Raw genomic sequence first — 56,853 nt, forward strand, 5'->3', positions numbered from 1 at the left:
CCCCCACACCCCCTCCCCCACCGGCCCCGGTCGAGTACCGGTGGAACGAGCTGGCGTACGACGTCACCGGCGACGGCACCGGACCCGAGATGCGGCTGGCCGAGAGCAGTTGGGTGTGGCAGCGCCGGGGTCTGCCGATCGCGGGCCGGCGCTACGAGCACGGCGTCACCGTGCACGGCCGGTCCTCCGTCACCATCGACCTCAACCGGCGGTGCACCGCCTACGAGGCGCGCGTCGGCGTCGACGACTCGACGCTGGGGCTCGGCAGGTTCACCTTCTCGGTGCGTGCCGACGGGATCCGGCTGTGGAGTTCCGGCACGGTGAAGGCGGGTGAGTCCGCGGTGCCCGTACATGTGGACCTCACCGGGCGCCGGACCGTGCAGCTCGTCGTGGAGCCGCACAGCACCTTCGACACGCTCCTGCCCGCGGACTGGGCGGACTCGAAGTTCCGCTGCTCCTGACGCCGTTCGGGAGCACCCCGGCCGATGTAACCCGGATCACACGTACACAGTGCATCGTTTCACGCCACCCAGTGTCTTTCCCTGAATGTAGGGGGCCGGTGGCGACAGGGGACGGTGGGCGTGGAGCAGAGTCGGGCCGAAGGGTTCGACGGGTTCGTGGCAGCTCGCTGGTCGGCGTTGTTCCACCTGTCCCGTCTCCTCGTGGGTGGCGATCGGCACCGGGCCGAGGACCTGCTCCAGGACGCGCTGGTCAAGCTGTGGTTCGTCTGGCCCCGGATCGCCGAGGAGGCGCCGGAGGCGTACGTACGGAAGGTGCTGGTGCGCGCGGCGGCCCGGTCCGCCCGGCGGCGCTGGTGGGGAGAGCGGCCGGTCGAGCAGATGCCCGACCTGCCCGAGGCCGGGGACGTGTCCGCCGCCGTGGTGGAGCGCTCCCGGCTGGAGGCCGCGCTGGCCCAGCTGCCGGCGCGGCAGCGGGCCGCGGTGGTGCTGCGGTACTACCAGGACCTGTCGGAACGGCAGGTGGCCGAGGTGCTGGGGTGCCCGGTGGGCACCGCGCGGTCCCATGCCTCACGGGGCGTGGCACGGCTGCGCCGCCTCCTGTCCGACGTGATCGAGCCGGTGGGGTGAAGAAGCCGATGGACCACTTCGAGCGGGAGCTGGCGCGGATGATGCGCGACTCCCGGGAGTACATCCCCTTCGAGCCCGGGCACCGGACACGGCTGCACGCCGGCGTGCGGACCCACCGGCGCGTCCGGGCGGTGAAGCGGGCCGCCGGTTCGGTGCTGGCGGTCGTCGGCATCGGCCTCGGCTTCGCCTACTTCGCGCTGCCCCACGACCGGGGTGACGGGCACCCGCAGGGCCCGTTCCCGCGTCCGGCGACGGCCCCCGCCTCCCCGGGCCCCACACCGTCGCCGGAGCTCTCCTCCCCCACCGAGTCGCCGCCGGAGTCGCCGACCGGGCCCTCGAGCCCCTCCTCCACCCCGACCAGCACCTCCACGGGCGGCCGGGAGTCCGCGACCACCGACGCGACCAGCACCAGGTCCGCGAACCAGGACGAGAACGGGACGGAGACCGAGTCCGGCTCGGACCCGGACAAGGACACGACCACCGAGCCGCCGCCGGACCGGGACACCAGCCCGCCCTCGAACACCCCGGACGGCCTCCCCTCGCACACGGAGGTCTCCGCGCCGGCCTCGGAGGAGTCCTTCTAGCCGCCCCCGCCCGCCGGGCCGGCCGCCCGGCCCCGACCACCTCACCCGCGGCAGGTCAGCACCGTGACGCCACGCGCGCCCTCGGCATGCCCTGCGCCAGAGAACGAACCTGGATGGAACGTGACAAACCTGATGGATCATCTGCCGCTCCGTACGCCGCTGGCGGCGGACCAGCGCGAGCCGGTCCTGGACGTGGTCGTCCCGGTCCACAACGAGCAGGCGGACCTGGAGCGCAGTGTGCGGAGGCTGCACGCCCACCTTCGCGAGACCTTCCCGTACCCGTTCCGGATCACCGTCGCGGACAACGCCAGCACGGACGCGACCCCGGCGATCGCCGCCCGGCTGGCCGCGGAGCTCCCGGAGACGGAGTGGCTGCGGCTCGCCGATAAGGGGCGCGGCCGGGCGCTGCACACGGCGTGGTCGCGGTCCCGGGCGCCGGTCCTGGCGTATCTGGACGTGGACCTGTCCACGGATCTCGCCGCGCTGCTGCCGCTCGTCGCCCCGCTGATATCCGGGCACTCCGACATCGCGATCGGCACCCGTCTCGCGCGCGGCTCGCGCGTGGTGCGCGGCCCCCGCCGAGAGGTCATCTCCCGCTGCTACAACGTCCTGCTGCGCTCCACCCTGGCGGTGGGCTTCAGCGACGCGCAGTGCGGGTTCAAGGCGGTGCGGCGGGACGTGGCCGAACGGCTGCTGCCGCTGGTGCGGGACTCGGGGTGGTTCTTCGACACCGAGATGCTGGTGATCGCCGAGCGGGCGGGGCTGCGCATCCACGAGGTGCCGGTGGACTGGGTCGACGACCCCGACAGCCGCGTCGACATCTGGGCCACGGCACTGGCCGACCTGCGCGGCATCGCCCGGATCGGCGCGGCGCTGGCCCGGGGCACCCTGCCCACGGCCCGGCTGCACCGGAACGAGGAGGGGCAACCCGACGGCCTGGCGGGGCAGTTGCTGCGCTTCGCCGCCGTGGGAGCCCTCAGCACCCTGGGCTACGTCCTGCTGTACGCACTGCTGCGCCCGGCCGCGGGACCGCAGGCGGCCAACGCGGTCGCCCTGCTGGTGTGCGCGCTCGCCAACACGGCCGCGAACCGGCGGCTCACGTTCGGTGTGCGCGGCCGGGGCGGGGCGCTGCGCCACCAGGCCAAGGGGCTGCTGGTGTTCCTGGTCGGCCTGGCCCTGACCAGCGGTTCGCTGGCCGTCCTGGACCGTCTCGCGCCGGACGCCGCCCATCTCACGGAGCTGGTGGTGCTCGTCGCCGCCAATCTGGCCGCGACCCTGCTGCGCTTCCTGCTGCTGCGCGCCTGGGTGTTCCGCGCGGGCCGGCGCGGCACGGGGGCGCGGGCGTGAACGGCATCCTGAGCCCCGTCGACGACCCCGGCACCGTCCAGCCCGTCCGCACCGGCCGGGACCGGCTCGACGCGGCGTGGCGCGGGGCGGCGGAACTCGCCCGCGCGCACCTGCCGGTCGTCGTCCTGTACGGCGTCCTGAAGCTGATCGGCTTCCTGGTCTTCATGCACCTGCTGGACTCGTCGGGCGACTTCCGGCGCAAGCACCCCCGCTTCGGCGGCGGCGCCCACGCGTGGGACGTCCTGGCCAGCTGGGACGGCTGGTGGTACCAGCAGATCGCCGCGCACGGGTACGACCCGGCGCTGGTGCGCATCTCCGACGCCACCGGCCTGATCACCGTAGAGGGCAACTCGGCGGCGTTCTTCCCGCTCTACCCGGCCACGATGCGGCTGGTCTCCGACGTCACCGGCCTCGGCCTGTACGGCGCCGGCCTGCTGGTCTCGATCGTCTCCTCGTTCGTCGCGGCCCTCGGCATATACGCCGTCGCCGCCCGCTTCGGCGGCCGTCGCGCCGGGCTCGCCGCCGCCGGCCTGTGGGCCGTGTGGCCGGGCTCGGGCACGGAGTGGTCGGGCTACTCGGAGTCCCTGTACGTCGCCCTCGCCGTGTGGGTGTGCCACGCGGTGATGAACGACCGCTGGCTCACCGCGGGGGTCCTCACCTTCACCGCCGGGCTGAGCCGCCCCACCTCGGTGGCCCTGATCGCCGCGCTCACCGTGGCCGCGCTGCGGGCGCTGCACCGCCGCCACGACGGGGACGTGGCCCGCCCGCTCACCGCGATCCTCCTCGCCCCCCTCGGCCTGGGCGCCTATCTGCTGTACGTCGGCGACCGGATGGGCCGGCTCGACGGCTACTTCGCGTTGCAGAAACACGCCTGGGCGCACACCTTCGACTTCGGCGAGCAGACCCTCGACGTCTTCACCTCCGTGGCGGTGGGCCGGCGCGACTACCTCTTCCCGTTCCCCGTGGAGGACCTGATCGGGGTGCTGGTGGTCCTGCTGGGCCTGGCGCTGATCCCGCTGCTGATCCGGATGCGCCCGCCGTCCGTGCTGGTCGTCTACACGGTGCTGACCTTCGTCCTGGTCCTCGGCAGCCAGCAGATCTTCGGGAACGTCTCCCGGTATCTGCTCCCGGCGTTCCCGCTGTTCCTGCCGCTCGCGATGAAACTGCGCACGCTGAGCATGCCGTTGCTGTGCGGGCTGCTCGGGCTGGCCGCGGTGGCCTCGGGCTCGTACGCGGGGTATGTGCTCTTCGAGCTGGGTGTGCCCTGACCGGGCCCGCCGCCTGGACCGTGTCCGCCGTCTACCGGCCCGCCGCGCCCGCTCCGAGGGCTCCGCGCTGGGGCCGGATGCCCGCCGGTACGGCACGGGCGCGGGCCGGGGTGCCCGTCCAGCAGGTGCCGCGGCGGGACAGCAGGCGGCCCAGCCACAGTTCGAGGGAGACCAGGTCGGCCAGGCCGTCCAGGGGCAGCGGCTCGCCGTCGGCGGCGGACCGCAGGGCCTTGCGGACCACCCGCGCCTCCACCAGCCCCGCCTGGGCCAGCAGAGGGCTGCCGAAGAGGTCCATCAGGGGTTCGGCCGCCACCCGGAGGCCGGTCCGGGCCGCCACCGCCGCCGGTGCGTGCGAGGGGGCGCCCCAGCCGGGCGGGAGGTCGGCCACGCCGGCGCCCTCCAGGACCGAACGGAGGATCGAGGCGCGGGCGCCGGGCTGGACGCGCAGGGCCTCGGGCAGGGCCCGGCAGGCGCGGACGACCTGGTTGTCGAGGAACGGGGTGTGCAGCCGCTGGGAACGGATCTCGGCGGCCTGCTCCAGGACGCGGAGGTCGGCGGCCTGCCGGGCGAGGGCCGCCCGTGCGCGGTAGTCGCCGGGCCGCTGGCCGGGGCCGACGCCGTTGCGGCCCGTCGCCGTCTGCAGGCGAACCGATACTTCAGCCAGTGCCTCCCCGGTGAGCCAGCGGGCCGCCGGCCCGGGTCTCGCCCAGGTGAGCGCGGCGAGCGAGGCCCCCACCGCGCCGCCCGGCTCCTCGAAGCGGTGGTCCATCAGACGGGCGGCCAGGCTCTCCAGACCCGCCCCGTACGGGGTGCGGGCGAGCTTGCGCGCCGCGCCGTACACGCGAGCGGGGACCAGCACCGAACCGTCGGCCTTTGTCAGCGCGGCGACCGGACGGACCAGGTGGCGGCGCTTGCGGTCCATCAGCAGGTCGGCCAGGCGGGCCGGATGGGCGTCCAGGACCTGCCGGGCCCCGTAGCCGGTGAAGTGGTCGGCACTGCCGGACACCAGGCGGGCGCGGTGCCGGGCCGCCGTCACCAGGCTGGGGCCCGGCTCGTCCGTGAGCGGTCCGTCCAGATCGGCGTAGGGCAGGGTCTCGTCGCCGCCCGCCACCACCACGTGGTGCAGACGGGGGTTGGCCGCCAGGGCGCCGGCCCGCTCCAGCTCGGCCTCCCGGCCGCCGACGGCCAGGTCGTTGAAGGTGACCGCCAGCAGGCGCTCGCCCGCGCCGGTGCCGTGCCCCAGGACGGTGCCCGGCATACCGGGCAGGCCGGCGGCGAGCAGGGCCAGGGTGCCCGAGGCGGGTCCGCCGGACAGGTCGGCGCCGATGCCGGGGACGGGCATCCCGCGCGCGGCGCGCCGTTCGGCCGGGCCCATTCCCGGCACCGGCCCCGGGTCGATGTCCGGCACATGGCGGGGCGCGGACAGACGCGCGCGTACGGCGTCCACCAGCGCGTCGCGTACGGCGTCCACCGCGCTGTCGGGGTCGGCGGTCGGTGCCGCCACGGCCAGCGAGGCGACGGGTTCGTACCCGGCGATCTCACGCGCCCCGGCGCGCAGGATGAGCGCATGCCCGGGCGGGATGCGCCGTACGCCGTCGTACGGGGTGGAGTCGTGCACCGCTGCCGGTACGTCGGGGGCGGCGAGCAGCGCCGCGAGGTGCCCGAAGTCGAGGTTGGCCTCGATGAGGTCGGCGAGCGGGAGGGCGGCGGTCGCGTAGGCGGTGCCGCCGGCCCAGGGGGTGTAGAAGACGGGCCGGGCGCCCGCGAGGTCGCCGCACACCGTGACCCGGCGGCCGACCTGCACGACCGCGGTGTAGCTGCCGGGCCAGGCCGTCAGATGGCGCAGTGCGCCCCCGCGCGCGGCGAACAGCCCGAGGCGCAGCTGCTCGTCGCTGGCTCCGCAGGTGCCGAGGACGGCGATGCGGTTCTGGGCGTCGGCCTTGACCACGCGCACCTCGTCGGGGCGCCAGTCGCCGACCGCCCACAGCGGGTCCGGGTCGCCCCACAGCAGCTGGGAGCCCACCGGATGCACGGTCTCGCCGTCCGGCCCGGTGGCGCCGGCGGAGCCGATTCCGGCGGCCACCGCGGCGGTGCTGCTCCATCCCACCAACCACCGCATCGACGCCTCCACAGGCTGTGGACAACCAGGTGCACGGTATGAACCGGGTCACCATGCTGCCATGAAGGAGGCGCGCCGGAGCGGCGACGGAGCCGCTCGGCGTCGTCGAATGCGCCCGCGTCCGCGCCCCCCGCCTGGGTCGCGTGCGACCCCAACTGCCGTATGGGGCTGGGTGGTCGGCCGGGTGACCGGGGCGGATCGGCCATCATCCGCGACCTGAATGCGCCCCCGGTACGCTCCCCGAAAACCGCCGTTCGCGCCCTCAACTGCCATGGTGAGGGCGGAAATCCTTCGCGTCACGCGGGGGCGATTTTCGGCCGAATCGGCGTTGTAGGGGCAGGCTTACGCACACTCCGTGCAGGCCCCGCGGACTACGCGCCGTGCTCGCCGTGCGCGCAGTCCGGGGAACGGAGTGCGCCCCCCGGACCGTTCCGCCGCCCGCGGGGATGGAGGCGGCGGAATCCCCCAGCCCACTGGATCCAGTACAGCGGGCCGACCCACGCGAGATCCATGGAACCGCTCCCCCGGTGGCCGGAGAAGAGCGCACATCCGGGCGCACGGCCACACAGCGGGAGCACGGCACAACTGTGCGTAGGGGGTGCGCACTTGAGTACGGACCACAATCCCGCCATCCGGAAGAATGCCCCTTAACGCTTGGGATGCGGCGAACTACGCTGGGTTTACGAATGCCGCACGGTTATGCCAGGGCGGCAGCCGTCTGTGTCGAGGGGTGGCGCATGTCCAGGGAGCAACGCGGGCCGAACGAAAAACTCGGCGCCGTTCTCGCCCTCGCGGGAATCAGCAACGCCGGCCTCGCGCGGCGCGTCAACGACCTTGGCGCCCAGCGGGGACTGACACTTCGCTACGACAAGACGTCGGTGGCGCGCTGGGTGTCGAAGGGCATGGTGCCGCAGGGCGCCGCGCCGCACCTGATCGCCGCCGCGATCGGCCAGAAACTCGGCCGCCCGGTGCCGCTCCACGAGATCGGCCTTGCGGACGCGGACCCCGCGCCGGAGGTGGGCCTCGCCTTCCCCCGGGACGTAGGACAGGCGGTGAAGTCGGCGACGGAGCTCTACCGTCTCGACCTCGCCGGACGCCGCGCCGGCTCCGGCGGCATCTGGCAGTCCCTGGCCGGCTCGTTCGCGGTGAGCGCGTACGCGACCCCCGCGTCCCGGTGGCTGATAACACCGGCCGACTCGTCGGTCGCCCGCGAGGTGGGCCCGTCCGAGGGCTCCGGCGCGCCGCTCAAAGTCGGCCACAGCGATGTGCAGAAACTCCGCGAGGCCGCCGAGGACGCCAGACGCTGGGACTCCAAGTACGGGGGTGGCGACTGGCGTTCGTCCATGGTGCCCGAGTGCTTACGGGTGGAGGCGGCCCCGCTGCTGCTCGGCTCGTACTCCGACGAAGTGGGCCGCGCCCTCTTCGGCGCCTCCGCCGAACTCACCCGTCTCGCGGGCTGGATGGCCTTCGACACCGGTCAGCAGGAGGCCGCGCAGCGGTACTACATCCAGGCGCTGCGGCTCGCCCGCGCGGCGGCCGACGTGCCCCTCGGCGGGTATGTGCTGGCGTCGATGTCCCTGCAGGCCACCTACCGGGGCTTCGGTGACGAGGGCGTCGACCTCGCGCAGGCCGCCCTGGAGCGCAACCGCGGCCTCGCCACCGCTCGCACCATGAGCTTCTTCCGTCTGGTCGAGGCCCGCGCCCACGCCCGCGCGGGTGACGCGCAGGCGGCCGGCGCCGCCCTGAAGGCCGCCGAGGGCTGGCTGGAGCGCTCCCGGGAGGGCGACCACGACCCCTCGTGGCTCGGCTTCTACTCCTACGACCGCTTCTGCGCGGACGCCGCCGAGTGCTACCGGGACCTGAAGGCGCCCCGCCAGGTGCGTCGGTTCACCGAGCAGGCCCTGTCGAAGCCGACGGAGGAGTTCGTGCGCTCGCACGGGCTGCGGCTCGTCGTGTCGGCGGTCGCCGAGCTGGAGTCGGGGAACCTCGACGCGGCGTGCGAGCAGGGCGTGCGGGCGGTGGAGGTGGCCGGGCGGATATCGTCCGCGCGCACCACCGAGTACGTGAAGGACCTGCTGCACCGCCTTGAGCCGTACGGCGACGAGCCGAGGGTGGTCGAGCTGCGGGAGCGGGCCCGCCCGCTGCTGATGACGCCCGCGTAGGGGCCGGTCCCGGGTTTGACCGCGCTGTCGGTGGCGCAGGGCATTATCGGAACCGGGAGGTGGTGCGGGTGCGGGCGCTCGCTCTGGACTGTGACGTGCTCGTGGTCGGCGGCGGCATCGTCGGGCTGGCCACGGCGTACGCGGTCACGCGTGCCGCACCGGGCACCCGGGTGACCGTCCTGGAGAAGGAGCTCGGCCCGGCCCGCCACCAGACGGGACGCAACAGCGGGGTGATCCACAGCGGCGTCTACTACCGCCCCGGCTCCCTCAAGGCCCGGTACGCGGTCGGGGGCGCCGCCGAGATGGTCAAGTTCTGCGCGGAGTACGGCGTCGCGCACGCCGTGACCGGCAAGCTGATCGTCGCCACCGGACGCGAGGAGCTGCCCCGGCTGCACGCGCTGGCCCAGCGCGGCCGGGAGAACGGCATCGCGGTGCGCGAGCTGGGCGCCGCGCAGATCGCCGAGTACGAGCCCGAGGTGGAGGGCCTGGCCGCCCTCCATGTGCCGACGACCGGCGTCTGCGACTTCGCGGGAGTGGCCCGCCGGCTGGCGGAGGCGTCCGGCGCGGAGATCCGCTACGGCGCCCGGGTCGAGCGCGTCGACCGCAGGCCCTCGCTGGGCGTGGCCGTGCGCACCACACGCGGGGACGTCGTGCGCGGCCGCGTCCTGGTGAACTGCGCCGGGCTGCACTGCGACGAGGTGGCCCGGCTCACCGGGGACGACCCCGAGGCGCGGATCGTGCCGTTCCGGGGCGAGTACTACACGCTGAAGCGGCCCGAGCTGGTGCGCGGCCTGGTGTACCCGGTGCCGGACCCGGCGTTCCCCTTCCTCGGCGTGCATCTGACGCGCGGTATCGACGACGGCGTGCACATCGGCCCGAACGCGGTCCCCGCGCTGGCCCGCGAGGGCTACCGCTGGGGCGTCGTACGGCCCCGGGAGGTCGGCACGACCCTCGCCTGGCCCGGGGCGTGGCGCATGGCCCGGCGGCACTGGCGGTACGGGGCGGGCGAGCTGCACCGGTCGCTGTCCAAGGCGGCGTTCACGGACGCGGTGCGCCGGCTGCTGCCCGCCGTGGAGGCCGGCGACCTGGTGCCGGCGGCGGCCGGGGTCCGGGCCCAGGCGGTCCTGCGGGACGGCTCGCTGGTGGACGACTTCCTGATCCGCGAGGGCCCGCGCGCGGTCCATGTGCTGAACGCGCCGAGCCCTGCGGCGACGGCCTCCCTGCCCATCGGACGCGAGGTGGCCCGCCGGGCGCTGGCGGCGCTGCAGACCACCTGAACCGGGCCCGAGCCGAACCTGATCCGGGCCCGAGCCGGGCATGAGCCGACCTTGACCCGGGACGTGACCGAGCGGTCCGCTCCCCCGGGGGTCGGGCCCGCGCGCCGGGGGACCCGCGCCGGGGAGCACGTAAAATCGATGCCACTGTGTCTGATTCCCGCAACGCCCCCGAAGCCGCACCGCCCGGTGCCCCCGCCTCCGCCGGCGCCCTCGGCGAGCAGGGCGCCCACACCCCCGGCGTCCCCGTCCGGCACACCCGGGACAAGGGGGAGCCGCGGTTCCCCGACGGGCCCAAGGCCGACCCGGCCGGATCGCACTTCGAGCGGCGGATCCGCAGCTTCCAGCCCCGGCGCAGCCGGGTCACCGCCGGGCAGGCGGACGCCTTGCAGCGGCTGTGGCCCCAGTGGGGCCTGGACATCGACGGGCAGCGCGTGATCGACCTGGCCGAGCTGTTCGGGAACGACCACCCGGTCGTGCTGGAGATCGGGTTCGGCATGGGCGAGGCCACCGCGCAGATGGCCGCCGCCGACCCGGGCACCGACATCCTCGCCGTCGACGTGCACACCCCCGGCCAGGGGAACCTGCTCAACCTCGCCGAGCACCACGGCCTGCGCAACATCCGCGTCGGCAACGGCGACGCCATCATCCTGCTCCGCGAGATGCTCGCGCCGGACTCGCTCGACGGGCTGCGCGTCTACTTCCCGGACCCCTGGCCGAAGAAGCGGCACCACAAGCGGCGCCTCATCCAGCCCGCGTTCCTGGACCTGGCCGCGACCCGGCTGAAGCCCGGCGCGCTGGTGCACTGCGCCACCGACTGGGAGCCGTACGCCGAGCAGATGCTCGAGGTGCTGACGGCCCATCCGGACTTCGAGAACACGCGGCCCGACGGCGGTTTCGCACCGCGTCCCGCGCACCGGCCGCTGACCCGTTTCGAGGGCCAGGGACTGGACAAGGGTCATGTGGTGAACGACCTGCTCTTCCGCCGCGTACAGCGGTAGGAGCGGCGGGCGGACAGCACCTGCGAGAACACCCGCAGCACCACCGAAAGCAGCCCCTCACCGGCGCCCGGCACTCCCGCGCCGCTGCGGGCGGCGCCCCCGTCTCGTTAGGGTCGATGCCGTGGCCACCTGCCCCCCGTACCCGACGCATCCCCCCGCTCCCGCCGGCGCGCTGCGGCACGCGCACTGGTGGCAGCGGCGCTGGGTTCCCTACGCCGCGCTCAGCACCCTGCTGGCCCTGTCCGGGCTGGTCATCCTGGCCCTGGTGCGCGAGCAGACCGGTACGGAGGGCTTCCTGGTCGGGCTCGGGCTGGCGGTCCTGCCGGTCCCGCTGCTCGTCGCGTCGTTCCGCTGGCTGGACCGGGTCGAGCCGGGCCCCTGGCGGAACCTGGTGTTCTCCTTCGCCTGGGGCGCCTGCGCGGCGGCGCTCATAGCGATCGTGGCGAACAGTTTCGCCACACGGTGGATAGCGACGGCGACCGCCGACCCGTCCCACGCGGACACCCTGGGCGCGACGGTCATAGCGCCCGTCGTGGAGGAGACGGCGAAGGCGGCGGCCGTCCTGCTGCTCTTCCTCTTCCGCCGCCGGGACTTCAGCGGGCTGCTGGACGGTGTGGTGATCGCGGGGGTCACCGCCACCGGGTTCGCCTTCACCGAGAACATCCTCTACCTCGGCACCGCCTTCGGCACCGACCAGCTGTCCGGCGACAGCGGCATCGCGTCCGTGACCGCGGCGACCTTCTTCGTCCGCGTCGTCATGTCGCCCTTCGCGCACCCCCTGTTCACCGTGCTCACCGGCCTCGGCTTCGGCGCCGCCGCGCTGTCCGGCGAGCGCCAGCGGGTGCGCCGCGTGCTCCTGCCGCTGTCGGGGCTGCTGCTGGCGATGGGCATGCACGCCCTGTGGAACGGCTCGTCGACGTTCGGCGAGTTCGGCTTCTTCGCCGTGTACGCGGCCTTCATGGTGCCCGCGTTCGGGCTGCTGGTCTGGCTGATGCTGTGGACGCGGTACCGCGAGCTGCGGACCGTGCGCGAGGAGCTGCCCGCCTACGCCGTCGCCGGATGGCTGTCCCCGGCCGAGCCGTTCGCGCTGGGCTCGATGCGGGACCGCCGGGTGGCCCGGCAGTACGCCCGCCACCACGGGGGACGCCCCGCGGCCCGGGCGGTCGCCCAGTACGAGGCGTACGCCACCTCGCTGGCGTTCCTGAGGCGCCGGGGCCGCCGGGGCCGGGCCGGCGCGGACTTCGTGGTCCGCGAGGTCGAGCTGCTGAACGAGCTGTGGCGCCGCCGTGCGTGGGCCCGCCCGGCCCTGGAGCACGCGCTCGCCGCGAAGAGCCGGCCGGTCCCCGCGTACGCGCCGCCGGGCGCCTGGTGGGCCCAGCCGTACGCACCGCACGGGCAGGGCCCCGGAGGACCGGCGCCGGCCTGGAACCCCTACCAGGTCTGACGGCTCAGGCGGACGCCTCCGTCAGCCGGCGCAGTTCGTCGTCCGTCAGGGTCAGCTCACCCACACCGAGCAGGGCCGGCAGCTGTTCCGGGGTGCGGGCCGAGGCGATGGGGGCGGCGACCGTCGGCCGGGAGGCGAGCCAGGCCAGGGCCACGGTGGCGACCGGCGCTCCGTGCGCGGCGGCCACCTCGTCCAGCGCGGCCAGCACCCGCCGCCCCCGCCCGGTCTCCGCGTGCCGTCCGGCGCCCTGCGCACGCGGGCTGTCCACGGCGGCGCCCGGACGGTACTTGCCGGTGAGGAAACCCGCCGCGAGCGCGTAGTACGGCACCGCGGCGAGGTTCTCCCGTTCGGCGAGGTCCTGGAGGCCGCCCTCGTAGGTGTCCCGGGAGACCAGGTTGTAGTGGGGCTGGAGCGCCACGTACCGGGCCAGGCCCTCGCGGTCGGAGAAGGCGAGGGAGGCGGCCAGCCGTTCGGCGGAGATGTTGGACGCGGCGATGTAGCGGACCTTGCCCGCCTTCACCAGCTCGTCCAGGGCGCCCACGATCTCCTCGACCGGCACCTCGGGCTTGTCGAAGTGCGTGTAGTACAGGTCGATGCGGTCGGTGCCGAGGCGGCGCAGCGAGGCGTCGGCGGCCGCCTTGATGGTGGCCGCGTTCAGCCCCTGGAAGTCGGGGTGCTGGCTGACCTTGGTGGCGATCACGACGTCGTCCCGGTTGCCGCGCGCCTTGAGCCAGTTGCCGATGACGGTCTCCGACTCACCGCCCACGTTCCCCTCGACCCACGCCGAGTACGAGTCGGCCGTGTCGAGGAAGTTGCCGCCGGCCGCGGTGTAGGCGTCGAGGACGGCGAAGGAGTGGGCCTCGTCGGCGGTCCACCCGAAGACGTTGCCGCCGAGGCAGAGCGGGGAGACCTCGAGGTCGGAGGAGCCGAGCTTGCGCAGAGAAGTCATGCAAGGCGTCAACGACCGCGGCGGTGCCGTCCATTCCGCATCGACGGCCGCAACCGGGTGAGAAGGCGGGCGCACCGAAGACCGGCAGCCCTGACGTCGGGGGGTCGTCGTCAGGACCGCCGGGGATCAGGTGGGGAGGGTGCTCAGGGGGTGAGGCCCTTGCCGCGCAGCCAGGCCAGCGGGTCGATGCCGCTCGCGCTGCCGTCGGGGTGCACCTCGAGGTGCAGGTGGGCGCCGGTCACGTTGCCCGTGGCGCCGACGCGGCCGATGACGTCACCGGTGTTGACCTTCTGGCCGACGCTGACGCTGATCGAGGACTGGTGGGCGAACCAGATCTCGGTGCCGTCGTCCAGGGTCAGCTCGGTCTTGTAGCCGTAGGAGCCGTCCCAGCCGGCGAAGGTGATCGTGCCGGAGTGGACCGCCTTGATCAGGGTGCCGGTCGGCGCGGCGAAGTCGAGGCCCGTGTGGTGCCCGGACGACCAGTAGGCGCCGGCCTCGCCGAAGGTCGAGGTCAGGGTGTAGGAGGAGGTCGGCAGCGTGTACTGCTTGGCCAGCTCGGCGAGACGCTCGGCCTCGGCCTTCTTGCGGGCCTCCTCCTCGGCGGCGGCCTTCGCTTCGGCGGCCTTCTCCTTGGCCTCCTTCTCCGCCTTGGCGGCCGCCTCGGCGACCTCCTTCTCGGCGGCGGCGACGGCGGCCGCGGCGGCCTTGCTGTCGACCTGGTCCTGCTGGAACTCGGCCTGGGCGATGATCCGGCTGCGCAGCGCCTCACCGGCGTCGGAGCCGCTCTGCGCGGTCTCCTGGCCCGTCTCGCCCATGGTGCTGAGGGCGGTGGCGGTGTCGTCCGCGGCGGAGTCGTCGTCGGAGATCAGGGGCAGGTCGGGCAGGGCGATGGCGACCGGCGGCTTGCCGCTCTGCGCGGTGGCCATGCCGCCCGCGCCGACGGCCGCTATGACGCCGACGCCGAGAACCGTGGAGCTGCGGGCGAGTCCCCCGCCGCGCTGCTTGGAGACGCGGTGCCTGCCGCGGACGGGACGGAGGGACTCCGCGGTGGGGTTCCACTCCTCGAAGGGGCCCTCGTCGGTGCGGTCGTAGCCGAAGGTGTCGGCGGTGCGCTGACCGGGTACGAACGAGGCATGCGGGGCAGGACGGTTCGACGCCACGTGGGCGTACTCCTTTCCTTCCTTCTCGCCTACCGGGTTAGCTGACGGGTTCGGAGCAGGAAGGTCTCCTACGCGCGTCTACATACCGTGATGTCACGGCGGTATCGGCGCGATTCACCCCAAGGTGGTGGTTCCCCGGTTCCTTCGCAGGATTCGGCGCGTGCGCACGGAGCCGCCTCTTGTGACGGCTGGGACGACCGCGCTGCGTTATCGAACGTTAATAGACGCGGGGTACGGATTCCAAGCCGTTCCGCTTGATCATTAACGAATTCCGCCGGGACGTACGGGCCATGAGCGGCCCAAATCGGGCGAGTTGACTCCCCTCCGACCACGCTCACCGCACTGACGGTGCGTCAGTTGTTATGCGGAGGGGGTTCGTCTGTTCACTTTCTGTGAAGAACGTCGGGGCGGCGCACGGCCAGGAGGGCCAGGTCGTCCACCATGCCGCCCCCGGAGTGCCGGCGCGCCTGCCCCGCCAGCGTCCTGAGCAGTTCGGCCGGTTCACGCAGCGCGTTGGCGCGCCCCGCCAGGCCCTGCTCGGGGTCGTAGAACCGGCCCGTCCGGTCGCGTGCCTCCGACAGTCCGTCGGTGTAGAGCAGCAGCGTCGCCCCGCTCGGGAACTCCGCCTCGTCGGCCCGGTCGGGCCAGGTGCCGAGCCCGCCCATGCCGAGCGGCAGCGCGGGATCGCTCGCGGGCAGCGGCCGCACGGCTCCGTCGGCGTACAGCAGCAGGGGCGGCGGATGCCCCCGGTTGACGAGCCGCACCGCCGGTGCGCCGGGCGGCAGTTCGGCGAGGACAGCCGTGGTGAAGCCCTCACGGGGGCCTCGTTCGTCCCGCCGGGTGCTCGCGCGCGCCAGGGCCCGCTCCAGCCGCTGGGCGACCCCCTCCAGGGTGCTCTCCTGCTCGGCGGCCTCCTGGAACGCCCCGATCACGACGGCGACGGTACCGACCGCGCCGAGGCCCTTGCCGCGCACGTCGCCCACGATCATCCGGACGCCGTGCGGGGTGTCCTGCACGGCGTACAGGTCCCCGCCGATGGAGGCGTCCTCCTGGGCCGCCTCATAGCGCGCGGCCACCTGGAACCCGCCGACCCGTTCGGGCGGTTCGGGCAGGACCGCGCGCTGGACGGCCTCCGCGACACGGCGGGCGGAGGCGAGGCGTTCGCCGCCGCGGCGGACGAGGACGTTGATGACGACGGCCAGGGCGGAGACGACGATCACGGTGACCAGTTCGGTGACCGCCTCCACCTCGTCCAGGCCCCCGACGGAGAGGCGCACGACGAGCAGCGAGCCGATCGCGGCGATGCCGGTGCCCACCGTGCCGCGCTGGGAGTAGAGGGGAGCGGCCACCAGGGGCGCGGCGGCGAGGAAGGGGGCGCCGGAGAACGCGAGGGGGGCGGCGATGTCGTAGCCCACTCCGGCGGCGATCAGCAGGGCGGGCAGCACCCGGACCGACCGGCGCACGTACGAGATTCGCCCTTCCTCCACCCGACCAGGGTCGCCGAAGCGGTGACGGTGGGCGAGCGGGGGCGTCCGACCGGGGAGGCGCGGCAGGGAACGGTCCGGAAAACACTCAGGGCCGGAACTGATGAGTTCCGGCCCTGAGCCTTCAGTAGCGGGGACAGGATTTGAACCTGCGACCTCTGGGTTATGAGCCCAGCGAGCTACCGAGCTGCTCCACCCCGCGTCGATGTGTCCATAGTACGCCATCGGCGGGGCCCTCCGCACACGCCTTTCCGCAGGCCCCGGCCGCGGGCGCTCCCGGGGCCGGGGCCCGGCCCCGGTCGCACGGGTGTCGCGGGGCCGGCCTCAGGGCGCCGGGTGGGCTCTCTGAGGCCGGCCTCAGAGGGCCAGGTGGGCGTTGGGGGCCGCCGCCCGGGCCGCGTACTCGGGCAGCACCAGGACGTCCACGCCCGCGCCGGCGAGCATCCCGCTGCCGTCGGCGTCCGCGACGAAGGTGTCCGGCTCGCGCCAGGCCGTCACCACCCGCCGCACCCCCGCCGCCAGGATCAGCCGGGCGCAGGGCGTGGGCCGGGAGGCGCGGTGCGTGCAGGGCTCCAGGCTGCTGTAGACGGTGGCCCCGGCCAGCCTCGGGTCACCGGGCGCGATCTTCGCGAGGGCCGCCTCCTCGGCGTGCACGACGGGGTCGCCGGCCTCCCGGGAGTGGCCCCGCGCCAGCTCCGTGCCGTCCGCGGCGACCACGACCGCTCCGACGCTGAACGCGGTGGACGACGGCGGGCACTCGGCGGCCAGGTCGCACGCCAGGGCCAGCCAGTGCCGGTCGGCGGCGGCCGGGAGGACGCCGGTGCCGGGCGCGGTCGGCTCGTAGCGCGTCAGCACCACGTCCTCGATGCGCCGGGTCTCCACCAGCCGCAGCCGGCCCCCCTGGTATCCGCCGGGCCCGAAGAGCCGGGGCGCCCGGGGGTCGCCCACGAACAGCGGCGCGAGCACGAGCTGGAGCTCGTCGGCGAGTCCCTGGCGCAGCAGCTGCGTGTGGACGGTGCCGCCGCCCTCGACCATCAGCCGCTCGACGCCGCGCACCTCGCGCAGGTGGGTCAGCAGGGCCCGCCAGTCCAGCTCGTCGCCGAGCGCGACGACGTCGGCGGCGACGGGCCGCTCCCGCAGCCGCCGCGCGCCCTTCTCCGTCGTGTAGACGACCTTCTCGCCTCCGGTGTGCCAGAAGTTCGCCGCCGGATCCAGCTCGCCGGACGCGCTGACGGTGATCTTCAGCGGGTACGCGGGCTTGCCCTGGGCCGTCCGCGCGGCGCGCCGCTCGGCCGAGTTCACGAGCAGCCGGGGGTTGTCCGCACGGATGGTGCCGGCGCCGACGAGGATGCCGTCCACGGAGGCCCGCACCTCGTCGACCCGGTCGAAGTCGGCCGGGCCGGACAGCAGCAGCCGGTCGGGGCCGGTGTCGTCGAGGTAGCCGTCGAGGGAGACGGCGGCGGACAGCAGGACATAGGGGTACGACGGCATCGGCGCGCTCTCCCGCTCGGCGATCGGGGCTGGTTCACACGGGGCTTGGTTCATTCGACGGGGGCTTGGTTCATTCGACAGACAGGGGCTTGGTTCAAGTTTGAAACAAACCTACACTGGACGCATGACGACTCGCTGGCTCACCCCCGAGGAGCAGCGCGCCTGGCGTGCCTACATCGCCGCCGTCGCGCTCGTGGAGGACGCGCTGGACCGGCAGCTCCAGCAGGAGGCCGGCATGCCCCATCTGTATTACTCCATTCTCGCCACCCTGTCCGACGCCCCGGAGCGCCGGCTGCGCATGACCGACCTCGCCGAGCGACTGAAGATCACCCGCAGCCGGCTGACATACGGCGTCTCACGGCTGGAGAAGGACGGTCTGGTGCGGCGCGAGGACTGTCCCGTGGACAAGCGGGGCAGTGTCGCGGCCCTCACGGACGAGGGGATGCGGCTCCTGGAGCAGGCGGCCCCCGGGCATGTGGACACCGTACGGTCGCTGATCTTCGACCGGCTGTCACCTGAGCAGGTCGGCCAGCTGGAGGACATCTTCACGGCGATCGGCTCGGGCCTCCAGGGTGACTGCGGCCACACCACGGGCGACGAGGTGCCGTGGCGCCGGCGGGCGTCGAAGCCCTGCTCGTGACGCACACCGCAGGGACTGGTGACCCGGAGTTATTGCTTCAAAGTTAAAGCACGCGGTAGGGTCACTCCCGGAAGCTGCTTCAAATCTGAAGCAGAAGCCGCACGGAACCCGGAGACCCGCATGCCCGACTCCCTCGCAGCCGCCACCCAGCGCGCCCGTGTCCGGGTCCCGCTGCGCTTCCAGGACGGCTACACCGCCGACGCCGAACTGGTCACCTTCCACGGCCTGGCCGACGGTCAGGAACACGTGGCCGTCGTCCTCGGCACCCCCGAGCCCGGCACCACCCCCCTGGTCCGCCTCCACTCCGAGTGCCTGACCGGCGACGTCTTCGGCTCGGCCCGCTGCGACTGCGGCCCACAGCTGCGCGAGGCCGTCGAGCGCATCGCCCAGCGCGGCGGCGTCCTGCTGTACCTGCGCCAGGAGGGCCGCGGCATCGGCCTCTACAACAAGCTGGACGCCTACGCCCTGCAGGACGAGGGCCTCGACACCTACGCCGCCAACGCCGCGCTGGGCCTGCCCGAGGACGCCCGCGACTACACGGCGGCGGCCCAGATGCTGACCGCCCTCGGCATCGGCGAACTGGACCTGCTCTCCAACAACCCCGACAAGGCCGACCAGTTGCGCGCACTCGGCATCACGGTCCACCACCGCGTCCCCACCGGCGTCTTCGCCACCCCGGACAACGTCCGCTACCTCCGCGCGAAGGTCCTCCAGACCCAGCACACCCTCCCGCTGGGCGACTTGGCGGGGGCGAGCCTGGCGTAGGGAACACGACAGCGCCCGGACGGCCGAAGCCGGTCCGGGCGCTGTGGGCGGGGTGGAGGGCGCCGCCTCCCCCGCCACCGGTAGGCCCTGTGGGACTCGAACCCACAACCAATGGATTAAAAGTCCACTGCTCTGCCAATTGAGCTAAGGGCCCAGGCGTGGTGCCACCCCGAGCATAGCCGCACGTGGCCGCCGAGCCGATCGGGTATCGGGGTGACGGCCCTGTCGGCGGGGTGGGCGCGCCCGCCGGGCGGGTGCGCCCACACCCGTGCGCCGGGACGTCAGAAGAGGCCCTTGTAGCCATTCCAGCCGCTCGCGATCTTCACCCGCGAGCCGAACGACCCCTTGCCGTTTCCGTTGTTGCGGTAGAGGTTGCCGGCGGAGTCACGGGACACGAGGTCGTCGCGGCCGTCGCCGGTGATGTCGCCGACGCCGACGATCGCGTTGTACGAGCCGCCCCAGTCGCTGAACACCTTCACCCGGTCCTTCAGCTTCCCGTCGCCCAGGCCGTCGTACCGCCACAGCGTCCCGGCCTTGTCCCGGGCGAGCACGTCACCGTGCCCGTCGCCGTTCAGGTCGCCCGCGCCGACGATCTTCGTGTAGCCGGTCCACGCCGAGCGGATCCTCACGCCCGCCTTCAGCTTCCCCGCGCCGTCGTTCGCGAAGACGTAGACGTCCTTCGTGGACGCCTTGCGGGCCAGCAGGTCGACGCGGCCGTCGCCGGTCAGGTCGCCGGGCGCGGTGAGGACGTCGTACGCGTTCCAGCCGGTCCCGAGGGAGGTGTGGCTGCTCGACGGGGTGTACGAGGCACCGCACTTGCCGGCGTACCTGCGCAGCTCGCCGTTCGGCATGCGCACCAGCATCTCGGCGCACCGGTCCTTGCCCATGTCACCGAAGGGCACGGCGACGGTGCCGGAGGCCCAGCCGGACGCGGACCGTTTGAAGTCGAAGGTGCCCTTGCCCTCGGTGTACTGGAGGGTGAGGCCCCCGGCGGAGTTGAGCGTGACCAGCTCGCCGTAGCGGTAGCCGCCCTGGTCGTGGTGGCCCTGGAGGCCGCCGGTGTACCCGAGCTTCCCGCTCGTGCTGTACCCGGCGCCGCCCTCCTCGGGGGTCGCCGTGAGGGTCCAGGTCTTGCGGCCGTTGTAGAGGAAGGCGCCGGTGTCGGACCTCAGGTCCCACTCCACGTCGACGGAGGCGCCGCGGCCCTTGATCGTGCGCTCCACGCGTCCCTGGTCGTCCTTCACCGTGAAGGTCCAGTGCGCGGGCCGGTTGAGCTGCCAGAAGCTGGCCCAGTAGGGCACTCCGACCTTGTCGGACGGGTCCACGATGTCGCCGGCCACGTCAGACTCGATCTTCGTCAGCGGCTGCGCCGGGACGTCGCTCTGCACGATCCGGATCGACTTGTCCGGGCCGACGTAGGCGATGTCTCCGCCGAACTTGTCCACCGTCCAGGACAGCCGCCGCTGGTCGGCCGTGCTCCCGGCGGGCAGGTCCGCGACGGCGCGCTCGGTCGCGGCCGTCCCCGTGTGATAGTCCGTCATCATCAGCTTGCCGGCCGTCCGGTCGTGCCGGACGAGGTAGCCGTCGCCGACCAGGACCGGCCCGGAGGGCACCTTGACGGTCTTCTTGGCCGTACGGTCGTACACGCCGGCCGCGCCCGTCGGGCCGCAGTTCCAGTAGACCCAGCGGCCGACGACCTGGAGCTCCTTGACCGTGCACGGCGCGCCCGTGGCGAGGGTCTGGACGGTCTTCCTCGCCTCCAGGTCGTACCCCGTGACGGCCCCGGCGCCCGTACCGGGCGTCCACAGGATCGAGCCCCAGACGGAGGCGGCGGTGACGGCACGGGTGCGCCGCACGTCCTGCGTCCGGTGGGCGGCGACCGCGTCGACGTACTGCTTGCCGGTGCCGGCGGCGTCGTAGACGTAGTAGCGGCCGGTGGTGTCGACGAAGCGGGCCCGGGTCACCGTCGGCTCGTCCGTCCCGCTCAGCGAGTTCTCGGTCAGGCGGAGCTGCGCGACCTGCTGCCCGGTGGCCTTCTCCATGAAGTAGCCGACCCAGCCGTTGCCGGTGGAGCGCATCGGCACACAGCCGCGCGGCCCGGCCTCGCACGGCACCCGCTGGATGTGGCTGCCGTCCGCGAACGGGTCGGCGTACCCCCGGCTGGTCTTCTCCAGCACCGTGGAGCCGTCCGCCGAGACACGTCGTCCGATCACCCACTGGCTGCCGCTGGGCGTGTTCTCGACGGTGGTCAGGAAGCCACCCGCGTAGTCGATCCCCCATACGCCGTCCGTCTGGATGGGCGTCGGTGCGGTGTCGGCGGCCGCCGTCCCCGCCGTGGTCAGCGAGCCGGCGCCGAGGGCGGCCAGGCACGCGAGAGTCGTGGTGATCCGGGCACGCCGGGTCAAGGGTCCCTCCCCAGGGAAAAGGGTGCGGGCATGGTGGCGGCCGCGCGCAGAGCCACCGGCCGCGTCCACTCATGACATGCACATCTAAGGCAGCGGATCTTAACAACCGTCACACACGTTCGGGAACGCCGAAGGGCCCGCACGACGTGAGTCGTACGGGCCCTCCGGGGATCAGCCTGCGTCAGCCGTTGCGCTTCCAGCGCGGCTTGTCGTCACGACGGCCGAACGAGGAGCCGGTGCCCCGGTGGTCGTCACGACGGCCGTAGGGACGCTCGTGGCCGCCGGAGCGGAAGCCCGGACGGTCGTCACGGCGGTCACGGTTGAACGGGCGGTCGCTGCCCCGGTGGCCACCGCGCTCGTCGCGGCGCTCGAAGGAACGGCCGGCACCGCGGTCGTCGCGGCGGAAGCCACCACGGTCGCCGCCGCGGTCGTCACGGCGCTCGAAGGAACGGCCACCACGGTCGTCACGACGCTCGAACGAACGCCCGCCACGGTCGCCACCCCGGTCACCACGGTCGTCCCGGCGGAAACCGCCACGGTCGCCGCCGCGGTCGTCACGACGCTCGAAGGAACGGCCACCACGGTCGTCACGACGCTCGAACGAACGGCCACCACGGTCGCCACCGCGGTCACCACGGTCGTCCCGGCGGAAACCGCCACGGTCGCCGCCGCGGTCGTCACGACGCTCGAAGCCGCGGTCACGGTCACGGTTGAAGCCACCGCGGTCGTCGCGGCGCTCGAAGGAACGCCCGCCGCGGTCACGGTCGAAGGACCGCTCACGGTCGCGGTTGAAACCGCCACGGTCACGGCGCTCGTACGGGGCCGGGGCCTCCGCGCGCTCGGCCCGGTCCACGTCCTGCGCGGCCGGCTGCTCGGGCACCGACACCTCGACGGCCTCGACCGCCGCCGCCTGCGCCTCGGCCACCGCGGTCTCGGGGTCCTCCCCGCGCTCACGGGCGACCCGGGCGACCAGGCGGTCGGCCTCCTCGCGCAGCTCGGTGGCACGGCGCTGCGCGCGCTCCAGCTGCTTGGTGAGCTGGGCGACCTCACGCTCGGCCTGCTGCGCGGCGTTGCCCGCGGACTCGGCCTGGACCTCGGTCATCGACCGGGCGCCGGTGATCTCGGCGACCTCCGGGTCGAAGGCGGCACCGCCCTGGATGATGTGGCGCGAGGCGTCCACGCCCGCGTCCTCCATCAGACGGAAGATCTGACGCCGCTGGTGCGGCAGGGAGAGGGAGACGACCGTGCCGGTACGGCCGGCGCGCGCGGTACGGCCCGCGCGGTGCAGGTAGTCCTTGTGGTCGCCGGCCGGGTCGACGTTCAGCACCAGGTCGATGCCGTCGACGTGGATGCCGCGCGCGGCGACGTCGGTGGCGACGAGCGCGTTGACGTAGCCGTCCTTGAAGTCGGCCAGCGTCCGGGTGCGGGCGCCCTGCGTCATGCCGCCGTGCAGCGCGTCGGCCTTCACACCGGCGTCGCGCAGCTGTTCGGCGATGCGGTCGGCGCCCAGCTGGGTGCGCACGAAGATGATCGTGCGGCCCTTGCGGGAGGCGATCGCGGCGGTGACCGGCGCCTTGTCCTTCGGCTTCACGATCAGGATGTGGTGCGACATGGTCGTGACGTTGCCCTGGGCGCTGTCGACCTCGTGCGTGACCGGGTTGCTCAGGTAGCGCTTGACCAGCGTGGAGATCTCGTTCTCCATCGTGGCGGAGAACAGCATCCGCTGGCCGCCCGCCGGGACCTGGTCGAGCAGCTCGGTGACCTCGGGCAGGAAGCCCAGGTCGGACATCTGGTCGGCCTCGTCGAGGACGGCGACCTCGACGTTCTCCAGGGAGCAGGCGCCGCGGTTGATGATGTCGCGCAGCCGGCCCGGGGTGGCGACGAGGACGTCGACGCCGCGCTCCAGGGCGTAGATCTGGTTGCCCATGGACGTACCGCCGCAGACGACCTTCATCTTCAGGCCGAGGACGTCGCCGTAGGGCTGGAGGGCGTCCGCCACCTGCATGGCGAGCTCACGGGTCGGGGTGAGGATGACCGCGCGCGGCTTGTGCTTCTCGGTGCGGCCGCCGGACAGGCGCGCCAGCGTCGGCAGGCCGAACGACAGCGTCTTGCCGGAGCCGGTGCGGCCGCGGCCGAGGATGTCCTTGCCGGCCAGGGCGTCCGGGATGGTCGCGGCCTGGATCGGGAAGGGGGTGGTCACGCCGTTCTGCGCGAGCTTGCGCACGACGCCCTCGGGGAGACCGAGGTCCGCGAAGGTGACCGTGGGGGTCTCGTCGACGACGGGCTCGTTCTCGTCGTTCTCGGGCACGACGACGTGATCAGTACTGGAAATGGACATGCGTATGCGAAACCTTCCGGAGTCTCGTCGGCACGCGCCCGTCAACTCCGTGATTCGCAATAAGACCGCCTCAATGCGGTCAGCCACGGCAAGGGAGAGTACGCGCCACACGGCGCGCTCTGCGGTGGCGCCGGGCAAATGGGATCAAACGATCTACCACCATACGCACCCCTCACCCCTCAAGGCAAACCGGCCGTCAACCGTGTAGGCAACGTCACTCGCCGCCCACCCCCACCGGCCCCCCGCCCCGACTCCCTACACGGGCGCCTGCGCCGCCGGAGCGGGCTCGCGCTGCCCCAGCTGCGGCGCCGTCTCCTCGTGCGCCGACGACGACGGCTCCGCAGTCGGAGGCGTCGGCGTCGGGGTCGACGGCTCCTGCGTCGGCGTGGGCTCGGGCTCCGCCGGACGGGTGGGCTCCGGGTCGGCCGGACGGGTGGGGCCCGGCCCGTCGGTCCGCCCCGGCTGCTCGGGACCGCCCCCGGCGGGCCGCGACGCGCTCGCCCCGGCGGACGGCGAGTCCGACGGCTCGGCCGACCCCCCGGCCTTCTTCCCCTTGCCCTTGCCCTTCTTCTTCCCCCGCTTGCCGTCCACGTCCGCGTGCGGGCCGAACCCCGACCCGCCGCCCCGCGCCGCGGGCCCCCCGTCGGGCGCCTCGCCCCCGCGCTGCCCGGCGGAGTGCGACGGCTTGGCCTTCCCTCCGCCGCCGTCGTCACCGACGCTCATACAGCCGGCGACAGCGGCCACGGCCACGACCGTCGCGGCCAGTCGGACAGGTACGTACAGAGAGCGCACGCGAGCCACCTCCAAGGGCGGGCGAAGAAGTCAACCTGCCCAACTCCCGCCGCCCACAAGAGGACACGCGCCCCGCCCGGCCCCGCCGGGCCACCCCTCACCCGTACCCGAGGGCATGCAGCCGCTCGTCGTCGATCCCGAAGTGGTGGGCGATCTCGTGCACCACTGTCACCTCGGTCTCCTCCACGACCTCCTCCCGCGAGGCGCACATCCGCAGGGTCGGACCCCGGTAGATCGTGATGCGGTCCGGGAGCACCCCGGCGTACCACTCGCCCCGCTCGGTCAGCGGCGTCCCCTCGTACAGCCCGAGCAGCTCCGGGTCGTCGGCGGGCGGCTCGTCCTCGACGAACACCGCGACGTTGTCCATCAGCCGCGTCAGCTCCGGCGGGATCCGGTCCAGCGCCTCGGCGACCAGTTCCTCGAACTCCTCGCGCGTCATCTCCAGCACAGCCCCATTGTCAGGCACGGCACCGCCCCCGAGGAGCCGCCGACGGCCCCGCATATCCGGCGACGGACGTGGGCATACGGCACCAATGGCCCGCGTCCCCGCCGCGATCATGAAAGTTCTCGGACACCTCCCCAGGGCACCACGCGCCCTCGCCGACCGCCACGCCGCCCGCCGACCGCACACCGAACCCGAGCTCACGGCGCAGCCGCGCCCCTGGACGCGGGCCCTCGGTCTCGTCGCCGTCGTCCTCGTCGGCGCCTGGCTCGGGCTGCTCGTCGTCGGCAACGTCCGGGTGCCGGTCGGCCCGATGAACACCACGATGACGCTGCGGCCCTCCTTCACCGGCGGCACCAAGATCAACGTGTCGCCGCTCGGCGCGCTCCAGTTCAGCAGCCACATCGCGCCCGTCCGGCTGGACGTCAACGTCGACCAGCTCGACCCCGAGCGCGCCCAGGCGCTCGTGGACCACCCCGAGCGCCTCTCCGGCCTCCAGGAGGAAGTGACCCAGGACGTCAGCGACGGCACCCTCGACCTGGCCCTGCGCAGTGTCGTCGCCGTCGTCACCGGCGCCACCGCGCTCGGCCTGGTCGTCTACCGGCGCCCGCGCCGCGCCCTGGCCGCCGGCGGGCTCGCCCTCACCCTCCTGGCCGCGTCCGGCGGGACGGCGTACGCGACCTGGAACCCGGAGTCCGTCCTGGAGCCGAAGTTCTCCGGCCTGCTGTCCTCCGCCCCGTCCCTGGTGGGCGACGCGCGCAGCATCGTGACCGAATTCGACGTGTACCAGAAGGAGTTGGCGCGCCTGGTCACCAACGTGACCAAGCTCTACGACGCCACGTCCACGCTTCCCGCGTACGCCCCGGACCCGAGCACCATCCGCGTCCTGCACGTCTCCGACATCCACCTCAACCCGGCGAGCTGGAAGATCATCGCCTCGCTCGTGGCGCAGTACAAGGTCGACGTGATCGTCGACTCGGGCGACACCATGGACCACGGCACGGCCGCCGAGAACGGCTTCCTCGACCCGATCGAGGACCTCGGCGCCCCGTACGTCTGGGTGCGCGGCAACCACGACTCGCGGGTCACCCAGCGCTACCTGGAGGACCTGAAGCACGTCCACGTCCTCGACGACGGCGAGGCCGTGTCCATCCGGGGGCTGCGGTTCGCCGGGGTGGGCGACCCCCAGTTCACCCCCGACCGCTCCCAGGCCCCCGGCGGGGACGCGGCGAACGAACTCGCGGGCGCCCGGCTCGCCTCCGCCCTGCGCGACCAGAAGGCCGCCGGCACCCCCGTGGACGTGGCGGTCGCGCACGAGCCCGTGGCGGCCCGCCAGGCGGACGGCGAGGTCCCGCTGGCCCTGGCCGGCCACATTCACCAGGAGAAGACCGAGGTGCTGCCGTACGGCACCCGGCTGCGGGTCGAGGGCTCCACCGGGGGCAGCGGGCTGCGCGCGGTCGAGGGCAGGCACCCCGACCCGATCCAGACCTCGATCCTCTACTTCGACCGTGACACCCGGCGCCTCCAGGCGTGGGACGAGATCGAACTCGGCGGCCTGGGGCTGACCACCGCGGAGGTGCGCCGGCACCTGGTGGAGGAGAACCAGCCGGGCGCCACGGACGGCGGGAGCGCGTCGCCCAGCGCGAGCCCGTAAACCGTTTTGGCGATACCTCCCGCCATCCCATATGCTTCTCACGTCCCCGACGCGCTGAGAAGCGCCCAGGCGGGCCGATAGCCCTCATCGTCTAGCGGCCTAGGACGCCGCCCTTTCAAGGCGGTAGCACGGGTTCGAATCCCGTTGGGGGCACGCAGTACGGTGTGCGACACTGTTGCACGCATCGCAAGGTCCTGTGGAGCAGTTTGGAGTGCTCGCCACCCTGTCAAGGTGGAGGCCGCGGGTTCAAATCCCGTCAGGACCGCTGTGAAGGTCGCAAGACCCTCACGGCTGGGTAGCTCAGTTGGTACGAGCGATCGCCTGAAAAGCGATAGGTCGCCGGTTCGACCCCGGCCCCAGCCACAGAGGAAGCCCCCGTCGAGTGATCGGCGGGGGCTTCGCCGTGCCCGCCGGGACAGGAGCCGCGACAAAAGCGTTCGCCATGGTTTTCGGCGGGATGAGATCCTGGATCGCGTATGTCCACGCACCCCGCCCCCGCCCTCGGCGCCCTCGCCCCCCGTCTGACCGAGCTCTCACTGCGTGACGCGCAGCGCCTCGGCCGGCGGCTGGAGGGCGCCCGCAAGATCCGTAAGCCCGAGGCGCGAGCCGCCGTGCTCGCCGAGATCGAGGGGGAGATCGCCAAGGGCGAGGAGCGCGTCGCCGCGCGGCGCGCCCGTGTGCCCGCGGTCTCGTACCCGGAGCAGCTGCCGGTCAGCCAGAAGAAGGACGAGATCGCCGCCGCGATCCGCGACCACCAGGTCGTGATCGTGGCCGGTGAGACCGGTTCCGGCAAGACGACGCAGATCCCGAAGATCTGCCTGGAGCTGGGCCGCGGTGTCCGCGGCATGATCGGGCACACGCAGCCCCGCCGGATCGCCGCGCGCACGGTCGCCGAGCGGGTGGCGGAGGAGCTGGACACACCGCTGGGTGAGGCGGTCGGCTGGAAGGTGCGGTTCACCGACCAGGTGAACCCGGAGGGGACCTTCGTCAAGCTGATGACGGACGGCATCCTGCTCGCCGAGATCCAGACGGACCGCGAGCTGCGCGCCTACGACACGATCATCATCGACGAGGCCCACGAGCGGTCCCTCAACATCGACTTCCTGCTGGGGTACCTCGCCCAGCTGCTGCCGAAGCGGCCGGACCTCAAGGTCGTCATCACCTCGGCGACCATCGACCCGGAGCGGTTCTCGCGGCACTTCGGCGACGCCCCGATCGTCGAGGTCAGCGGCCGTACGTATCCGGTGGAGGTGCGTTACCGGCCGCTGCTGGAGGAGGACTCCGAGGACGCCGACCGCGATCAGATCACGGCGATCACGGACGCGGTCGAGGAGCTGATGGGCGAGGGGAAGGGCGACATCCTCGTCTTCCTCTCGGGTGAGCGGGAGATCCGGGACACCGCGGACGCGCTGGAGAAGAAGAAGTACCGGTTCACGGAGGTCCTGCCGCTGTACGCGCGGCTCTCGCACGCCGAGCAGCACCGGGTGTTCCAGCAGCACACCGGGCGCAGGATCGTTCTGGCGACCAACGTGGCCGAGACCTCGCTGACCGTCCCCGGCATCAAGTACGTGATCGACCCCGGCTTCGCCCGGATCTCGCGCTACAGCCACCGCACCAAGGTGCAGCGGCTGCCCATCGAGGCCATCTCGCAGGCCAGCGCCAACCAGCGCAAGGGCCGCTGCGGCCGTACCTCCGACGGCATCTGCATCCGGCTGTACTCCGAGGACGACTTCAACGCCCGCCCGGAGTTCACCGACGCGGAGATCCTGCGCACCAACCTGGCTTCGGTCATCCTGCAGATGACCGCGGCCGGTCTCGGCGACATCGAGAAGTTCCCGTTCATCGACCCGCCGGACCACCGCAACATCCGTGACGGCGTGCAGCTCCTGCAGGAGCTGGGGGCGCTGGACCCGGCGCAGAAGGACCCCCGCAAGCGGCTCACCGACACAGGCCGCAAGCTCGCCCAGCTCCCGGTGGACCCGCGCCTCGCCCGGATGGTCCTGGAGGCCGACCGCAACGGCTGTGTCCGGGAGGTCATGGTCATAGCGGCCGCGCTGTCCATCCAGGACCCGCGCGAGCGCCCGGCGGACAAGCAGGCGCAGGCCGACCAGCAGCACGCCCGGTTCAAGGACGAGACGAGCGACTTCCTCGCCTATCTGAACCTGTGGCGCTACATCCGTGAGCAGCAGCGCGAGCGCGGCTCGTCGTCGTTCCGCCGCATGTGCAAGCAGGAGTACCTGAACTTCCTGCGGATCCGCGAGTGGCAGGACATCTACACGCAGCTGCGGACCGTGGCCAAGCAGATGGGCATCCGTCTCGCCGAGGACGACGCGCCCGCGGACCGCATCCACGTCTCCCTCCTCGCCGGTCTCCTCTCCCACATCGGGATGAAGGACGTGAAGGAGTCCAAGGACGCCGCTCCGGGGGCGCGCAAGGACGGCGGACGCAACGAGTACCTGGGTGCCCGCAACGCCAAGTTCGCGATCTTCCCCGGGTCGGCCCTGTTCAGGAAACCGCCGCGGTTCGTGATGTCGGCCGAGCTGGTGGAGACGTCCCGGCTGTGGGCGCGGGTCAACGCGAAGATCGAGCCGGAGTGGGTGGAGCCGCTGGCCGGGCACCTGCTGAAGCGGACGTACAGCGAACCGCACTGGGAGAAGGACCAGGCGGCCGTGATGGCGTACGAGAAGGTCACGCTGTACGGCGTCCCGATCGTGGCGCAGCGCAAGGTGAACTACGGCCGGATCGATCCGGAGGCCAGCCGGGAGCTGTTCATCCGCAACGCGCTGGTGGAGGGTGACTGGCGCACGCACCACAAGTTCTTCGCCGACAACCGCCGGCTGCTCAGCGAGGTCGAGGAGCTGGAGCACCGCGCCCGGCGCCGGGACATCGTGGTCGACGACGAGACGCTGTTCGACTTCTACGACGAGAAGGTCCCCGAGCACGTCGTGTCGGGGGCGCACTTCGACTCGTGGTGGAAGCGCAAGCGGCAGGAGCAGCCCGACTTCCTGGACTTCGAGCGGGAGATGCTGATCCGGGAGTCGGCGGAGGCGGTCACGAAGGCCGACTATCCGGACTCGTGGCGGCAGGGGCAGCTGAAGTTCCGGGTGACCTACCAGTTCGAGCCGGGCGCGGACGCGGACGGTGTGACCGTCCACATCCCGCTCCAGGTCCTCAACCAGGTCACGGCGGAGGGCTTCGACTGGCAGATCCCGGGTCTGCGCGAGGAGTTGGTGACGGAGCTGATCCGTTCCCTGCCGAAGCCGATCCGGCGCAACTACGTGCCGGCGCCGAACTTCGCGAAGCGGTTCCTGGACACGGCCGTCCCCGGGCAGGAGCCGCTGACGGTGACGATGGCCCGCGAGCTGAAGCGGATGGTCGGGGTGCCGTTCACCGCGGACGACTTCGACTGGGCGAAGGTGCCCGAGCATCTGCGCGTGACGTTCCGCATCGTCGACGAGCGGCGCCGCAAGCTGGCCGAGGACAAGGACCTGGAGGCCCTGCAGCTGCGCCTGAAGCCGAAGGCGCGCAAGGCGCTCTCGCAGGCCGCCGCGGCGACGGCGTCCCGGCAGGGCGGGGAGTCGCTGGAGCGTTCGGGCCTGACGGACTGGACGATCGGCACGCTCACCCGGGTCTTCGAGACACGGCGGGCCGGGCAGCCGGTGAAGGCGTACCCGGCACTCGTGGACGACGGCGACACGGTCTCCGTGCGGCTGTTCGACTCGGAGGCGGAGCAGCAGCAGGCGATGTGGAAGGGCACCCGGCGGCTGATCCTGCGCAACATCCCGGTCAACCCGGCGAAGTTCGCATCCGAAAAGCTGACGAACGCTCAGAAGCTCGGTCTGTCGGCGAATCCGCACGGGTCGATCCAGGCGCTGTTCGACGACTGCGCCATGGCGGCGGCGGACAAGCTGATCGGTGACTTCGGCGGCCCGGCGTGGGACGAGGAGTCGTACCGGAAGCTGTACGACAAGGTGCGCGCGGAGATCGTGGACACGACGGTGCGCGCGGTGGGGCAGGTGCAGCAGGTACTGGCCGCCTGGCAGGCCGCCGAGCGGCGTCTGAAGGGCGTGCGCAGCCCCGCTCTGCTGCCGAACCTCGCGGATGTGCGGGCCCAGCTGGACGCCCTCGTGAAGCCCGGCTTCGTGACCGATGCGGGGCTGCGCCGGCTGCCCGACCTGATGCGCTACCTGATCGCGGTGGACCGCCGGCTGCAGCAGATGCCGACGAACGTCCAGCGCGACACGACGCGCATGGAGAAGGTCCACGAGATGCGGGACGAGTACGCCTGGCTGCTGGAGCAGATGCCGCAGGGCCGTCCGGTGCCGCAGGCGGTGCTGGACGTCCGCTGGATGCTGGAGGAGCTCCGGGTCAGCTATTTCGCGCACGCGCTGGGGACGGCGTACCCGATCTCCGACAAGCGGATCGTGAAGGCGATCGACGCGCTGGCGCCGTGACGGACCGCGCACGGAGGGTGAGTTCGACCCGGGGCTCACCCTCCTGTACAGTCTCTTCTCGCAGCGCAACGCACGAATGGCGCCGCAACTCCCCCAGTGCCTTAAGGGCCTGGGCGGGGCCCCCAGGTCCTGTGGAGCAGTTTGGAGTGCTCGCCACCCTGTCAAGGTGGAGGCCGCGGGTTCAAATCCCGTCAGGACCGCAAGTGAAGGCCCGTCCCCGTCGAGGGGGCGGGCCTTTCTCATGGGCGCGTACGGCCGCCGCGGCACTCCTTCGGGCTTCTGAGCCTGCCTGGAGGGCCCAGAGGGGCGCGGGGGGCTTCTGGGGCGGCGCCGGGATCGCGGGCCGCCCACGCCGCCTTGACGGAGTCACATTCGCTCGGTACCCAGATCTCAGGGCCCTTTTCGGCTGGCCCCCGGTGGAGGTGGCGTATGGCGGCATCGACCAGGCACGAGACGCGGGCCCTGCTCCGCGCACACCTGTCGGCCGCCTCCTCCTACCGACATCTGACCCGGCACTGTCCGATCTGCCACCGGCTGCTGCGTCTGGCCCTCGACAACGGGTCCGGCGCTCCCGGGACCTACGACACGCCCGGCACCGTCCGGCCGGCCACGGACGAGCCGGCCCCGGAGGAGACGCCGTCCCCGGCCTGACCACGACGATCGTCAACTCCGGCTGTGGCAGCGGCTTCTGGAACCCGTCGCTCCCTTTAGCGCACATAGACCAGGGGCAACAAGCACCCCGGCATGTGACGGGTGTCACCGCATGAGTTTGCGGGACCCCGGCACTTACACCCCGCCTACAACGGGTCGATTTAATATGTGCAATTGCACCAGCTTCCGCGGGTCGCGCCGGCCACTCCGAGTGCCCGTCCGGGGCCGGTCGCACAGGTGATCCGACAGCGGTCCCCAGTCTTCGACAAGGCCACGCACGGCCTCACGGACAGGCGCGCGAGGGCGCACAAAAAAGATCGCGCTGGACCCGGCGGAGTCCAGCGCGATCTACGACGCACCCTTGTTGCGTGCCCGAAGTGCTCTGACGGCTTGGGCGAGGGCTCTGTTGGGGCAGAACCCGCGTCGCTTGGAGCTAGGTCCGGGCGCCGCGGCGAGTTGGGGGAACCGCCGGTTTGCCCGGTTCTGCGAGAGTTCAGGCCTCGCTGCGCTGCTGCGGGATGCCCGCGAGCAGAGCGCGGACCTCAGCCTCGCGGTAACGGCGGTGTCCGCCGAGCGTACGGATGGAAGTGAGCTTCCCGGCCTTCGCCCACCGCGTGACCGTCTTGGGGTCGACGCGGAACATCGTGGCGACCTCAGCCGGGGTCAGCAGCGGCTCGGCATCAGGGGTGCGAGCGGTCATGAGCGGCCTCCTCGGGAGAACCGAACCTTCTCGGTTCTTTCCTCTAAATTCTGCACCTTGACCCGCGTTGCCCGAAATGGCGGACGCGAGTCGAGTCGGTTATAGGACGAACGGCTTGTCCTCGGCACTACAACTACACCATCTGTCCAGCCGCGTCGGCCAAACCGATGGAATTGCCCCTCCAGGTGTTCATCAGCGACGGAAGCCGATGGACCATGCCATAGCGGACAGTCACGCCACTGTGACGATCAGTCACAGTGGCGTGCAGGAGTCCCAAGACCCCCCAAAGCGTGCAATGTCGAGACGGAGCCCTCCCCGGACTCCTTGTCCTATTTTGGCACGAGGAGGGGTTAGGGACGCAAGAGCCGTGTACGTGCGGTCCGTCACGCTTGGACGAGTTGGCTGGATCCAGTCGCATACGCCCGGATCGCGCCTTACGTCCCATGTTGACGAGACATCAGGTACCTCAGACCGAGCACGAAACCCCAAAACGGGCGGATCGTCAAACGCCAGTTCGTTACAAAGGGGATGCCACCTGCCACCCTGTGGCCTCGACCGTGTCCTACGTCACACCGCCCCGCGCGCGGGGGAGTTCAGTTGGCGGACCGCCGGTCCCGTACCGACCGCCAGCGCTCCACGAGACGCCCGTACGCCTCCCCGGCCGCCTCGCCGTCACCGTGCCGCAGGGCCTCGATGCCCTCGGCCACGTCCGCGGCCGAGTGGTCGTCCTCCAGCTCGCCGGCCGGCAGCGCGTGCACCAGGCCGCCGTAGTCCAGTTCCACCAGCGAACGCGGGTGGAACTCCTCCAGCCAGCGGCCCACGTCCAGCAGCCCGTCGATGAGCGGGCCCTCGTCGACGGTCTCCTTCAGCGTCCGCAGGGCCCGCGCCACCCGGCGCCGGGCCTCCACCATCGGCGTCTGGTACCGCAGCATCGGGGGGACGTCGCCGGAGCCCTTGTCGAAGCGGCGCTCCCCGTCCGACACCAGCACGAACCAGTGCAGCGGCACCTGCCACGTCGAGGTACGGATCCACGGCCGCGCGTCCGGGTTGCGGGCCAGCCAGCGCTCGTAGTCCAGGGCCGCCTGCCGCCGGACGACCTCCGGCAGGACCGCGTCCAGCACCGGCCTGGGCAGCTCGTCGCCCAGCTCCCCGAGCGCCTGCCAGCCGCGCAGCCGGGTGCGCCAGGGACACACGCACACCACCCCGTCCACCTCCAGCACGAAGGCGTCGCTGCTCTCGTGCACGGGCACCGGAACGGGCGGCGTGGGCAGCAAGTCGGCCAGGGAGCGGCGCAGTTCGTCCTGGTACGAGGGACGGTCGGGGCGGCGGGCGTACCGGGTCCAGTGGCCGCGTTCCGGCTCGGGGAAGGCGGCCAGCGGCTCGTACACCCGCAGGTACGTCGTATACGGGACGATCACCGAGGACACCTTGGGCACGCCTGCTCCCTCCCCCGCCGTCTGCCAGGAAAACCTGTGGACCCCGCCTGGGGCGGAGCGCGAAATCCATGCAAATCGTCGCACGGCTGTACTCCGGGAGGAGGTGATCCCCGGCACCGCGGGTTCACGGGGCGTCCGGAGGTCTAATCTCATGCTCGAGCACCCGTCACCGTCTCCCATGGCGCCACAAGCGCGGGGGACCCCCAGGGGGCTCCGCTCCGATCGCCGCCCGTACTCAGGAGTCACCACAGTGACCGACGTAACACACGGCGTCCTGCACACCCTGTTCCACTCGGACCAGGGGGGTCATGAGCAAGTTGTGCTCTGTCAGGACCGCGCCAGCGGCCTCAAGGCCGTCATCGCCATCCACTCCACCGCTCTGGGCCCCGCCCTCGGCGGTACGCGCTTCTACCCGTACGCGACCGAGGAGGAGGCCGTCGCCGACGCCCTGAACCTCGCGCGCGGGATGTCGTACAAGAACGCCATGGCCGGGCTCGACCACGGCGGCGGGAAGGCCGTGATCATCGGTGATCCGGCCCGGATCAAGTCCGAGGAGCTGCTGCTGGCCTACGGCCGGTTCGTGGCCTCCCTGGGCGGCCGCTACGTCACCGCGTGCGACGTCGGCACCTACGTGGCCGACATGGACGTGGTGGCGCGCGAGAACCGCTGGACGACCGGGCGCTCCCCGGAGAACGGCGGCGCCGGCGACTCCTCGGTGCTCACCGCCTTCGGCGTCTACCAGGGCATGCGCGCCTCCGCGCAGCACCGCTGGGGCGACCCGTCGCTGCGGGACCGCACGGTCGGCATCGCGGGCGTCGGCAAGGTCGGGCACATCCTGGTCGAGCACCTGGTGGCCGAGGGCGCCAAGGTCGTGATCACGGACGTGCGCGAGGACGCCGTCGGGCGGATCGTCGCGGCCCACCCGGGCTCGGTGACGGCCGTCGCCGACACCGCGACCCTGATCCGCGTCGAGGGCCTCGACATCTACGCGCCCTGCGCGCTCGGCGGGGCCCTGAACGACGACACCGTGCCGGTGCTGACCGCCGGGATCGTGTGCGGTGCCGCCAACAACCAGCTCGCCCACCCGGGTGTCGAGAAGGACCTCGCCGACCGCGGGATCCTCTACGCGCCCGACTACGTGGTGAACGCCGGCGGCGTCATCCAGGTCGCCGACGAGCTGCACGGGTTCGACTTCGACCGGTGCAAGGTGAAGGCGGCGAAGATCTTCGACACCACGCTGGCGATATTCGCACGCGCGAAGGCCGACGGGATTCCGCCGGCCGCCGCGGCCGACCGGATCGCCGAGCAGCGGATCTCGGAGGGGCGCGAGGCCCGAGCGGGCCGCTGATCCGGCGCGCCCGGGAGAGGGCCGGGGCCTCCCGGCCCTGCCATGGGCGGTACCCGCCGGTGGGCAGTTGGAGAGAACTCTCACTTCTACCGGCGGGTCGACCGCCCATAAGTGGTTAAAATCGCGGTTGACCAGCGAGGAAAGGGCACCTCGAAGGTCCTGGGCAGACGCGCTTGCTGCGGGCGACGTACCGTATGGGCGCGGGCTCAGGTACCGTGGAAGCCCTACGGATCGGCCTCTCCATGGAGAGTCCGTTCCGGATCATGAACGCGTGTCAGACTCTGGGGCCGTCGAGCCCCGTCACCGAGGGGGTCGAGCCATGGGGCGCGGCCGGGCCAAGGCCAAGCAGACGAAGGTCGCCCGCCAGCTGAAGTACAACAGCGGTGGGACGGACCTTTCACGTCTGGCCAGTGAACTGGGCGCATCGACTTCGAGCCAGCCGCCGAACGGCGAGCCGTTCGAGGACGATGAGGATGACGAGGACGATCTCTACTCTCGATACGCCGACCTCTACGAGGACGACGACGAGGACGAAGACGACGGTCCCTCTTCACAACACCGTCGCGGCGCTTGACCATGCAGTGAGCACTCACCCGGTCGGTGGCTCTGCCACCGGCCGGGTTCTGTGCTGTCTTCAGGCAGGCACCGCTCAGACCGCGTAGTCGCCGACCAGCTCCGCGCCGGTCGTGTGCTCGCCGCGGTCCGTGATCTCGCCGGTCACCCATGCGTCGACGCCGCGGTCGCCCAGCGTGGCCAGGGCCGCGTCTACCGACTCCGCCGGCACGATCGCCATCATGCCCACGCCCATGTTCAGCGTCTTCTCCAGCTCCAGGCGCTCGACCCGGCCGGTCCTGCCGACGAGGTCGAACACGGGCGCCGGGGTCCAGGTGGACCGGTCGACGACCGCGTGGAGCGTGTCGGGGATCACACGGGCCAGGTTGGCGGCAAGACCGCCACCGGTGATGTGGCTGAAGGCGTGCACCTCGGTGGTCCGGGTCAGCGCCAGGCAGTCCAGCGAGTAGATCTTGGTGGGCTCCAGCAGCTCCTCGCCGAGCGTGCGGCCGAACTCCTCGATACGGGCGTCCAGCGCGAGACCGGCCTGGTTCAGCAGGACGTGCCGCACCAGCGAGTACCCGTTCGAGTGAAGGCCGGACGCCGCCATCGCGATCACGGCGTCACCCTTGCGGATGCGATCCGCGCCGAGCAGCCGGTCGGCCTCCACGACGCCCGTACCGGCGCCGGCGACGTCGAAGTCGTCCTCGCCCAGCAGGCCCGGGTGCTCGGCCGTCTCACCGCCGACCAGGGCGCACCCGGCCAGCACACAGCCCTCGGCGATGCCCTTGACGATCGAGGCGACCCGCTCGGGGTGGACCTTGCCGACGCAGATGTAGTCCGTCATGAACAGCGGCTCGGCGCCGCACACCACGATGTCGTCCATGACCATGGCGACCAGGTCGTGCCCGATCGTGTCGTAGACGCCCATCTGGCGCGCGATGTCGACCTTGGTGCCGACGCCGTCCGTGGCGGACGCGAGGAGGGGACGCTCGTAGCGCTTGAGGGCGGAGGCGTCGAAGAGTCCGGCGAAGCCGCCGAGGCCGCCGAGGACCTCGGGGCGCTGGGCCTTCTTCACCCACTCCTTCATCAGCTCGACCGCGCGGTCGCCCGCCTCGATGTCGACGCCCGCCGCCGCGTAGGAGGCACCGGTGGTGCCCGACTGATCTGACACAGGAGACATTGCCTGGGATCTTTCGGTTGGGAACTACGGGGCTTACGGGCGACGGATCGCGTCGGCGGCAGCCGTGGCGGCCGTACCGGCCGCGAGCTCGGTCTCCAGGAGCTGCTTGCCGAGCAGCTCCGGGTCCGGGAGGTCCATCGGGTACTCGCCGTCGAAGCAGGCGCGGCACAGGTTCGGCTTGGCGATGGTGGTCGCCTCGATCATGCCGTCGATGGAGATGTACGACAGGGAGTCGGCGCCCAGCGAGGTGCCGATCTCCTCGATCGTCATGCCGTTGGCGATGAGCTCGGCGCGGGTGGCGAAGTCGATGCCGAAGAAGCACGGCCACTTCACCGGCGGCGAGGAGATCCGGATGTGGACCTCGGCGGCGCCGGCCTCGCGGAGCATGCGGACCAGGGCGCGCTGGGTGTTGCCGCGCACGATCGAGTCGTCGACGACGACCAGGCGCTTGCCCTTGATGACTTCCTTGAGCGGGTTCAGCTTCAGGCGGATGCCGAGCTGGCGGATGGTCTGCGAGGGCTGGATGAAGGTCCGGCCGACGTAGGCGTTCTTCACCAGGCCGGCGCCGAACGGGATGCCGCTCGCCTCGGCGTAGCCGATGGCGGCCGGGGTGCCCGACTCCGGGGTCGCTATGACCAGGTCGGCCTCGACCGGGGCCTCCTTCGCCAGCTTGCGGCCCATCTCCACGCGGGAGAGGTACACGTTGCGGCCGGCGATGTCGGTGTCGGGGCGGGCCAGGTACACGTACTCGAAGACACAGCCCTTGGGCTTCGCTTCCGCGAATCGCGAGGTGCGCAGTCCGTTCTCGTCGATGGCGACGAACTCGCCGGGCTCGATCTCGCGGACGTAGCTGGCGCCGACGATGTCGAGGGCGGCGCTCTCGGAGGCGGCGACCCAGCCGCGCTCCAGCCGGCCGAGGACCAGCGGGCGGATGCCCTGCGGGTCACGGGCGGCGTAGAGGGTGTGCTCGTCCATGAAGACGAGGCTGAAGGCGCCCTGCACCTGGGGAAGGACCTCGTGGGCCGCCTCCTCGATGGTGAGCGGCTTGCCGTCCTCGTCGACCTGGGCCGCGAGCAGCGCGGTCAGCAGGTCGGTGTCGTTGGTCGCCGCGACGCGCGGGGACCGCCCGCCCTCCTGCTTGGGCAGGTCGGCGACCATCTCGGCGAGCTGGGCGGTGTTGACGAGGTTGCCGTTGTGGCCGAGCGCGATCGAGCCGTGCCCGGTGGCACGGAACGTCGGCTGGGCGTTCTCCCACACGGAGGCGCCGGTGGTCGAGTAGCGGGCGTGTCCGACCGCGATATGACCCTGGAGCGAACCGAGAGAGGTCTCGTCGAAGACCTGGGACACGAGGCCCATGTCCTTGAAGACGAGGATCTGGGAGCCGTTGCTGACCGCGATTCCCGCGGATTCCTGGCCCCGATGCTGGAGGGCGTAGAGCCCGAAGTACGTGAGCTTTGCGACCTCTTCGCCCGGAGCCCAGACACCGAAGACGCCACACGCGTCCTGGGGGCCTTTCTCGCCGGGGAGCAGATCGTGATTGAGTCGACCGTCACCACGTGGCACGTCCCCGAGTGTAGGCGAGGTCGACCACTGGTCCGAATTGGGGATGCGGGCCGGTAAAGGATCACTTGCCGGCGGCCGCCTGGACGGTCTCGCCGTTTTCGCTGGTCAGCGTGAGGGTGCGGTCGTCGACGCGGTATTTCACGGTGCTGTCGAAGAGGCCCAGGAGCTTCTTCTCCGCTGTCATGAGTGAGGTGTCGCACATCATTCGGGTGGTGGATGCCGTGCCGAGCGTGATACTGCCGTCGCGGATTGTCGCGGTGGCCTTCACCCGGTTGCAGCCGAGGCTTCCGCTCACCTGGCCGGTCTTCGTGTCGAAGGTGAGGTGGGCGCGGCCGTCGGCGTCCGGGCTGGTCACGGTCCACTCGGTGCCCCTGAGCGGGGCGGCCTCCCGCCGGGTGAGCGCCACGCGGTCGCCGTCCTTCGTGGTGAGGGTGAGCTTGTCGCCGTCCTTCTCGGTGGTCAGGTCACCGTCGGCGAGGGTGCGGGCGAGGGTCTGCTCGAAGCCGGCGGGGACGCCGTCGCAGGCCATCTCCGTCGACCGGATCCCGTCGAAGGAGACGTGGCCGTCGCTGAAGTCTGCCTGGGCCCCGAAGGTGTTGCAGCCGAGGCTGCCCTCGGCCTTCCCGTCACCGGAGATCCGCAGCCAGGCGCCGTCCGGCGCGGCCTTCTTCCGGCCGTCCACGGTCACCTGGTCGACGGCCCAGCGGGCGTCGGAGAGGGATGCCCGGGCCCCGGCGCCGACGGATTCGCTGCCCGCGTCCTCGCTGCCGCAGGCCGCGGCGAGCGGGAGCAGGGTGAGAGCGGCCAGGGCGGCCAGGCGCCGCTGGTGCGTACCGGGTGTGCCGAGAGTGTCCATGCCGATGGGACGGAAGGGGCGAAGGACCGGTTCCGCCGGATCCTGTCCGCTGTCGGCCGCTCTTTTTCGGTTGCGGCCGGCGCTCCTGGCTGGACAGAGTCGGTGGCGATCCGTGGCACGACCGAAGGAGACCGCTTGTGACGCTCGGCTCGGAACGTCGTCTGGCTCTCCTCGGAGGGGGGTTCTCCACCGACGACGACGGCGTGCTGGACGACTGGGTGCTCGGCCTGGTGGACGCGGCCCGGCCCAAGGTCTGCTTCGTGCCGACGGCCAGCGGCGACGCGCCCGGCTACGTCGACCGCTTCCTCACGGCGTTCTCGTCCCGTCCGGTCGAGGCCGGGGTGCTGCCGCTCTTCCGGCGCACACTCGACGACAACTCCCTGCGGACGTTCCTGCTCGGCCAGGACGTCGTGTACGTCGGCGGGGGCAACACCGCGAACCTGCTGGCCGTCTGGCGTGCGCACGGCGTGGACCGGCTGCTGCGCGAGGCGTACGACCGGGGCGTCCTGCTGTGCGGCATCAGCGCCGGTGCCAACTGCTGGGCCGAGGGCTCCCACACCGACTCCTTCGGGCCGCTGACGCACCTGGCCGACGGGCTGGGGCTGCTGCCCGGCTCGGTCTGCCCCCACTACGACGGTGAGCCGGGACGGCGGCCCTCCTACCGGGCGGCGGTGGCGAGCGGGGCACTGCCGCCGGGCTGGGCGGTGGAGGACGGGGCGGGCGCCCTGTTCACCGACGGCCGGCTGACGGACGCGGTGGCGCGCGTGCCGGAGGCCCGCCTCTACCGGGTGGAACCGGACGGGGACGGCGGGGCGGCCGAGCACGCCGTGCCCTGCCGTCCTCTCGCCGGAGGCCGGCTCAGCCCATGAGGGGGAGCAGGCCGCCCAGGTCGGCGCGTTCGCCGCTCGCGCTGACCTTGGCCTCCGCGAGGGCGTCCCGCCAGGTGAGGCGGCCGGTGGCGAGCCGGATCCAGGTGAGCGGGTCGGTCTCGACGACGTTGGGCGGGGTGCCCCGGGTGTGCCGAGGGCCCTCCACGCACTGCACGACGGCGTACGGCGGGACACGGACCTCGGTCGAGCCGCCGGGCGCCTTCACGGCGAGCGCGTCGGCGAGGAGCCGGGTGCAGGCGGCGAGGGCCTGCCGCTCGTACGGGATGTCGAGGCCGGGGACGGCGGCGTTCAGGTCGTCGGTGTGGACGACCAGTTCGACGGTACGGGTGACCAGGTAGTCGGCGAGGGGCAGGGCGCCGGTCCGGGTGTCGAGGAGCCGGTCGCCGGGCGCGGTCGCCAGGCGCTCGGTGAGGCGTTCCCCGGTACGGGCGTACAGCGCGTCGAGGTCGGGGTGGGCGGCGGCCAGTTCACGGGTGCCGTCGGCGATGTCCCCGGCGCGGGCTGCGGTGGCCGAGGGCCAGTCCAGCAGGGTGAGCGTGGCCTTCGACGGCTCGTCCCGGTCGAGGTTCCGGCTGACGGTCTCCAGCGCCATGGTCACATGGGCGGCCAGGTCCCGCACGGTCCAGCCGTCCAGCCGGGTCGGCAGGGCGAGCTGCTCGGCGGTGAGCTCGCGGACGGCCTGCCGGACGTGCCCGAACTGGGCGAGCACGGCGGTACGGATCTTGACGGGGTCGTAGGTGCGCGCGCGCTTCTTGGCCGGGGGCATGGGGAGCAGCCTATTGCGGGAGATCGCGGCTCGGATCGGCGTTCGATAACTCGTCCGGGTGATCGACTGCGGAAGACATCCCGCGTCGACTGCCCCGGACGACACTGGTCTCCGCCCAGGAGGAGGTGCAACATGACGGTTATGGCCGAGCGCACGTCTCAGATGTCGGTGGAGGAGTTCGAAACGATCGCCGCCGCCGCTCCCGAGACCGTCACGTTGGAGTTCATCAACGGACGGATCGGAGTCAAGAAGGTGACGGACGGGGACCACGACACGATCGTGTCCTGGCTGACCAAGCGCTGTATCCAAACCCGTCCCGACCTGGACGTGTACCACGGTCGTGGACTGCGGGTGGCCGCGTACCGGCAGGGCAGGGCGAAGCCCGACGCAGTGCTGGCGCCCGAGGCCCACTTCGCCGCACACGGCGAGTGGGCCGACCCGGAAGGGGCGCTCATGGTCGTGGAGGTCACCTCGTACGACTCGGACACAGACCGACGGGACCGGTACGAGAAGCCCGCCGCATACGGTCAGGCGGAGATCCCGGTGTACCTCTTGATCGACCGCGATTCCTGCACGCTCACGTTGCACAGCTCGCCCGACCGGAAGATCGGTGGCTATCGCACCGTCCGCACCGCGAAGTTCGGCGAGAAGGTCCTCCTTCCCGACCCCATCGGCATCGAACTCGACACCGAGATCCTCAAGAACTACGTGCGGTGAGACGAAGAAGGTCCCGTCCGGTGGTCGGACGGGACCTTCCTGCCGTACCGCCGGCTACGCCAGCAGTGCGGGGATCGTCGCCTCGTGGGTCTCGCGGAGTTCGGCCAGGGGGAGGGAGAACTCGCCCTGGATCTCGACCGCGTCGCCGTCCACGACACCGATGCGCGTGGCCGGCAGGCCGCGGGCGCCGCACATGTCGGTGAAGCGGAGTTCCTCCGAGCGCGGGACGGCCACGACGGCGCGGCCGGCCGACTCGGAGAACAGGAAGGTGAAGGCGTCCAGGCCGTCGGGCACGACCAGGCGGGCGCCCTTGTCCCCGAGCAGCGCCGACTCGACGACCGCCTGGATCAGACCGCCGTCGGACAGGTCGTGCGCGGAGTCGATCATGCCGTCGCGGGAGGCCGAGATCAGGATCTCGGCGAGCAGCCGCTCACGCTCCAGGTCGACCTTCGGGGGCAGGCCGCCGAGGTGGTCGTGGATCACCTGCGACCAGGCCGAGCCGCTGAACTCCTCACGCGTGTCGCCGAGGAGGTAGAGCAGCTGGCCCTCCTCCTGGAAGGCGACCGGCGTGCGGCGGGCCACGTCGTCGATCACGCCGAGGACGGCGACGACCGGCGTCGGGTGGATGGCGGCCTCGCCCGTCTGGTTGTAGAGCGAGACGTTGCCGCCGGTCACCGGGGTGCCGAGCTGCTGACAGGCGTCGGCGAGACCGCGCACGGCCTCGGCGAACTGCCACATGACCGCCGGGTCCTCGGGGGAGCCGAAGTTCAGGCAGTCGGAGACGGCGAGCGGCTTGGCGCCGGTCGTCGCCACGTTGCGGTACGCCTCGGCGAGGGCCAGCTGGGCGCCGTGGTACGGGTCGAGCTTGGCGTACCGGCCGTTGCCGTCGGTCGCGAGGGCGACGCCCAGGCCGGTCTCCTCGTCGATGCGGATCATGCCGGAGTCCTCGGGCTGGGCGAGGACGGTGTTGCCCTGCACGAAGTGGTCGTACTGGGACGTGATCCACTTCTTGCTGGCCTGGTTCGGGGAGCCGACCAGCTTCAGGACCTGGTCCTTCAGCTCGTCCGACGTCGCCGGGCGGGGCAGCTTGTTCGCGTCGTCGGCCTGCAGCTCGTCCTGCCAGGACGGGCGGGCGTACGGGCGCTCGTAGACCGGGCCCTCGTGCGCGACCGTGCGCGGGTCGACGTCGACGATCTTGCCGCCGTGCCAGTAGATCTCCAGGCGGTCGCCGTCGGTGACCTCACCGATCACCGTGGCGATGACGTCCCACTTCTCGCAGATCTCGAGGAAGCGCTCGACCTTCCCGGGCTCCACGACCGCGCACATGCGTTCCTGCGACTCGCTCATGAGGATCTCCTCGGGCGAGAGCGTGGAGTCGCGCAGCGGGACGTCGTCCAGGGTGACGCGCATGCCGCCGGAGCCGTTGGAGGCCAGCTCGGACGTGGCGCAGGACAGACCGGCCGCGCCGAGGTCCTGGATGCCGACGACCAGCTTCTCCTTGAACGCCTCCAGGGTGCACTCGATGAGGAGCTTCTCCTGGAAGGGGTCGCCGACCTGGACCGCGGGACGCTTCGACGGCTTGGCGTCGTCGAAGGTCTCCGAGGCGAGGATCGAGGCGCCGCCGATGCCGTCGCCGCCGGTCCGGGCCCCGTACAGGATGACCTTGTTGCCGGCGCCGGACGCCTTCGCGAGGTGGATGTCCTCGTGCCGCATGACGCCGATGGCACCGGCGTTGACCAGCGGGTTGCCCTGGTAGCAGGCGTCGAAGACCACCTCGCCGCCGATGTTCGGCAGGCCCAGGCAGTTGCCGTAGCCGCCGATGCCGGCGACGACGCCGGGCAGGACGCGCTTGGTGTCGGGGTGGTCGGCGGCGCCGAAGCGCAGCGGGTCCACGACCGCGACCGGGCGGGCGCCCATCGCGATGATGTCGCGGACGATGCCGCCGACGCCGGTGGCCGCGCCCTGGTAGGGCTCGACGTACGACGGGTGGTTGTGCGACTCGACCTTGAAGGTGACCGCGTAGCCCTGGCCGACGTCCACGACGCCGGCGTTCTCGCCGATGCCGACGAGCAGCGCGTCGGACTCGGGGGCCTTCTCGCCGAACTGGCGCAGGTGCACCTTGGAGGACTTGTAGGAGCAGTGCTCCGACCACATGACGGAGTACATGGCGAGCTCGGCACCGGTGGGCCGGCGGCCGAGGATCTCGACCACGCGCTCGTACTCGTCCTTCTTCAGGCCCAGTTCGGCCCAGGGCAGCTCGACGTCGGGGGTCGCGGCCGCGTGCTCGACCGTGTCCAGAGGCGTCCGGCTCATGCGTTGACCAGCTTCTTGAGGATCGAGGTGAAGAACGGGAGGCCGTCGGTGCGGCCGGTGCCGATGAGCGGCTCCACGGCGTGCTCCGGGTGCGGCATCAGGCCCACGACGTTGCCCGCCTCGTTGGTGATGCCGGCGATGTCGTTGAGCGAGCCGTTGGGGTTGAAGTCCAGGTAGCGGAACGCGACCCGGCCCTCGGCCTCCAGCTTGTCCAGCGTGTACTGGTCGGCCACATAGCGGCCGTCCATGTTCTTCAGCGGGATGTGGATCTCCTGGCCGGCCGTGTAGTCGGTCGTCCAGGCCGTCCCGGCGTTCTCCACGCGCAGCTTCTGGTCACGGCAGATGAAGTGCAGGTGGTCGTTGCCGAGCATGCCGCCGGGCAGCAGGTGCGCCTCGGTGAGGATCTGGAAGCCGTTGCAGATACCGAGAACGGGAAGGCCGCCCTTCGCCTGCTCGATGACGGTGTCCATCACCGGCGAGAAGCGGGCGATGGCTCCGGCGCGCAGATAGTCGCCGTAGGAGAAACCACCGCACAGCACCACGGCGTCGACCTGCTTGAGGTCTTTGTCCTTGTGCCACAGGGCGACCGGTTCGGCGCCCGCCAGGCGGATCGCGCGCTGCGTGTCCCGGTCGTCGAGAGAACCCGGGAAAGTGACCACGCCAATACGAGCGGTCACTTCGCGGCCTCCGCGACTTCCTCGACGCGGACGGTGAAGTCCTCGATCACGGTGTTGGCGAGGAAGGATTCCGCAAGATCGTGGATGCGGGCGAGCGCGGCATCGTCGACCGGTCCGTCAACTTCCAGTTCGAAACGCTTTCCCTGACGTACGTCCGAGATGCCTTCGAAACCCAGTCGCGGCAGTGCGCGCTGCACCGCCTGGCCCTGGGGGTCGAGGATCTCCGGCTTGAGCATGACGTCGACTACGACGCGTGCCACGTGCACTCCCGGTGGTGTGGTGCTGAGCAGGTTCCTGCAAGGTGCTTTCAGACTACCCGCACAAAATTTCTACGCGCGTCGACTTGTAGGAACCTACGTGACCGCGCTCACGACGGGCACCCGCCGGGCCACGCGGTGAAAAGTTCCGGAAAAGATCCCGGATCGACACCCGATGCCTATTGCGCACGACCCTCTCCGCACACCACGCTTCCACCGAAGTCGCTCCGCTCCTTCTTGCTTTTGGACACGCGGAAGGATTTAGTCGAGCTTCACATTGCATTGTCGGGCACGGTACAAATGAATTGTCAGCGTGCCGTACGAAGGGACCATATTCGTGGCGCAGAAGGTCGTGGTCACTCTCTTTGACGACATCGACGGCTCAGAAGCGGCGGAAACGATCGCCTTCGGACTCGACGGCAAGTCGTACGAGATCGACCTGAATGAAGCCAATGCCAGCAAACTGCGTAAGGTGCTCGCGCCCTACGTGGAGGCCGGCCGCAAGCGGTCGAGGTCGGGCAAGGCGTTCAAGCAGACGGAGGTCGCCCCCGATCCGGCGGCCGTCCGCGCCTGGGCGCAGGCCAACAAGATGGAGGTGCCGGCCCGCGGCCGCATCCCCAAGAAGGTCTACGAGGCGTTCGCCTCGGCGCAGTAGGCCGGTCCGCGGGGCGGGTCCTCAGGGCCCGCCGGCGGACCCGCGGGGCGGTGCGCCCGGACCGGTGCGACAACCGACTTGCGCTACCCCCCTGCTGATCAGCTAATGTCTGGAGCACGCCAGCGGGCAGGGCCGAAAAAGTCCAGCTCGCCGAGCATGCGGGTGTAGTTCAGTAGTAGAACATCCCCCTTCCAGGGGGAAGGCGCAGTGTGCAATTCCTGTCACCCGCTCTGCACCGCCGTACCGACCATCCTTGTGGATCAGGTAGGCTGGTGCCCGCGCCGATCGGTGAGAGCCGGTCGGAGGCAATGCGGACGTAGCTCAGTTGGTAGAGCGCAACCTTGCCAAGGTTGAGGTCGCGAGTTCGAGCCTCGTCGTCCGCTCGGCAATGAGACCCCGGTCCTTCAGGACCGGGGTCTTTTCGTTGCCCCAAGCCCCCCACGGCTTCTGACATTTGTCATGCCGAGTGATGACAGCGCGCACTGCCTTCCGCCCGTGACCGGCGGAAGGCTGAGGCCATGGACAACGACGAACACGAGCACGTGATCGAGGTCACCGGCCTGCGGCGTGTCTACGGGGGCGGGTTCGAGGCGGTGCGCGGAGTCTCCTTCTCCGTGCGCCGCGGTGAGGTCTTCGCCCTGCTCGGGACCAACGGCGCCGGCAAGACGTCGACCGTGGAACTGCTCGAAGGGCTCGCCCGGCCCGCCGGAGGGCAGGTGCGGGTGCTGGGGCACGACCCCTTCGCCGAGCGGGCCGTCGTACGGCCGCGCACCGGGGTGATGCTGCAGGAGGGCGGCTTCCCGTCCGAGCTGACCGTCGCCGAGACCGCGCGGATGTGGGCGGGGTGCGTGAGCGGCGCCCGGCCCGAGAGCGAGGTCCTGGAGCGCGTCGGGCTGGCCGGGAAGACCGGCGTCCGGGTCAAGCAGCTGTCCGGCGGGGAGCGGCGGCGCCTCGACCTGGCGCTCGCCCTGCTCGGGGACCCCGAGGTGCTGTTCCTGGACGAGCCGACGACCGGGCTCGACGCCGAAGGGCGCCAGGCCACCTGGGAGCTGGTCCGCGAGCTGCGCGACGCCGGGACGACGGTCCTGCTGACCACGCACTACCTGGAGGAGGCGGAGGACCTCGCGGACCGGCTCGCCATCCTGCACGAGGGCCGGATCGCGGCCACCGGCACCCCGGCCGAGGCCACCGCGGCCCAGCCGTCGCGGATCTCCTTCCGGCTGCCGGACGGCTACTTCCTGGGCGACCTGCCGCCGCTCGGCGAACTCGGCGTGATCGGGCACGACGTCGACGGGCGCGTCGTCCGGCTGCGCACCCGCACACTGCAGCGGACTGCCACCCGGCTGCTGGTGTGGGCCGAGGAAGCCGGGCTGGAACTGCTGGGGCTCGACGTGCGGTCGGCCTCGCTGGAGGAGGCGTTCCTGGCGATCGCCCGCGAGACGTCCACGGGCCGGCAGGGGGCCCGCACGGAGAAGGAAGAGGAGTACGCGGCATGAGCGACGCGATCACCACCCCCGCCGGACGGATGACGGCCCTCGCCCGTGCCGAGCTGACCCTGCTCGGCCGGAGCAGGGGAACCCTCGTCGCCGCCCTGTTCGTGCCGCTGGTGCTGCCGTTCAGCGTGTGGTCGGCGACCAAGGACATGGACCTGGAGAAGACCGGGCTGACCCCCGGAACCGTCATCCTGCCCGCCGCCATCGGCTTCTCGCTGCTCTTCGCCGTGTACGGGGCGCTCGTCGGCGTCCTCACCGCCCGCCGCGAGGAACTCGTCCTGAAGCGGCTGCGCACCGGCGAGCTGCGGGACGCCGAGATCCTCGCCGGGTCCGCCCTGCCCGCGGTCGCCACGGGGCTCGTGCAGTCCGTGCTGCTGGCGGCCGGCTGCATGATCCTGCTCGACGTCCCGCTGCCGCCCGCCCCCTATCTGGCAATCCCCGCGCTGCTGGCCGGACTCGTCCTGTGCGCCGCGCTGGCGGCCCTGACCTCGGCGTTCACGCGGACCACCGAGAGCGCCCAGGTCACCACGCTCCCCGTGATACTCGTCTCGATGCTCGGCTCGGGCATGGCCGTCCCGCTGGAGGTCCTGCCCGACCGGCTGGCCTCGATGTGCGAACTGCTGCCGCTGACACCGGTGATCACGCTGATCCGGGGCGGCTGGACCGGCGAGCTGTCCGCGTACGAGACGCTCGGTGCCGCCACCACGGCGCTGGCCTGGACGGTCCTCGCCGTGTTTGCTGTACGGCGGTGGTTCCGGTGGGAACCGCGGCGCTGACGAAGGGGTACGAAGGCATGCGCGGGCCCGGCAGGTGGTGGCGGGGGAAGAGCACCCCGGCCAAGGTGGAGACGTACACCCGGGGGTCGTTCCACTTCTTCGCGGTGATGGAGGTCTCCGCGGCCGGGGTGCCCATGGTCCGCCAGGTCGGCGGGGCGACGGGCGCGTGGCTGCTGCTCCTGGTCTGCGTGCACGCCGCGCTCTGCATGGTGACCGTGTCGCACGCCGTGGACTGGGTGCGCGGGAAGCGTGAGCAGCCGCTGCGGCTGATGTGCGCTCTGGGCGCGGCCACCGCCGCGATGGCCGCGGGGAGCTTCGCGCTCTCCGAGTACGGGCCGGACCACGACGGCCTCGACGCGGCCGTCGGCGGGGTGTTCGGCGTCACCATGATCTTCGGGGTGGGCATCGTCGCCCTCGGCATCCGCGAACGCAGACACGTGTACGCGCTCGTCGCGGGCTTCGCCGCCGGATCAGGGCTCCTCGTGCTCGCGATCACCGGGGTTCCGCTCGAAGCGCTGGTCCTCGCCGTGGTCGTGCTGCTGGGCAGCGGTTTCGTCTCCTTCACCGCCGTGTTCTCCGTCTGGCTGCTGCGGGCCGTCTTCGAGCTCGACGAGGCCCGTGAGACCCGGGCCCGGCTCGCGGTCGCCGAGGAGCGGCTGCGGTTCGGGCGCGATCTGCACGACGTGATGGGGCGCAACCTGGCCGTCATCGCCTTGAAGAGCGAGCTGGCGGTGCAGCTGGCGCGGCGCGGGCGGCCCGAGGCCGTCGAGCAGATGATCGAGGTGCAGCGGATCGCGCAGGAGTCCCAGCGCGAGGTCCGCGATGTCGTACGGGGCTACCGCGAGGCCGACCTCGGTGTCGAACTCGCCGGGGCCCAGGGGGTGCTGACCGCCGCCGGGATCGTCTGCGAGGTCACCGGGGAGACGGACGGGCTGCCCGCGGACGTGCAGTCGGCGCTCGCCTGGGTGGTGCGGGAGGCCACGACCAACGTGCTGCGGCACGGGGATGCCGAGCGATGCGCGGTGGGTGTGCGCAGGACGGAGGAACGGGTGGTGCTGACGGTGGAGAACGACGGGGCCGCGGCGGCCTCGGACGGGGGCGGGGGCTCCGGCCTCGCCGGGCTGCGGGAGCGGCTCGCCGCCGTGGACGGCACGCTGGAGGCCGGCCGCGTCGGCGAGGGGGCGTTCCGGCTGGTGGCGGAGGTGCCGCTGACGGACGCCGGGGTGCGGGAGACCGTCGTATGAGCGGGCCGGTGCGGCTGCTGCTGGCCGACGACGAGCACCTGATCCGCGGCGCGCTCGCCACGCTGCTGTCCCTGGAGGACGACCTGGTGATCGTCGCCGAGGCGGCCACCGGTCCCGAGGCGCTCGCCATGGCGCGGGCCCATCAGCCCGACGTGGCGGTCCTGGACCTGCAGATGCCGGGTGCCGACGGTGTGAAGGTCGCCACAGCGCTGCGGGCCGAACTGCCCGGGTGCCGGGTGCTGATCGTGACCAGTCACGGGCGGCCCGGGCATCTGAAGCGGGCCCTTGAGGCGGGTGTGCGCGGGTTCGTCCCGAAGACGGTCAGCGCCCAGCGGCTCGCCGAGATCATCCGGACCGTGCACGGCGGAAACCGGTACGTCGACCCCGAGTTGGCGGCCGACGCCATCGCCGCCGGGGACTCCCCGCTGACCGCGCGGGAGGCCGAGGTGCTGGAACTCGCCGCCGACGGGGCGCCCGTCGCGGAGATCGCGGAGCGCGCCGCCCTGTCCCAGGGGACGGTACGGAACTACCTGTCCTCCGCCGTCTCGAAGCTGGGCGCCGAGAACCGGCACGCGGCGGTGCGCCTCGCGCGCTCCCGGGGTTGGGTATAGTGGTTCCCGCGCCACGGCGCATGCGAACGTAGCTCAGTTGGTAGAGCGCAACCTTGCCAAGGTTGAGGTCGCGAGTTCGAACCTCGTCGTTCGCTCCAGAGCAGAGGCCCCGGTCATCGACCGGGGCCTTTTGCGTGGGGCGGGGGCCTTCGCGAGGGGCTGGGCCGCGGCGCGATAGCGTGCGTGACCATGACACGCAGCTGGACCCTGCCGACCCGGTTCGCGCTCGGCGGCGCGGTCCTCGCGGTCGGCTTCCTCCTGATCGGAAACCCGGGCGAGGCCCTGTCCGTCGCCCTGGTGTTCCTGCTGCTCGCGGCCCTGCACTCACCGCTGGCCTTCCCCAGGTCGGTCGGCGCCGAGGAGGCGCGGCGGCGCGGCGCCGCCGACGGGCGTCCGGTCGTCTACTGGCGGCCGGGCTGCGCCTACTGTCTGCGGCTGCGCCTCCGGCTGGGCCTCCGGGCCCGCCGGGCGCACTGGGTGGACATCTGGCGGGACCCGGCCGGGGCGGCGGAGGTCAGGGCGGCCAACGGCGGCGACGAGACCGTGCCGACGGTCGTCGTCGCCGGGCGGCCGCACACCAACCCGGATCCGCGCTGGGTGCGCGAGCGGCTCGCCCCGCCGGGCCGGGACTGAACGTCCCTCAGCTCCAGCTCATGCCCGTCAGCCGCTCGTACGCCTCCACGTACTTGGCGCGGGTGGCGTCCACGACGTCCTGCGGCAGCGGCGGCGGGGGCTGCTCGCTCGCCCGGTCCCAGCCGGAGGCCGGCGAGGTCAGCCAGTCCCGGACGAACTGCTTGTCGTACGACGGCTGCGCGCGGCCCGGCTCCCACTGCTCGGCCGGCCAGAAGCGCGAGGAGTCCGGGGTGAGGACCTCGTCGGCGATGACCAGGGTGTCCCCGTCGAAGCCGAACTCGAACTTGGTGTCCGCGAGGATGATGCCGCGCTCCCGGGCGATGTCCCGGCCGCGCGCGTACACGGCGAGCGTCGTCTGCCGCAGTTGGGCGGCGGTGTCCGCGCCGACCTGGCGGGCGACCTCCTCGTAGGAGACGTTCTCGTCGTGCTCGCCGACGGCGGCCTTGGTGGCCGGGGTGAAGATCGGCGCCGGCAGTTCCGAGCCGTCGACCAGGCCCTCGGGGAGGGCCAGCCCGCAGACCGTCCGGGTGTCGTTGTACTCGGCGAGCCCGGAGCCGGTGAGGTAGCCGCGGGCCACCGCCTCGACGGGGACCATCCGCAGGGACTTGCAGACGAGGGTGCGGCCGGCCCAGTCGGCGGGGGCGCCGTCGGGCACGTCGGTGCTCAGCACGTGGTTGGGGACCAGATCGGCGAGCTGGTCGAACCACCACAGGGAGAGCTGGGTGAGGATGCGGCCCTTGTCCGGGATCTCGGTGGGCAGCACCCAGTCGTACGCGGACAGGCGATCGCTGGCGACCATCACGAGGTCACCGGCCTCGTTCTGGTACAGCTCGCGCACCTTGCCGGTGTGCAGGTGCACCAGGCCCGGAACCTGAAGCGGTTCGGGCTTTTCTACGAATCCGGACACGGTTCCTCCCCGTAAGTCTGTCCAATGCGTCGATTGTCCCGTACGGGGCGCCGGACGCGGACCGGGGGTGGGCGGGGAGACTTGCCGGGCCGGGCCGCGTGAGCTCAGTCACGCTTGCAGATGCGGTCCAGGAGGTTGGCGGTGGCGCGCTGGACGCGGGGGTCGACATGGCCCGGGCGGTCGAGCGCCGGGGACCAGGCGAAGGTGCCGGAGGCGAAGACCAGGGCGCCGGAGTGCGCCCGGTACAGCGAGGTCTCCTGGTGGCGGAGCACGCCGTCGCGGTCGGCGTACGGGGAGTGCGCCAGCAGGATGCGCTCCTCGTGGCCGGGCAGCGGGGTGCGCGGGAAGTAGCGGTCGGCCTCGCCGGCCACCAGGCCCGGGATCTCGTCGCCCTCGTGGGCGCCGGTGGCCTCCCACAGCCAGTGGTCTGCGTTGCGGACGATCAGCGGGTGCGGCTCGGGGACCTGCCCGGCGTACTGGATGCCGATGAGCTCCTGCTCGGGGCGGTCGATCTCCCGCCAGAGCACCGGGCGCCCCGGTCCCCTGCGCTTGCGGCAGGTGAGCAGGCGGTCGGGGACGCCGGACGGGGAGGGGCCCAGCTCCACCTGCCAGTACATGGAGTTGGCGGAGAGGAACACCAGCGAGGTGCCGTTCTCCCGGGCGAGCTCGACCGTGCGGCGCATGTTCACCGACCAGTACTCGTCGTGGCCGGGGAAGACCAGGCCGCGGTACCGGGTCGGGTCGACGTGGCCGCCGTGCAGGTCGCGGGCGTCGGCGTAGGCGATGTCGTAGCCGTAGCGCTCGGCCCAGCGGATGAAGTCGTAGGCGTGGCCGACGTGCAGGGGGAGGCCCGCGCCCGCGTAGGGGCGGTCGAAGGAGACGGTGGTGGCGGCGTCGTCCTCGCCGAGCAGCCGGCCGTCCTCGTCCCACGCGTGGTAGAGGCTGGCGCCGAGGCGGCCGTCCTCCGGGTAGAGGTTGTACGCCTGCCAGGTCACGTCGGGCAGGAGCAGGAGCAGGTCCGCCGGGTGGTTGTCGCGGACGGTGAACGGGATGTGCGAGCGGTAGCCGTCGTGGGTGGTGAGGACGGCGACATAGGCGCCGTTGCTCCAGTAGCTGGGGACCTGGAGGCGCCAGGACAGCCACCAGTGGTGGCAGGAGACGGTGCGGTCGGCGGTGAGCGGCGCGGGCTGCACGATGCCGGACAGCCGGGGGCTCGTGGTGATCTTGGCGGCGCCGTCCCCGCCGTAGTGGCCGATGCGGTAGATGTCGACGGCGAACTCCTGGGGCGGGTCGACCGTGATGTGGAAGTCGACCGCCTCGCCGGGCGCGACGGCTCCGGTGGAGGTGAATCCCTTGATCTGCCGGCGCACGTCGTCCGCGGAGCGGGGTCCGGCGCTGCGGGGTGCGGGGACCCTCGGGGTGCCGGCCGTCGGCGGATGGGCCTGGCCGTCGAGGTACCAGGGGACCACCTGGCCGGTGTCGTCGAAGTACGTCACGTTGCCGCGCAGCCAGGGGACCGGGCCCTGGCCGAAGGGGTCCGTCACGGCGTGCGCGAGAGCTCCCGACTCCCAGCGGCGGATCTGCTCCGATCCCATGGCCGTACCCCTCCCTTGTCCCCGTGTGCGCACATCGAGCGTCGTGTCCCGGCCCGGGCGCGCCGGGCGCACGCCGTGCCGGTGGTGCGGTGCTGCACGTCGTGCTCACGGTGCCGGGTGGTGCGCGTCGTGCTCGTCCGGTGCCGGTGGTGCCTGTCGTACGCCTGATGCGCTTGCCCGGTGGTGCCGCCGTCCGGCAGGGCTGCACCGGCCGGCGTGGCGTAAGCCCTTGCCATATGCGCTATCGACCCCAGCACATCACATTGCGCTCGCTTCCTGTCACTATTCGTTGCGAATTGGCCGAAAGTGGAACCGGGGGCTCCGACTGAGTTCCGTCGCTTCGGGGCGCGCCGCCGGGGCCCCTGGCGCGTCCTCGCCCGTCAGACCAGGCGCACCGGCTTCTCGGGGCGTATCCCCGACTCCACGAGCCAGGCGCGCAAGGGCGCCGGATCGCCGTCCTCGATGAGGCGGAGGACCCGGGGTGTGAGGTCCGTGGCGCGTTCGCCGTCGATGAGCAGCGTGGGTCCGTCGAGCCAGTCGAGGCCGGGCGTCGCGCCCGCGGTGTCCATGGCCGCGCAGCAGACCATCGCGGTCACGTGGTCGGTGAGCAGCTCACGGGAGCTGCGAGGCGGCTGGAGCGGGAAGAGCGGGAGGGTCCCGATGTCCAGCAGCGAGGTGTCGGGGGTGAGCGCGGCCGGCTGCCCGGCGGGCGCCGCCGCCTCCTCGCGGGCCAGCTCGGCGGTGATCCCGGCGGCCAGGGCCGAACTCCGCTCGGTCTCCTGGTCCTCGTAGGTCTCCTCGTAGGGGTCCTCGTAGGAGTCGAGGTCGTCGGCCGGAGCCGGGGGCGGGACGAGCGCTTCCGCGACCGGGTCCGGCTGGGGGGCCGTCAGGTGGTCCAGGACCCGGGAGAGGGTGGGGCCGTCGGAGCCGGGGGGCGCGTCGCCCGGGCAGCGGCGGACGCCGAGGGCGTCGAGGACGCGGTGGAGGCGGGCCGCGTCCGTGCGCCACGTGCGGTCCACGACCTCCTCCGGATACTCCTGCCAGCCCACCGGCGACCACTCCTGGCCGGTCTCGGCCGGGCCGCCGTGGAACAGCCGGGCGGCCAGCAGGGAGGTGGCCTCGTCGACCGCGCCGGGCTCCTCGAGGAGGTCGCAGGCGGGGCGCTCGCCCAGCCGGGAGGCGAATCCCTCCGCCAGCCGGTCCCGCCGGGAGAGCTCGGTGAGGGCGGCGACCACGCCCGCGTCCAGCCGGGACGGCCAGCGGCCCATCCGCCAGGCCGGCAGCGCGACCCGGGTCAGCAGCCGGTCCCAGCCCGCGTAGGCCAGTCCGACCTGTTCCTGGGCGACGATCCGCAGACCGTAGTCCACAGCCTGTGCACGCTCGGCGGCCGCCGCGGCCACTCCCCGCTCCATCTCGGCCGCGTGCTCCCGGCAGCTCCGCAGCAGCAGCCGCGCCACCCGGCCGAGGCCCGCGCACACCGCCCGCGACCCCGGACAGCGGCCGCCCGTGGCGGCGACGGCCACGGCGGCGTCCAGACCCCGGACGAAGCGCCGGGCCTGGGCTATGTCCGGGTGCGCGGAGGGCCCGGTGCCGGCGACGACCGGGGCGAGCACGGCCCGCAGCTCCCCGACCCGCATCCACCACAGGAACGGCGAGCCGATGACGAGGACCGGCGCCGCCGGCGTACGGCGGTGGGGGCCGCGCCCGCCGCCGCGCAGGCCGTTGAGTCCGTCGTCGGCGTGCTCCTCGGGCGGGGGCGGGCCGTGGGACCGATGGGTGCGGTCCTCCAGCCAGCTGTCGCAGTCGGGGGTGAGCGCTATCGCGGACGGGGCGGGGACGTCGAGCCGGTCGGCGAGGTCGCGCACCAGCCGGTAGAGATCCGGGGCCTGCTCCTCGCCGATCGTCACGGTGGGCGTGACGGCGGGACGGGCGCGGGCGACGACCAGCGCGACGACCCCGGCGGCCAGCAGCACCAGGACGGCGAACGGGGTGAGCACCCAGCGCACGGCGTCCCAGGCGGGACCGGCCAGGTGCCCGGTGGACGGTCCGGCGAGCAGCACCACGGCGAACGCCGCGGGGAGCAGGGCCACGGCGAGCGCGCGGCTGCGGACGCGCAGCACCGCCAGGGCCCGGGCACGCGCGGCCTGGGCCCCTGCTTCCATCCCCATCCCGGTCACGGCCGGACCTCACCCCCTCCGCGCTGCCCTGGTCGTCGGAACCGTCCTGGCTCTGCTCACTCCCCCACTGTGGCACCCGCCACCGACATCGCAATGCCGGTGGGCCAAGTGCCGGAACGCTTGCGCGGCACCATAGTTGGGGCGTCGACCCACGTCAGCCGGTTGGGCCATCGCTCACTCGATGGAATGGCTTTGGGGAAAGGTGGATGACGGACAGCGAGGATCACCCCTCTGATCCCGGCACACGTGCCGCACCGCTTCCCGCACGCGCAGGGCCCCGGATCCTGGGACGGATCCGGGGCCCTGGTCGGCCTGCTCCAAACGAAAGGCCCTACGCGTCGGCGGCGGCCTTCGCGGCGATGTCCGTACGGTGCTGGGAGCCGTCCAGCCCGATCCGGCCCACTGCCCGGTAGGCGCGGGTCCGGGCCTCGGTGAGGTCGCCGCCGGTCGCGGTGACGGACAGCACGCGGCCACCGGCGCTCACGACCGCCTCACCGTCGCGCCGGGTGCCGGCGTGCAGCACGTAGGCGTGCGGGGCGTCCTGGGCGGCCACGTCGTCGAGGCCGGTGATCGGGTCGCCGGTGCGGGGGGTGCCCGGGTAGTTGTGGGAGGCGACGACCACGGTGACCGCGGCGTCGTCGCTCCAGCGCAGCGGCTCCAGGTCGGCCAGGTGCCCCTGGGCGGAGGCCAGCAGGACACCGGCCAGCGGGGTCTTCAGGCGGGCGAGCACGACCTGCGTCTCCGGGTCGCCGAAGCGGGCGTTGAACTCGATCACGCGCACGCCCCGCGAGGTGATCGCGAGTCCGGCGTAGAGCAGTCCGGAGAACGGGGTGCCGCGCCGGCGCATCTCGTCGACGGTCGGCTGGAGGACCGTCTCCAGGACCTCCTCGACCAGCTTCGGGTCCGCCCACGGCAGCGGCGAGTACGCGCCCATGCCGCCGGTGTTCGGGCCCTCGTCGCCGTCCAGCGCGCGCTTGAAGTCCTGGGCGGGCTGCAAGGGCACGACGGTCGTGCCGTCGGTGATGGCGAAGAGGGAGACCTCGGGGCCGTCCAGGTACTCCTCGATGACGACGCGCTCGCAGGCGTTGGCGTGCGCGCGGGCCTCGTCGAGGTCGGCGGTCACGACGACGCCCTTGCCCGCCGCCAGGCCGTCGTCCTTGACGACGTACGGGGCGCCGAAGGCGTCCAGGGCCTCGTCGACCTGGGCGGGGGTGGCGCAGACGTAGGAGCGGGCCGTGGGGACGCCGGCCGCGGCCATGACGTCCTTGGCGAACGCCTTGGAACCCTCGAGCTGCGCGGCCTCCTTGGAGGGGCCGAACACCGGGATGCCCGCCTCGCGCACGGCGTCGGCGACCCCCGCGACGAGGGGGGCCTCCGGTCCGACGACCACGAGGCCGGCGCCGAGCCGTTCGGCCAGCGCGGAGACGGCCTCGCCGTCGAGGGCGTCGACCTGGTGCAGTTCGGCGACCTCGGCGATGCCGGCGTTGCCGGGGGCGCAGTGCAGCGCGGTGACGTCGGGGTCGAGGGACAGGGAGCGGCACAGGGCGTGTTCGCGGGCGCCGCTACCGATGACGAGGACCTTCACGGGGGTCAGCCTAACGGCCTTCTTGTGCGGGACGCCGAGGGGCCGGGGGCGGAGGACCTGTGCGTTCCTCCAAAACCGGCCCGGGGAAAGGCGGGCCGGGCGCGGCCTACTCGTTCGTGATCTCCTCGACGACCGTCGCGCCCAGCTCCCGCACGATCAGCTCGCGGCCGGACAGCGCCGACTCGTTGAGGTCGGGGTCGTCGTCCTCCGGGATGTCGTCCTCGATGGAGACGGAGGGCGGTTCCGGGGCGCTGGGCCGCGGGGCCGGGGCGGGGGCCGCTGCCGACGGGGGCGCCGGTGCCGCGGACGGGGCGGGGGCCGGGCGCGTGGCGGCCTGAGCGCCGTAGCCGCCGGGGGCCGGGGCTGCGCCGCCCCCGCCGAAGCCGGGGGAGCCGCCCGGTGCCGGG

Annotated in this window: 46 protein-coding genes, 9 tRNA genes, 1 pseudogene and 1 riboswitch (1 of these 57 only partly in view); of the genes and pseudogenes, 31 read left to right on the plus strand and 25 right to left on the minus strand. The window is 72.3% G+C overall.

Annotation, left to right across the window (positions count from 1 at the left end):
* The 5 genes from ADL34_RS23975 to ADL34_RS23995 all read left to right on the plus strand — a co-directional run.
* Positions 1 to 461 (plus strand): NPCBM/NEW2 domain-containing protein (locus tag ADL34_RS23975; RefSeq protein ID WP_199835626.1); only part of this gene is annotated, 461 nt, incomplete at its 5' end.
* A gap of 120 nt (positions 462 to 581) precedes the next feature.
* Positions 582 to 1,088: a SigE family RNA polymerase sigma factor gene (locus ADL34_RS23980; RefSeq protein WP_062674045.1), complete on the plus strand. Its 507-nt coding sequence runs from the start codon at positions 582 to 584 to the stop codon at positions 1,086 to 1,088.
* 8 nt (positions 1,089 to 1,096) lie between these two features.
* Positions 1,097 to 1,672 (plus strand): cellulase, encoded by a 576-nt coding sequence (locus ADL34_RS23985; protein ID WP_199835627.1) that lies wholly within the window; start codon positions 1,097 to 1,099, stop codon positions 1,670 to 1,672.
* A gap of 132 nt (positions 1,673 to 1,804) precedes the next feature.
* Positions 1,805 to 3,019 carry a bifunctional glycosyltransferase family 2/GtrA family protein gene (locus ADL34_RS23990; RefSeq protein WP_062674039.1) on the plus strand — a complete coding sequence of 405 codons (1,215 nt, stop codon included), beginning with the start codon at positions 1,805 to 1,807 and terminating at the stop codon, positions 3,017 to 3,019.
* Positions 3,016 to 4,287 carry a hypothetical protein gene (locus tag ADL34_RS23995; RefSeq protein WP_062674037.1) on the plus strand — a complete coding sequence of 424 codons (1,272 nt, stop codon included), beginning with the start codon at positions 3,016 to 3,018 and terminating at the stop codon, positions 4,285 to 4,287. Before ADL34_RS23990 ends, ADL34_RS23995 begins: the two co-directional genes overlap by 4 nt.
* A 31-nt stretch (positions 4,288 to 4,318) precedes the next feature.
* On the opposite strand, the gene ADL34_RS24000 is transcribed toward ADL34_RS23995, so the two are convergent.
* Positions 4,319 to 6,406, minus strand: a complete 2,088-nt coding sequence (locus ADL34_RS24000; RefSeq protein WP_062674035.1) for an asparagine synthase-related protein — start codon at positions 6,404 to 6,406, stop codon at positions 4,319 to 4,321.
* A gap of 737 nt (positions 6,407 to 7,143) precedes the next feature.
* Here ADL34_RS24000 and ADL34_RS24005 point away from each other — a divergent pair.
* The 4 genes from ADL34_RS24005 (at position 7,144) to ADL34_RS24020 (ending at position 12,287) form a co-directional block, all read left to right on the plus strand.
* Positions 7,144 to 8,568: a hypothetical protein gene (locus ADL34_RS24005; protein WP_055624946.1), complete on the plus strand. Its 1,425-nt coding sequence runs from the start codon at positions 7,144 to 7,146 to the stop codon at positions 8,566 to 8,568.
* Positions 8,569 to 8,636: 68 nt separating this feature from the next.
* Entirely contained in the window at positions 8,637 to 9,845 is a 1,209-nt protein-coding gene (gene lhgO, locus ADL34_RS24010) for an L-2-hydroxyglutarate oxidase (protein WP_079034470.1), read from the plus strand.
* Positions 9,846 to 9,991: 146 nt separating this feature from the next.
* On the plus strand, positions 9,992 to 10,843 hold the full coding sequence (trmB, locus tag ADL34_RS24015; RefSeq protein WP_062674031.1) for a tRNA (guanosine(46)-N7)-methyltransferase TrmB: 852 nt from the start codon (positions 9,992 to 9,994) through the stop codon (positions 10,841 to 10,843).
* 121 nt (positions 10,844 to 10,964) lie between these two features.
* Positions 10,965 to 12,287, plus strand: coding sequence for a PrsW family intramembrane metalloprotease (locus ADL34_RS24020; RefSeq protein ID WP_062674029.1), 1,323 nt, complete (start codon positions 10,965 to 10,967; stop codon positions 12,285 to 12,287).
* A 4-nt stretch (positions 12,288 to 12,291) separates the two neighbouring features.
* On the opposite strand, the gene ADL34_RS24025 is transcribed toward ADL34_RS24020, so the two are convergent.
* The 5 genes from ADL34_RS24025 to ADL34_RS24045 form a co-directional block, all read right to left on the minus strand.
* Positions 12,292 to 13,236, minus strand: coding sequence for an aldo/keto reductase (locus tag ADL34_RS24025; protein ID WP_062674028.1), 945 nt, complete (start codon positions 13,234 to 13,236; stop codon positions 12,292 to 12,294).
* 143 nt (positions 13,237 to 13,379) lie between these two features.
* Entirely contained in the window at positions 13,380 to 14,396 is a 1,017-nt protein-coding gene (locus ADL34_RS24030) for a M23 family metallopeptidase (RefSeq protein ID WP_062674026.1), read from the minus strand.
* A gap of 11 nt (positions 14,397 to 14,407) precedes the next feature.
* Positions 14,408 to 14,565, minus strand: a riboswitch (cyclic di-AMP (ydaO/yuaA leader).
* A 214-nt stretch (positions 14,566 to 14,779) separates the two neighbouring features.
* Positions 14,780 to 15,883 (minus strand): PP2C family protein-serine/threonine phosphatase, encoded by a 1,104-nt coding sequence (locus tag ADL34_RS24035; RefSeq protein WP_062674024.1) that lies wholly within the window; start codon positions 15,881 to 15,883, stop codon positions 14,780 to 14,782.
* A gap of 125 nt (positions 15,884 to 16,008) precedes the next feature.
* Positions 16,009 to 16,082: transfer RNA gene (locus ADL34_RS24040), tRNA-Met, on the minus strand.
* A 155-nt stretch (positions 16,083 to 16,237) separates the two neighbouring features.
* Entirely contained in the window at positions 16,238 to 17,371 is a 1,134-nt protein-coding gene (locus ADL34_RS24045; protein ID WP_062674022.1) for a dihydrofolate reductase family protein, read from the minus strand.
* Positions 17,372 to 17,495: 124 nt separating this feature from the next.
* Here ADL34_RS24045 and ADL34_RS24050 point away from each other — a divergent pair, with 124 nt between their 5' ends.
* On the plus strand, positions 17,496 to 18,011 hold the full coding sequence (locus tag ADL34_RS24050; protein WP_062674019.1) for a MarR family winged helix-turn-helix transcriptional regulator: 516 nt from the start codon (positions 17,496 to 17,498) through the stop codon (positions 18,009 to 18,011).
* A gap of 120 nt (positions 18,012 to 18,131) precedes the next feature.
* Complete coding sequence (locus tag ADL34_RS24055; protein WP_062674018.1) at positions 18,132 to 18,776, plus strand: GTP cyclohydrolase II; 645 nt, start codon at positions 18,132 to 18,134, stop codon at positions 18,774 to 18,776.
* Between the two features lie 81 nt (positions 18,777 to 18,857).
* Here ADL34_RS24055 and ADL34_RS24060 read toward each other — a convergent pair.
* The 5 genes from ADL34_RS24060 to ADL34_RS24080 form a co-directional block, all read right to left on the minus strand.
* Positions 18,858 to 18,930, minus strand: a tRNA-Lys gene (locus ADL34_RS24060).
* 127 nt (positions 18,931 to 19,057) lie between these two features.
* The gene (locus ADL34_RS24065) at positions 19,058 to 21,181 is read right to left on the minus strand and encodes an FG-GAP repeat domain-containing protein (protein WP_062674016.1); all 2,124 of its coding nucleotides are present in this window, start codon (positions 21,179 to 21,181) and stop codon (positions 19,058 to 19,060) included.
* A gap of 181 nt (positions 21,182 to 21,362) precedes the next feature.
* Positions 21,363 to 23,519, minus strand: a complete 2,157-nt coding sequence (locus ADL34_RS24070) for a DEAD/DEAH box helicase (RefSeq protein ID WP_062674014.1) — start codon at positions 23,517 to 23,519, stop codon at positions 21,363 to 21,365.
* A gap of 255 nt (positions 23,520 to 23,774) precedes the next feature.
* On the minus strand, positions 23,775 to 24,311 hold the full coding sequence (locus tag ADL34_RS24075) for a hypothetical protein (protein WP_062673342.1): 537 nt from the start codon (positions 24,309 to 24,311) through the stop codon (positions 23,775 to 23,777).
* A 97-nt stretch (positions 24,312 to 24,408) separates the two neighbouring features.
* The gene (locus ADL34_RS24080) at positions 24,409 to 24,759 is read right to left on the minus strand and encodes a metallopeptidase family protein (protein ID WP_062673344.1); all 351 of its coding nucleotides are present in this window, start codon (positions 24,757 to 24,759) and stop codon (positions 24,409 to 24,411) included.
* 85 nt (positions 24,760 to 24,844) lie between these two features.
* Between ADL34_RS24080 and ADL34_RS24085 the strand changes: the two genes are divergently transcribed.
* The 7 genes from ADL34_RS24085 to ADL34_RS24115 all read left to right on the plus strand — a co-directional run bounded on the left by ADL34_RS24085 (position 24,845) and on the right by ADL34_RS24115 (position 31,512).
* Positions 24,845 to 26,407, plus strand: coding sequence for a metallophosphoesterase family protein (locus ADL34_RS24085; protein ID WP_062673346.1), 1,563 nt, complete (start codon positions 24,845 to 24,847; stop codon positions 26,405 to 26,407).
* An 80-nt stretch (positions 26,408 to 26,487) separates the two neighbouring features.
* Positions 26,488 to 26,560, plus strand: a tRNA-Glu gene (locus tag ADL34_RS24090).
* A gap of 37 nt (positions 26,561 to 26,597) precedes the next feature.
* A tRNA-Asp gene (locus ADL34_RS24095) sits at positions 26,598 to 26,672 on the plus strand.
* A gap of 24 nt (positions 26,673 to 26,696) precedes the next feature.
* A tRNA-Phe gene (locus ADL34_RS24100) sits at positions 26,697 to 26,770 on the plus strand.
* Positions 26,771 to 26,883: 113 nt separating this feature from the next.
* Positions 26,884 to 30,861: an ATP-dependent RNA helicase HrpA gene (hrpA, locus tag ADL34_RS24105; protein ID WP_062673347.1), complete on the plus strand. Its 3,978-nt coding sequence runs from the start codon at positions 26,884 to 26,886 to the stop codon at positions 30,859 to 30,861.
* A gap of 125 nt (positions 30,862 to 30,986) precedes the next feature.
* Positions 30,987 to 31,061: transfer RNA gene (locus ADL34_RS24110), tRNA-Asp, on the plus strand.
* Positions 31,062 to 31,290: 229 nt separating this feature from the next.
* A complete protein-coding gene (locus ADL34_RS24115; protein WP_062673349.1) occupies positions 31,291 to 31,512 on the plus strand; it encodes a DUF6274 family protein in 222 nt (73 codons plus the stop codon).
* A 493-nt stretch (positions 31,513 to 32,005) separates the two neighbouring features.
* Here the strand turns inward: ADL34_RS24115 and bldC are convergent, their stop codons facing one another.
* Both bldC and ADL34_RS24125 read right to left on the minus strand, forming a co-directional pair.
* Complete coding sequence (gene bldC / locus ADL34_RS24120; RefSeq protein WP_003949541.1) at positions 32,006 to 32,212, minus strand: developmental transcriptional regulator BldC; 207 nt, start codon at positions 32,210 to 32,212, stop codon at positions 32,006 to 32,008.
* Between the two features lie 593 nt (positions 32,213 to 32,805).
* Complete coding sequence (locus ADL34_RS24125) at positions 32,806 to 33,648, minus strand: hypothetical protein (protein ID WP_062673351.1); 843 nt, start codon at positions 33,646 to 33,648, stop codon at positions 32,806 to 32,808.
* Positions 33,649 to 33,898: 250 nt separating this feature from the next.
* Here ADL34_RS24125 and ADL34_RS24130 point away from each other — a divergent pair, with 250 nt between their 5' ends.
* Together ADL34_RS24130 and ADL34_RS24135 are read left to right on the plus strand one after the other, a co-directional pair.
* Positions 33,899 to 34,996: a Leu/Phe/Val dehydrogenase gene (locus ADL34_RS24130; protein WP_062673353.1), complete on the plus strand. Its 1,098-nt coding sequence runs from the start codon at positions 33,899 to 33,901 to the stop codon at positions 34,994 to 34,996.
* Positions 34,997 to 35,315: 319 nt separating this feature from the next.
* Positions 35,316 to 35,570, plus strand: a complete 255-nt coding sequence (locus ADL34_RS24135; RefSeq protein ID WP_062673355.1) for a DUF3073 domain-containing protein — start codon at positions 35,316 to 35,318, stop codon at positions 35,568 to 35,570.
* Between the two features lie 75 nt (positions 35,571 to 35,645).
* Here the strand turns inward: ADL34_RS24135 and purM are convergent, their stop codons facing one another.
* The 3 genes from purM to ADL34_RS24150 form a co-directional block, all read right to left on the minus strand.
* On the minus strand, positions 35,646 to 36,731 hold the full coding sequence (gene purM, locus ADL34_RS24140) for a phosphoribosylformylglycinamidine cyclo-ligase (protein WP_062673357.1): 1,086 nt from the start codon (positions 36,729 to 36,731) through the stop codon (positions 35,646 to 35,648).
* Between the two features lie 33 nt (positions 36,732 to 36,764).
* On the minus strand, positions 36,765 to 38,294 hold the full coding sequence (purF, locus tag ADL34_RS24145; RefSeq protein ID WP_055624923.1) for an amidophosphoribosyltransferase: 1,530 nt from the start codon (positions 38,292 to 38,294) through the stop codon (positions 36,765 to 36,767).
* A gap of 61 nt (positions 38,295 to 38,355) precedes the next feature.
* Complete coding sequence (locus ADL34_RS24150; RefSeq protein WP_062673359.1) at positions 38,356 to 39,150, minus strand: META domain-containing protein; 795 nt, start codon at positions 39,148 to 39,150, stop codon at positions 38,356 to 38,358.
* Positions 39,151 to 39,287: 137 nt separating this feature from the next.
* On the opposite strand from ADL34_RS24150, the gene ADL34_RS24155 reads away from it, so the two are divergent.
* Positions 39,288 to 40,019 (plus strand): peptidase E, encoded by a 732-nt coding sequence (locus ADL34_RS24155; protein ID WP_062673361.1) that lies wholly within the window; start codon positions 39,288 to 39,290, stop codon positions 40,017 to 40,019.
* On the opposite strand, the gene ADL34_RS24160 is transcribed toward ADL34_RS24155, so the two are convergent.
* Complete coding sequence (locus ADL34_RS24160) at positions 40,009 to 40,806, minus strand: maleylpyruvate isomerase family mycothiol-dependent enzyme (protein WP_062673363.1); 798 nt, start codon at positions 40,804 to 40,806, stop codon at positions 40,009 to 40,011. The two genes, ADL34_RS24155 and ADL34_RS24160, sit on opposite strands and share 11 nt — an antisense overlap.
* A 132-nt stretch (positions 40,807 to 40,938) precedes the next feature.
* Here ADL34_RS24160 and ADL34_RS24165 point away from each other — a divergent pair, with 132 nt between their 5' ends.
* Positions 40,939 to 41,523 carry a Uma2 family endonuclease gene (locus ADL34_RS24165; protein ID WP_062673365.1) on the plus strand — a complete coding sequence of 195 codons (585 nt, stop codon included), beginning with the start codon at positions 40,939 to 40,941 and terminating at the stop codon, positions 41,521 to 41,523.
* A 54-nt stretch (positions 41,524 to 41,577) separates the two neighbouring features.
* Here ADL34_RS24165 and purL read toward each other — a convergent pair whose 3' ends face one another.
* From purL to purS, 3 genes are read right to left on the minus strand one after another with little or no spacing between them, the layout of a single operon-like run.
* Positions 41,578 to 43,836: a phosphoribosylformylglycinamidine synthase subunit PurL gene (gene purL / locus ADL34_RS24170; RefSeq protein WP_062673367.1), complete on the minus strand. Its 2,259-nt coding sequence runs from the start codon at positions 43,834 to 43,836 to the stop codon at positions 41,578 to 41,580.
* Positions 43,833 to 44,513: a phosphoribosylformylglycinamidine synthase subunit PurQ gene (purQ, locus tag ADL34_RS24175; RefSeq protein ID WP_062673369.1), complete on the minus strand. Its 681-nt coding sequence runs from the start codon at positions 44,511 to 44,513 to the stop codon at positions 43,833 to 43,835. Before purQ ends, purL begins: the two co-directional genes overlap by 4 nt.
* Positions 44,510 to 44,773, minus strand: coding sequence for a phosphoribosylformylglycinamidine synthase subunit PurS (gene purS, locus ADL34_RS24180; RefSeq protein WP_055624957.1), 264 nt, complete (start codon positions 44,771 to 44,773; stop codon positions 44,510 to 44,512). The genes purQ and purS overlap by 4 nt, the downstream gene beginning before the upstream one ends.
* Positions 44,774 to 45,107: 334 nt before the next feature.
* Here purS and ADL34_RS24185 point away from each other — a divergent pair, with 334 nt between their 5' ends.
* From ADL34_RS24185 to ADL34_RS24225, 9 genes are all read left to right on the plus strand, one after another.
* Positions 45,108 to 45,425, plus strand: coding sequence for a histone-like nucleoid-structuring protein Lsr2 (locus ADL34_RS24185; protein WP_062673371.1), 318 nt, complete (start codon positions 45,108 to 45,110; stop codon positions 45,423 to 45,425).
* A 158-nt stretch (positions 45,426 to 45,583) separates the two neighbouring features.
* Positions 45,584 to 45,655: transfer RNA gene (locus ADL34_RS24190), tRNA-Gly, on the plus strand.
* 80 nt (positions 45,656 to 45,735) lie between these two features.
* Positions 45,736 to 45,808, plus strand: a tRNA-Gly gene (locus ADL34_RS24195).
* 135 nt (positions 45,809 to 45,943) lie between these two features.
* The gene (locus ADL34_RS24200; RefSeq protein WP_062673373.1) at positions 45,944 to 46,921 is read left to right on the plus strand and encodes an ABC transporter ATP-binding protein; all 978 of its coding nucleotides are present in this window, start codon (positions 45,944 to 45,946) and stop codon (positions 46,919 to 46,921) included.
* Entirely contained in the window at positions 46,918 to 47,694 is a 777-nt protein-coding gene (locus tag ADL34_RS24205) for an ABC transporter permease (protein ID WP_062673375.1), read from the plus strand. The genes ADL34_RS24200 and ADL34_RS24205 overlap by 4 nt, the downstream gene beginning before the upstream one ends.
* A gap of 17 nt (positions 47,695 to 47,711) precedes the next feature.
* Positions 47,712 to 48,938 (plus strand): sensor histidine kinase, encoded by a 1,227-nt coding sequence (locus ADL34_RS24210; protein ID WP_062673389.1) that lies wholly within the window; start codon positions 47,712 to 47,714, stop codon positions 48,936 to 48,938.
* A complete protein-coding gene (locus ADL34_RS24215; protein ID WP_062673377.1) occupies positions 48,935 to 49,549 on the plus strand; it encodes a response regulator transcription factor in 615 nt (204 codons plus the stop codon). The genes ADL34_RS24210 and ADL34_RS24215 overlap by 4 nt, the downstream gene beginning before the upstream one ends.
* 22 nt (positions 49,550 to 49,571) lie before the next feature.
* A tRNA-Gly gene (locus ADL34_RS24220) sits at positions 49,572 to 49,647 on the plus strand.
* Between the two features lie 91 nt (positions 49,648 to 49,738).
* Positions 49,739 to 50,182, plus strand: a complete 444-nt coding sequence (locus tag ADL34_RS24225) for a glutaredoxin domain-containing protein (RefSeq protein ID WP_062673379.1) — start codon at positions 49,739 to 49,741, stop codon at positions 50,180 to 50,182.
* A gap of 7 nt (positions 50,183 to 50,189) precedes the next feature.
* Here the strand turns inward: ADL34_RS24225 and ADL34_RS24230 are convergent, their stop codons facing one another.
* The 5 genes and pseudogenes from ADL34_RS24230 to ADL34_RS24250 all read right to left on the minus strand — a co-directional run.
* Positions 50,190 to 51,089, minus strand: coding sequence for a phosphoribosylaminoimidazolesuccinocarboxamide synthase (locus ADL34_RS24230; protein WP_062673381.1), 900 nt, complete (start codon positions 51,087 to 51,089; stop codon positions 50,190 to 50,192).
* A 104-nt stretch (positions 51,090 to 51,193) separates the two neighbouring features.
* Positions 51,194 to 52,684 carry a N,N-dimethylformamidase beta subunit family domain-containing protein gene (locus tag ADL34_RS24235; protein ID WP_062673383.1) on the minus strand — a complete coding sequence of 497 codons (1,491 nt, stop codon included), beginning with the start codon at positions 52,682 to 52,684 and terminating at the stop codon, positions 51,194 to 51,196.
* A gap of 380 nt (positions 52,685 to 53,064) precedes the next feature.
* Positions 53,065 to 54,852 carry a hypothetical protein gene (locus ADL34_RS24240; RefSeq protein WP_079034432.1) on the minus strand — a complete coding sequence of 596 codons (1,788 nt, stop codon included), beginning with the start codon at positions 54,850 to 54,852 and terminating at the stop codon, positions 53,065 to 53,067.
* Positions 54,853 to 55,192: 340 nt separating this feature from the next.
* Positions 55,193 to 56,446: a phosphoribosylamine--glycine ligase gene (gene purD / locus ADL34_RS24245; RefSeq protein WP_062673387.1), complete on the minus strand. Its 1,254-nt coding sequence runs from the start codon at positions 56,444 to 56,446 to the stop codon at positions 55,193 to 55,195.
* Between the two features lie 106 nt (positions 56,447 to 56,552).
* Positions 56,553 to 56,853, minus strand: a pseudogene (locus ADL34_RS24250) (DNA polymerase III subunit gamma and tau); its annotated part runs 566 nt beyond the window's last position; the annotation flags it as partial.

It is taken from the genome of Streptomyces sp. NRRL WC-3605 (assembly GCF_001509795.1).
In the GTDB taxonomy this organism is placed as follows: Bacteria; Actinomycetota; Actinomycetes; order Streptomycetales; family Streptomycetaceae; genus Streptomyces; species Streptomyces viridochromogenes.

What these genes read in the sequence shown, in the direction of transcription:
- ADL34_RS23985 (WP_199835627.1), top strand. Translation starts at nt 1,097, where the DNA reads ATGGACCACTTCGAGCGGGAGCTGGCGCGGATGATGCGCGACTCCCGG.
- ADL34_RS23990 (WP_062674039.1), top strand. Translation starts at nt 1,805, where the DNA reads ATGGATCATCTGCCGCTCCGTACGCCGCTGGCGGCGGACCAGCGCGAG.
- ADL34_RS24000 (WP_062674035.1), bottom strand. Translation starts at nt 6,406, where the DNA reads ATGCGGTGGTTGGTGGGATGGAGCAGCACCGCCGCGGTGGCCGCCGGA.
- ADL34_RS24005 (WP_055624946.1), top strand. Translation starts at nt 7,144, where the DNA reads ATGTCCAGGGAGCAACGCGGGCCGAACGAAAAACTCGGCGCCGTTCTC.
- ADL34_RS24025 (WP_062674028.1), bottom strand. Translation starts at nt 13,236, where the DNA reads ATGACTTCTCTGCGCAAGCTCGGCTCCTCCGACCTCGAGGTCTCCCCG.
- ADL34_RS24045 (WP_062674022.1), bottom strand. Translation starts at nt 17,371, where the DNA reads ATGCCGTCGTACCCCTATGTCCTGCTGTCCGCCGCCGTCTCCCTCGAC.
- ADL34_RS24050 (WP_062674019.1), top strand. Translation starts at nt 17,496, where the DNA reads ATGACGACTCGCTGGCTCACCCCCGAGGAGCAGCGCGCCTGGCGTGCC.
- ADL34_RS24055 (WP_062674018.1), top strand. Translation starts at nt 18,132, where the DNA reads ATGCCCGACTCCCTCGCAGCCGCCACCCAGCGCGCCCGTGTCCGGGTC.
- ADL34_RS24070 (WP_062674014.1), bottom strand. Translation starts at nt 23,519, where the DNA reads ATGTCCATTTCCAGTACTGATCACGTCGTCGTGCCCGAGAACGACGAG.
- ADL34_RS24085 (WP_062673346.1), top strand. Translation starts at nt 24,845, where the DNA reads ATGGCCCGCGTCCCCGCCGCGATCATGAAAGTTCTCGGACACCTCCCC.
- hrpA (WP_062673347.1), top strand. Translation starts at nt 26,884, where the DNA reads ATGTCCACGCACCCCGCCCCCGCCCTCGGCGCCCTCGCCCCCCGTCTG.
- ADL34_RS24115 (WP_062673349.1), top strand. Translation starts at nt 31,291, where the DNA reads ATGGCGGCATCGACCAGGCACGAGACGCGGGCCCTGCTCCGCGCACAC.
- bldC (WP_003949541.1), bottom strand. Translation starts at nt 32,212, where the DNA reads ATGACCGCTCGCACCCCTGATGCCGAGCCGCTGCTGACCCCGGCTGAG.
- ADL34_RS24135 (WP_062673355.1), top strand. Translation starts at nt 35,316, where the DNA reads ATGGGGCGCGGCCGGGCCAAGGCCAAGCAGACGAAGGTCGCCCGCCAG.
- purM (WP_062673357.1), bottom strand. Translation starts at nt 36,731, where the DNA reads ATGTCTCCTGTGTCAGATCAGTCGGGCACCACCGGTGCCTCCTACGCG.
- ADL34_RS24150 (WP_062673359.1), bottom strand. Translation starts at nt 39,150, where the DNA reads ATGGACACTCTCGGCACACCCGGTACGCACCAGCGGCGCCTGGCCGCC.
- ADL34_RS24160 (WP_062673363.1), bottom strand. Translation starts at nt 40,806, where the DNA reads ATGCCCCCGGCCAAGAAGCGCGCGCGCACCTACGACCCCGTCAAGATC.
- ADL34_RS24165 (WP_062673365.1), top strand. Translation starts at nt 40,939, where the DNA reads ATGACGGTTATGGCCGAGCGCACGTCTCAGATGTCGGTGGAGGAGTTC.
- purL (WP_062673367.1), bottom strand. Translation starts at nt 43,836, where the DNA reads ATGAGCCGGACGCCTCTGGACACGGTCGAGCACGCGGCCGCGACCCCC.
- ADL34_RS24200 (WP_062673373.1), top strand. Translation starts at nt 45,944, where the DNA reads ATGGACAACGACGAACACGAGCACGTGATCGAGGTCACCGGCCTGCGG.
- ADL34_RS24205 (WP_062673375.1), top strand. Translation starts at nt 46,918, where the DNA reads ATGAGCGACGCGATCACCACCCCCGCCGGACGGATGACGGCCCTCGCC.
- ADL34_RS24210 (WP_062673389.1), top strand. Translation starts at nt 47,712, where the DNA reads ATGCGCGGGCCCGGCAGGTGGTGGCGGGGGAAGAGCACCCCGGCCAAG.
- ADL34_RS24215 (WP_062673377.1), top strand. Translation starts at nt 48,935, where the DNA reads ATGAGCGGGCCGGTGCGGCTGCTGCTGGCCGACGACGAGCACCTGATC.
- ADL34_RS24225 (WP_062673379.1), top strand. Translation starts at nt 49,739, where the DNA reads ATGACACGCAGCTGGACCCTGCCGACCCGGTTCGCGCTCGGCGGCGCG.
- ADL34_RS24235 (WP_062673383.1), bottom strand. Translation starts at nt 52,684, where the DNA reads ATGGGATCGGAGCAGATCCGCCGCTGGGAGTCGGGAGCTCTCGCGCAC.
- ADL34_RS24240 (WP_079034432.1), bottom strand. Translation starts at nt 54,852, where the DNA reads ATGGGGATGGAAGCAGGGGCCCAGGCCGCGCGTGCCCGGGCCCTGGCG.